Origin of the sequence: Hymenobacter sediminis, from assembly GCF_003231285.1 — a bacterium.
Lineage (GTDB): Bacteria > Bacteroidota > Bacteroidia > Cytophagales > Hymenobacteraceae > Hymenobacter > Hymenobacter sediminis.
Genome location: NZ_QKNS01000002.1, coordinates 173,014 through 230,684, shown reverse-complemented (window position 1 = coordinate 230,684; position 57,671 = coordinate 173,014). Strand labels below are relative to the sequence as shown.

Sequence of the window (57,671 nt, the reverse complement as noted above, 5' to 3'; positions counted from 1 at the left end):
GTTTCGTGCCTTTCGTGGCCATTATCTGGGTCGGCTCTTTTCGAGCGAGGACCTGCTCCCTACCCCTTCTTCTTTCCAGAACCTCATCTGATTTGTCATGAAGCACGCATACGCTTCTCTGCTGCCGGCTCTGGTGCTAGCCAGCGCTACCTCCCTGCACGCCCAAGACGCATTGATTTCTGTGAGCGGCACCGTTCGCGAAAAAGGCACTCAGGAGCCATTGCCGGGCGTGAGTATTAGCGTGAAGGGGGGTTCGGCGGGCACGCTCAGCGACGGCAACGGGCAGTTTGCCCTGAAGGCCAAGCTGCGCTTTCCGTTCACGCTGGTGTTCAACATTCTGGGCTACGAAGCCCGGGAGCTGGAAATTGCCAGCGGCAGCCAGCCCATTGCCATCCAGTTGGAGTCGAAGGCGGTGGCTATGAACGAGGTAGTGGTATCGGCCTCGCGGGTGGAGGAGAGCCGGCTGAAGTCGCCGGTGGCCATTGAGAAGCTGGACATCCGGGCCATCAAGGAAACGCCCGCGCCCAGCTTCTACGACGCCCTGGAAAACGTGAAGGGCGTGCAGATGACTACCTCCTCCCTCACGTTCAAGGTGCCCAACACCCGCGGCTTCAACATCCCGAACAACTTCCGCTTTATGCAGCTGGTGGACGGCGTGGATATGCAGGCCGCTACCCTTGGCGTACCGCTCGGCAACGCCATTGGGCCCACGGAGCTGGATATTGCCAGCGTGGAAATTACGCCCGGTGCGGCCTCGGCTCTGTATGGCATGAATGCCATCAACGGCATGGCCAACCTCACCACTAAAAGTCCTTTCAGCTACCAGGGCCTGAGCGTGTACCAGAAGGTAGGCGTGAACCACGTAGATGGCAAGGACCGCGACCCGAGCGTGCTGACCGAAACGGCCCTGCGCTGGGCTCAGGCCCTGGGCTCCTCGCAGCGCTGGGCCTACAAAGTGAACCTGAGCTACCTGCGCGGCACCGACTGGTTGGCCAACACCCAAATCGACCAGAACCCACAGAACCTGTCGTCGGCCAACCCGCGCTTTCCGGAGTTGAGCGGGGCCAACAACCAGGCCGCCGACCTCTGGAACCGCTACGGCGACGATAACGCCGGCAACGTGTCCATCCCGATTACCTACAAGGGTCGCACCGAAACCTTTAACATCCGGCGCACGGGCTACTACGAGCGGGACCTCACCAACCCCATCGTGCGCAACATCAAGGCCGACGCTAGTCTGCACTATAAGCTCACGGATAAGCTGGAGCTGAGTTACGGCTACCGATTCGGGCTTATGGATGGCGTGTTTCAGCGGGGCAACAAGATTCAGTTGGATGGCGTGACGGTGCAGAACCACAAGCTGGAGCTGCGCGGCCAGGACTTCACGGCCCGCGCCTACATGCTGGTAGAAAACACCGGCGACTCCTACAACCTCAACCCTCTGGCCCTGAACCTGGATCTGCAAAACGGCGCTACCGCGCTTTCGCCGGCCAATGCCACTGTGCGCAACACCTGGGGCGACAAGTTTCAGCAGAGCCTGCAAACCCAGGTGAACCAGGGCGTAGACCTGGTCACGGCCATGCAGCAGGCCCGCACCGCCGCCGATGCGGGCCGCGCCGTGCCGGGCACCGCCGCCTTCAACGCCCTCAAAAACCAGATTGTGCACACCAACAATTGGGACAGCGGCGTGAATGTGAAGGGCGCGCCTATTCCGGGCGGAGCCGCCCTCACCCAGCGCAGCCACACCTACCACGCCGATGTGCTCTGGAACCTCGGCGAGCGAGTGAAGTTTGCCGACGTAGTAGTGGGGGCTGACGCCCGCGTGTACGAAGTAATTCCTGACGGCAACAACTTCGTGGACTTCGGCCGCCCGCTCGACCAGCGCACTACCCCCGGCGGCAACTACCAGTATTATAAGAAGGTAGGCGGCTTTGGGCAGGCCACCAAGCTGCTGCTCCAAGACCGCCTAAAGCTCACCGCGTCCCTTCGCCTCGACTACAACCCCGAGTTTGACCCCAAGCTGAACCCGCGGGTAGCGGCTGTGTACACCCTGGCCGCCAAGCATAATTTCCGGGCTTCTTATCAAAACGGCTGGCGCTTCCCGTCCCTGTTCGAGGCGTTGTCTTTCGTGAACAACGGCAACGTGCGCCGGGTAGGCGGTTTGGCCCGCGTAAACGAAGGCCTCAACTATCTCGACAACTCCTACACGCTGGCCTCCATTTCTACCTTCAACGCGGCTGTGAATGCCTACGTGGCTGCCAACTCCGGCACCACAGCTTCGCAAGCGGCCCTGCGCCCTGAAATCCGGGGGTTGCTGCAAGTAGGCAACCTGCCTACCGAGCAGCCGGAGCAGATTAACGCCTACGAGGTCGGCTACCGGAGCGTGCTGCTCGATAACCGCCTGTCAGTTGATGTGGATGCGTATTACAACATATACTCCGGCTTCCTGGGGCAGGTAGAAGTAAGCGTGCCCAAGAACGCCAGCGGCCAGCAGGTACCGGTAGGCTCTGATGATGCCGTGCTGGCCGCGCTCAACAGCAACCGCTCGGCCCGCCAGGACCGCTACCGCGTGTACACCAACGCCCGCAACAACTACCATAGCTACGGCTCTACGCTGGGCCTGACTTACAACTTCTACCAGAAGTTCACGGTAGGCGGCAACGTCAACTACAACGCCCTATCCGACAACAAGGAAGCCGACATCTTCGTGACCGGGTTCAACACCCCGCATTGGGTAACCAATGTGAACTTCGGCAACCGTGAAATCGTGCGCAACGTGGGCTTCAACGTGGTATGGCGTCACCAGAGCACGTTCTACTGGGAAAGCCCCCTGGCCAATGGCCGCGTGCCCGCCTACCAAACCGTGGATGCCCAAGTGAATGTGCGCGTGCCTAGTCTCAAGTCGACTATCAAGGTAGGCAGCGCCAACCTCTTCAACAACCGCTACTTCCAGTACGCCGCCGGCCCCACTATCGGGGGGCTGTACTACGTGGCGTTGACCTTCGACAACACGGTGCTCCGCTAAAACTAAAGCTAGAAAGCTAGCTCCCCTCCTCAGATGATTCCGCGCATCAAGCGGCGAGGGGTTGGGGGTGGTTGAAAGGCTAGAACTAGAAACTAGAGCTAGCAAGTCGTTCAACGCTCCGGTCAACCACCCCCAACCCCTCCTTATCCAAGGAGGGGTGCTAGGTTCTAAAAACGCTTCTTTGTTATGAAACGGCTGCTATCCTCCCTCGGCTTCCTCCTGCTCCTGAGCCAGCATGCAACGGCCCAGAAGCAGTACGTGCGCGAGCAGCAAACCTGGCTGGGCGTGTTCAACCAAACCCGCTTCTCAAACCGCTGGGGCACCTGGACCGACTTGCACCTGCGCCTCCACGACCACTACGTGCAGGACCTGTTTCAGAGCGTGGCGCGGGTAGGCCTGACGTATTACCTCACCGACGACGTGCGCCTGACCGGGGGCTACGCCTACGTGCACCACTTCCCCGATGGAGCCCGCACCATCGGGCAGCCCGAGCACCGGCCCTGGCAGCAGGTGCAGTGGTTTACCAAGTTCCCGAAGGCCCGCCTCATGCAGTGGGTGCGGCTGGAAGAGCGGTTCCGGCGCACCATCCAAAGCAATGAGCGCACCGACGAGTTCGACTTCAACTACCGCACCCGCTACAACGCGGCCCTGTTTCTGCCCCTGACCAAAAAGGGCTTTACCCCCGGCGGCGTGCAATTTCTGCTCAACAATGAGGTGATGATGAATTTCGGCAAGGAGATTCGCCTCAACTACTTCGACCAGAACCGGCTGTTTGCCGGCCTGGTGTACCAGCTCAACCCGCACGCCCAACTGCACGGGGGCTACATGCACCTGTTTCAGCAACTGCCGACGGGTAGCACCTACCGCAATCAGCACACCATCCGGGTGTTTTACTTCCACAACTTCGACCTGCGGCCGACCCCGCCGCCCGTCCCGCCTACCCCCACTACTGCCCCGTAACCTCATGGCTGATATTCAAAAGCTTTCCGAAGTCGAGCACGTCAAGGACGCCAGCAACTACCTGCGTGGCACCCTGGCCGAAAGTCTCGTCAACCCCATTACCGGGGCCCTCTACCCCGGCGATACCCACCTGATCAAGTTCCACGGCTCCTACCAGCAGACCGACCGGGACTTGGACAGCGAGCGGAAGCGCCAGAAGCTGGAGCCGCTGTACTCGCTCATGATTCGGGTGCGGGTGCCCGGCGGCGTGGCCTCCGCGGCTCAGTGGACGCGCATGGATGAGTTGGCCGATCAGTACGGCAACGGCACGCTCAAGCTCACTACCCGCCAGGCGTTTCAGCTGCACGGCGTGCTCAAGCGCAACCTTAAAAAAACCATTCAGGGCTTCAATGATGCCCTGCTGGACAGCATTGCGGGCTGCGGCGACGTGAACCGTAACGTGATGTTCAACCCCAACCCGCACCAGAGCCGCGTGCACCAAGAAGTGTACGAGGTGTCCCGGCAGATCAGTGCCCACCTCACGCCCCGCACCTCGGCTTACTGGGAATTGTGGCTGGATGGGGAATCGAAGTACAGCAGCGCGCCGAACGAGGGAGAGGAAGATGCCGAGCCGATTTACGGCAAAACCTACCTGCCCCGCAAGTTCAAGATTGCGCTGGCCGTGCCGCCCCACAACGACACCGACATCTTTGCTAATGACCTAGGCCTGATTGCCATTGAAGAAAATGGCCACCTGCTGGGCTTCAACGTGGCCGTGGGCGGCGGCATGGGCATGACCTTTGGCATGCCCGAAACCTACCCCCGGTTGGCCAGCCTGATCGGGTTTGTGCCCGCTGAGAAGGTAGTGGACGTGTGCGAGAAAGTAGTCACTATTCAGCGCGACTGGGGCAACCGCGAAAACCGCAAGTTCAGCCGCCTTAAGTACACCCTGGACCGCGTGGGTCTCGACGTGTTCAAAACCGAGCTGGATAAGCGCCTGGGCTTTGCCTTGGAACCGGTGCGGGCCTACGAGTTCAAAAGCTCCGGCGACGCCTTCGGGTGGAGCCAGGGCCCCGACGGTGCCCACCACCTCACCCTGTTCGTGGAAGGCGGCCGCGTGGCCGACCGGCCCGGCAGCCAGCTCAAAACTGCCCTGCGCGAAATAGCGGCCTTCCACCGCGGCGACTTCCGCCTAACCGGCAACCAGAACCTGATTCTGGCCAATGTAGCGCCCGCAGACCGCCTCACCATCGAGACGATTCTGGCCAAGTACGGGGTAGCCGTGGAAACTTCCTCGGGGCTGCGGCGGGGCGCTCTAGCGTGCGTGGCCCTGAATACCTGCTCGCTGGCTTTTGCCGAAGCCGAACGCTATATTCCGCAACTTATTGATAGATTGGAGCCTATACTGGCCGCTCACAACCTCACCAACGATGATATCCTGATTCGGATGACGGGCTGCCCCAACGGCTGCGCCCGCCCCTACCTCGGCGAAATTGGGTTGGTAGGCCGGGCAGTTGGTCGCTACAACCTCTACCTCGGTGCCGCTTTCAATGGGGAGCGGATGAACAAGCTCTACAAAGAAATGTTGGACGAGGACGGCATTGTGGCGGAGCTTACCCCGCTCTTCGCCGACTACGCCCAAAACCGCCAGCCCCAGGAGCACTTCGGTGACTTCATGATTCGCCAGGGATACGTGCAAGCCACCACCAGCGGCCTGACGTTTCATGAGTAGATTATAAAATTGTTTGTCATCCTGAGCAGAGCGAAGGACCTCTACCGCTTCGTCTGCACGATTAAATTAGTTAGCAATAGAGGTCCTTCGCGCTGCTCAGGATGACAGAATAGATTTGGATTATACTGCTCCCTACCCCTCCGTCCCAACCAACACCAACCCATGCCTCTTCCTTCCAACGAACTTCTTCCCCAGCCGGAGCCGCCGCCGCACCTGAATAGCAACCGGCTGTTTCCTGTTTTTCTGAAGCTGGAGCAGCTGCACGTACTACTCGTGGGTGGGGGCTATGTAGGACATGAAAAGCTCGCGGCCCTGCTCTCGAACAGCCCGGCCGCCGCAGTAACGGTAGTCGCCACCTGGTTTTCGCCGGAATTGAAAGCCTTGGCCGCCCGCCATCCGGCCGTGCAGCTGCGCGAGCAGCCCTACCAAACCACCGACCTGGTCGGCCACGACCTGGTGATTGTGGCAACCAACGACAAGAAGCTAAACCTTGCCATCAAGGCCGATGCGACCCGCCAACGCCTGCTCTGCAACGTGGCCGACACACCTGAGGCCTGCGACTTTTATCTGGGCTCCATCGTGCAGAAAGGCGACCTGAAAATTGCCATCAGCACCAACGGCAAATCGCCCACCATTGCCAAGCGTCTGCGCGAAATGCTGACCCAGACGCTGCCGGATGAGCTGCACGATGTGCTCCAGCGCATGTCCATTATCCGGGATAAGGTAGGCGGCGACTTTGCTCACAAGGTGAAGTCGTTGAATGCGGTAACAGCCGAGCTGACCGGCGGCCCGGCCTACGAGTCGCCGGCGGCAGCCCGGTGGCGGCGCATTGCTACGGCCTCACTGGTAGGCTTCGCCATCATGGCGATTATCAACGTGTTGTCGCATTACTACACGTGGGAGCAAGTTTGGGGGGCGGCCACCCACGCTGAAACGTTCTGGCTATTTGTGGCCATTGGGTTTGGGGCTCAGCTGGTTGATGGGCTCTTGGGCATGGGCTATGGGGTAGTCACGGCCATCAGCCTGATGAGTTTGAACATTGCGCCTGCGGCCGTGAGTGCCAGCATCCATACCGCCGAAATGTTTGCCAGCGGGGCCTCGGGCTACCACCACTACCGCTTTGGCAACGTGAACAAGCGCCTGTTTAAAGTACTGCTGATTCCGGGCGTGCTGGGCGCCATTACGGGTGCCTACCTGCTCTCGAAATTCGGCGAAACGTATGCGGCTTACGTGAAGCCGTTGCTGGCCTCCTACCTGCTGCTGCTGGGCGTACGTATCATTTCCAAAGCCTTTTCTAAGCCCGGGCCGCGCAAAAAACACAAGAAGCTAGGGCTGCTGGCCGCCGCCGGGGGCTTTTTGGACTCCTTTGGCGGAGGCGGCTGGGGCCCACTCGTGACCAGCACCCTCATTGCCGGGGGCCGTACACCGCAGTACGTCATTGGTTCGGTGAGCGTCACGGAGTTTTTCGTCACGTTTGCCAGCGCCGTTACCTTCTTCGCAACCCTGGGCATCTCGCACTGGCAGATTATCCTGGGCCTGATTGTAGGCGGCGTGGCCGCCTCGCCCTTCGCTGCCCGTTTGGCCGGCCGCATCCCGGTGCGCTGGATGTTTGTGGGTGTGGGCCTGATGGTTATTATCTGGAGCCTGTGGGCTCTGCGCAAAGTGTTTATGTAGTGTCCAGCGTCAGAAAGATGTCCAACAAAAAATCCCCGCTGGTGAACCAGCGGGGATTTTTGTTGTGACCAAGGGTAGGATTTATGCTACCTGCCGTTGGGCTTCCTGCCCTAGCTTGCTGTGTTTGCGGCCGTAGCCGTAGTAAATGGCCAACCCGATAGCCAGCCACACGGCTAGGCGCAGCCAGGTTTCCCAGGGCAACGACACCATCATCACAAGGCAGGTTAGAATGCCCAGGATGGGTACCAGCGGCACCAGCGGCGTGCGGAAACCGCGCGGGGCATTGGGTTCCTTTTTGCGCATGATGAGAATCCCTACGCACACCATCACGAAGGCCAGCAGGGTACCAATGGAGGTCATTTCGCCTACCACTGAAATCGGTACAAAGCCGGCGAACAAGGCAATAAACAACCCCAACAGTAGGTTCGACTGCAGCGGTGTATGGAAGCGGCCGTGGATGCGGGCAAACACGGGGGGTAGCAAACCGTCTTTCGCCATGGAGAAAAACACCCGGCTCTGGCCCAGCAAATCCACCAGAATTACGGAGGTATAGCCGATAATAATAGCCAGAATCACGGCCGAGGAAAGCCAGGCATAGGGCGTTTTTTCGATGGCAATGGCTACCGGCGCGGCGCTATCCTTAAACTCGGTGTAGTTGGCTAGGCCGGTCATGACGTGACCAAAGAGCACGAACAGCACGGTGCAAATCAGCAAAGAGCCGATGATGCCGATGGGCATGTTGCGTTGCGGATTCTTGGTTTCCTGGGCCATCGTAGCCACAATATCAAAGCCAATGAACACGAAGAACACTACCCCCGCCCCGCGCAGAATACCGCTCCAGCCAAACTCGCCAAATACGCCTGTATTCTCCGGAATGTAGGGTTGGTAATTAGTCGGGTCGATATATTGCCAGCCCAGGGCTATGAACACCAGCACCACGGCCACTTTCAGGGTAACCACCAGGGCATTAAACCAGGCCGAGCCCGAGGTGCCGCGAATAATAATCATGGTGATGGCCAGCACGATGAGCATGGCTGGCACATTCACCAGGCCGTGTACTTCGGCGCCGCTGGCCAGGGTAGCCGTTTCAAAGGGCGACATCACCAGTTGCGGCGGCAGGTTGATGCCGTACTTGCTCAGAAACTTCAGCAGGTATTGCGACCAGCTGATGGCCACCGTAGCGGCGCCTACCGAGTACTCCAGCACCAAGTCCCAGCCGATAATCCAGGCGAACAGTTCGCCCATGGTAGCGTAGGCATAAGTGTAGGCCGAGCCGGCTACCGGTACCATGGAGGCAAACTCGGCGTAGCATAGGGCCGAGAAGGCGCACCCCACGGCTGCCACCACAAACGAGAGCGTAACGGCCGGGCCCGCATTGTTAGCGGCCGCAATGCCGGTAAGCGAGAACAGGCCCGCCCCAATGATAACCCCAATGCCAATGGCAATCAGGTTGAAGCCGTTCAGACTTCGTTTCAAAGTATTCGCGCCAGTTTCGGCGGCTTCCTGCCGGAGCAGTTCCAGTGATTTTTTGAGCATAAAAATGATTCGCCGGCAAGTAGCCGACTGGTAATGAAACAAGGTTGAGTAGGGCCCTACCCCAGTTATAGCGCAAGCCGTTCGGGATGGGCTTTACGAAACGCGCGCAAGCTAGCTTACCTCCTGAGCAAGGAAGTTACCGACTCGGGGCGGGGTAGGCGGCCAGCGGACCGGTCAGAAAAACAGAAACGGAGCCGCTGCTGAACAGCGCACCTCCCGGCCCGGAAAGCAGAAATCAACAGCAACAACACGAGCCACTACAACAACGCGGCTCGGTGGTGGACGCACCGAAGAAGGCAGCGGAAACTACGAACGGGGTACTACGGCAGGGGCAAAAGTCCACGGCTTGTTGTTTTTATATGGTCAGGAATTGGCACCGTTCCGGCAGTTGCGGATGGTTGCCGACGCGTCATAGAGCCTGTCTCTCAGCGCCTCTGTATAAAAACAATCCTTTGGGCTAGAAAGAATTGATGTGGCAAAGGTAGAACCGGAATGCTGGTCCTGCAAACGGCCCATGCCAAGCGCGCCCTACCCCCCGCAGTTGCGCGCATCTTAGCCTAGCGCACTACTAACTTTAGGCTGGCCTTTATCTCACAACAATCTACCTATCAGATATTTGACAAATACGATGGGTTTTAAACTATAAGGTTTAACCTGAAAATTTAAATTTTTCAGTGGGCCATACGGCGTGGTTTTAGCCAAAGTTGGCACCTGAGTTGCCTACTACCCCTTCAAGAGCGGTAAGGCTATTCGCAAGGGCCGCCGCTTCCTCTCCCATCAGCAATAAAACAGGTCCTCATACTCATGAAAAAGCTTCTCGTTCTCCTCGCCGCTTTCTCCTTTTCAATTGCCGCTGCTTACGCCCAAACTACGCCCGTAAAGCACGCTTACGCTCAGCATCAGAAAGGCGATAAAGCCGCCAAAACGCCCGAGCAGCGCGCCGAACAAAAGGCCAAAAGCCTCAGCCAAAAGCTGGGTCTCTCGGCTGCACAAACGGAGCAAGTGCGCCAGCTGAACCTGGCCCGCTACCAGGAAATGCAAGCCAAGCGCACCCAGGTTGCCACACCGGCCAATAAGCAGCAACGCCACCAAGACATGAAGGCCAGCAAGGAACGCTACGAAACCCAGCTCAAGCAAATTCTGAGCGCTGAGCAGTACACGAAATACACGCAGTTGCAGGCTTCCAAAGAAGCCAAGCACAAAGGCCAGCATCCGCAGCGTAAAGCTAAAAGCTAAGCCTATCCCTTCTTTCTTCCTAAAAAGCCCCAATGCCCTACGGCATCGGGGCTTTGTTTCCTACCCCTTATCAAGCGGGTAAGGTGTTTGGCTCTTCGGCGGTGAGCCGGCGCAGGCGGTAGCAATTCATGGCCGTATTGCCGAGCTGCTCAAGCAGCCGGTAGTTGGCTACGGCCCCCACCGCTGCCCCAATAACGGGCACCAATTGGGCCATCTTGGCCAAGTCAATATAGTCGCGGTACTCTTGTTGAAAGGCGCGCCAGTCAAACTCTTGCACATCGGTAGGCAGAGTGTGGCGGTAAGCATCCCAGGTAGCTACGCGTTGGTATACTTGGTTGCGGGTGTGCTGGCTGCTGAAGGCCAGCTGGAAGATGTGCAGCACGAAAAGCCGTTCGGTGTAGTCGTGCACATCGTGGCCGTAGAGAGCCGCCACGTCAAACAAGAATTTCAGTTTCAGGCCCAGCAGCAACGGAAAATCGGCGAGACCCAGCAGAAAGCCCCCGGCCCCGGTCACGGCGCCTTCGGCAGCGGCCGTGTTGCGATAATAGCGCAGCGTGCTGCGTACGGACGCCTCCCGCTCGGCCAAGGAGGCTGTTATTTCGGGGCGGCGCGTGGTGTGGGTGGAGCCGAACAGCACCCCGCGAACCATTTGCTTAATGGCAGCAGTAAGGGCGGCGTGCACTTTCTCCGGTAGTAGTGCATTCAGCCGCTGCTGCACCCGGCGCGTAACCCGGCCTAGCAACGTAGGCTTCTGCTGCATTTTGCGCTGCCAGGCGCGAAGCTCGGCCAAGGGTTGTTCATCCATAAGTGCCATTTGTTGCTGGTGTGCGCTGGTATAGATACGCGAACCTGCTAACTAATGATGGCACATAGCAGCTACTCGCTGCGCGTAGCTCCCTCTACCGCAGGCTATAAATCCGCTCTATTATTTCTACCACTTTCAGCCCTTCCTCGGCATTGGTGGTGGCGCAGGTGCGGTTCTGCAGCGTATCCACCACGTTTTCTATCACCTGCACATGGTTGGCGGCGCTGCCCTGGTAAGGGCCGTAGTCGTTGGCGGGGTTGGTGGGGGGTAGGGTGGGCAGTTGATAGTTGCGCAGGTGGCAGTATTCTACCTTATCCAGATACTGCCCACCTAGGCGGAGGCTGCCGTGCTCGGCTACCACGGTCAGGGAGCTTTCCAGGTTTCGGTCCCAGACGGCGGTGCTGTACTGCAGCGTGCCACTCCCTCCGCGCACAAGGTCAAAGGTGATAAGGCCGCTGTCCTCGAATTCGGTGAGGGCTTCGTGGTTGAAGTCGCGGAAGCGGGCCGAGATGTTGGTGATGTCGCCGAACGCCCAGTAGAGCAAATCCACGAAATGACTGAACTGCGTGAACAGCGTACCGCCATCCTGGGCCTGGGTGCCGCGCCAACCGCCGGGGCGGTAGTAGCGGGCGTCGCGGTTCCAGAAACAGTTCAGCTGCACCAGGTACACTTGCCCCAGCGTGCCAGCCTCACAGAGCTGCTTCAGCCAAGACGCAGGCGGCGAATACCGGTTTTGCATCACGCCAAACGCCAGCTTACCCATCTGCTGGGCAGTGTCCACAATAGCCTGAGCATCAACCGTTCGCAGGGCAATGGGCTTCTCCACCACCACGTGCAGCCCATGACGCAAACCAGCTATAGCCTGCGGAGCGTGCTGGTCATTTGGTGTAGCTATAGTTAGCACATCAGCCTGTGGGTCAGCGTCTAAGTACTCGGCCAGGGATGCGAAGAAAGGAACTCCTGGGAATTCCGCCGCTAGCTCAGTGGCTAGCTCCGGGCGCTTATCAATGAGGGCCACCAGTTGAGCTCCCGGATGCCGGGCAACCAGCGCTGCATGGCGACGCCCGATGTGCCCCACGCCACAAACAGCAAAACGAACGGCAGGAAGAAAATCAGCCAAGGGTACCAGAAGACGCTAAAAGAGCGGCAAGCTGCGAAAAAACAGCCAAAAACTGTATTACCGTACCGTTGTGTTTTTCGGAAGAGGCAGGCTTGCTGCTCAACACTAGTTAAGGCTGCCATATGGGGGTAGCGGAAGCAGGTTGCTATTTTATTCCGCTAGCTGGCTGGTATGCCGCTTACCTCCTGTTCAGCAAAAGCCCCTGGCTCCAATAGTCGTGCTATCGGAACCAGGGGCTTTTGCTGGATAGATTACTCACCGAGTTACAGCAGCCGCTTCAGCTCATTAAAGTTGTTGTTGCTTACACTTTTGCCGGTGCAACCCAATTGCTGAGCACTCCGCTGGATGTTCTGGATGCGAGAGCCAGGGTTAGGGTGGGTGCTCAAAAATTCCGGCGTGCCCGCGGCGCCCTGCTTTTCAGCCTTAATAAAGAAACCGGCGGCGCCGTCGCAGGAGTAGTAGCGGGTGCCGTTAAGGTAGATGGTAGAGTATTTATCGGCTTCGGTTTCAAAACCCCGGCTGAACTTAAGTTGCCCCAGACCGGCAGCAATCTGCACCAGCTGGTTGGAGGAGCGGTTCCCCAGAATCAGGCCCAGGAGCAGGCTGGTACCGTACTGTTGCTGCAGCTGCTGGGTGCTGTGGCGGCGGTCGGCGTGGGCAATTTCGTGGCCCAGTACCCCGGCCAGCTGGTTTTCGTCGTCCAGAAACTTAATCAGACCCGAAAACACGTAGATGTGGCCGCCGGGGGTAGCAAAGGCGTTCTGGGTCTGGTCGTCTTTGATGATCTGAACATCCCACGGGAACTGCTTGCGGTACTTAATATTGCCGTTGTCGAGCACACGCTTCACTACCCCATCGAGCAACTGGTAAGCGCGGGCATTACGAGAGCGTTCCAGCAACTGCCCTTTGGCGCGGTAAAGCGAGTCGGTTTGTTTGGCAACCTGGGCTCCCAGGGCAATATCCTGGTTGATAGAGAAGAGGTTGATGCCCTGGGCAGGCTTATGAATGGCCGCCGTGGTCAGCCCTGCTACTACGGCCAGCGAGAAAAAAAGCGTCAGAAAAGAATGGCGCATAAGAAAAGAGAGGGGAAATGTAACGGGACTTCTACGAGGCAAAGAAAAAACAGTGCCAGTAAAACGACCGGTTTCAACAGCATTTTCTCCAGAATAACCTGCCGAAAGCTACAGATGGGCCCACTCCTTCACTACCCCAGCCACGTACGCTACCTGCTCGGAGGTAAGGGTAGGATGAATGGGCAGCGAGAGCACCGTGCGGCACAGCCGCTCTGCCACCGGAAATTGCCCGGCCCGGTACCCCAGGTAGGCATAAGCAGCCTGAGCGTGCACCGGCAACGGATAATACACTACGCTGGGCACCCCACGAGCCGCCAGATACTGCTGCAGCGCTTCGCGGCTACCAGGCACATCGGCCACCGCAATGGTATATTGATGGAACACATGCGTACTGCGTGCATCGCGCGCGGGCAGCTGCACGCCGGGCGTTGTGGCCAGGGCAGCATCGTAGTGGGCTGCCACTTGCTGGCGGGCGGCAGTCCAGCGCGGTAGGTGCGGCAGCTTCACGCGCAGCAAGGCTGCCTGCAGCGTATCGAGGCGGGAATTAAGGCCGATGTGGTCGTGGTGGTACTTGCGGCTCTGGCCGTGGTTAGCCAGCTGACGCAGGGTAGCAGCCCGCTGAGCATCAGTAGTAAACAGCGCGCCCCCATCACCGAAGCCGCCGAGATTTTTACTGGGAAAGAATGAAGTGGTACCCACCTCCCCTACCGTACCGGCCCACCACGTAGCGCCGCTGCTGGCAGTAAACTGTGCTCCCAGGGCTTGGGCGTTGTCTTCAATCAAGGCTACCCCCCGCCGGTCGGCCAAGTCCCGCAACGCTTCCAGATCAGCGCACTGCCCGAAGAGGTGAACCACCACGATGGCGCCAGTTGCAGGGGTAAGCGCGGCCTCCACGGCGGCGGGGTCAAGGGTAAAAGTATCGGGTAGCACATCGACCAGCACGGGCCGCAGCCCCAGTACAGCCGCCGCTTCCAGAGTAGCCACGTACGTGAAGGCTGGCACGATTACCTCTGCACCGGGGGGTAGGCGCAAACTCATTAGGGCTAGTTGCAGGGCATCAGTACCGTTGGCGCAGGGTATTACATGCGTACCACCGAGGTAGGCACTCAGCTCCTGGGCAAACTCCGCTACAGCGGGCCCCTGAATAAAAGCCGCCTCGGCAAGCGTATGGTGCGTGGCAGCCTCCAGCGCAGCCTGCAGGGGCGCGTGCTGGGCCACCAGATCAAGCATTTGGATAGGTAGCGGCGAGGGAGAAGAAAGGGGCACGGAAAGAGAACTAAGCACTAGAAGGAGCGGAAGCCAAAGATAGAGGGCTGAGGAGAACTGTTCTGCTCGAAGGAGCGCAACCACGCGGGGAAGTGTTGCGTTAAGCGGGCTAGTGGCTACATCGTGGCAGCCCTATATTCTCTTCTCTCCCATCCTACCTATTCGCCATGTTCAGGAAAACACTCACCCTGCACGCATTGTCAGCCCTGCTTTTGCTGGGCGGCACGGCCGTTACGACTTCCAGCTGCAACCAGAACCAGCAGAACGAAGCTTCCGCCGAAGCCGACCAGGCTTATAACGACTTCAAAACTTTTGTTTCGGATACGGAAGCCAAAACCGAGGCTGTAGCTTCGGAAGCTGAGGCCGATTACGAGCAGGAAACCGCTCAGTTGAAATCGGACTTTGATGCCAAGGTTGCCGCCGTTGATAAGTACGCCGACAGCTACGACGACACCCGTCGTCAGGAAATTGAAGCCCTACGCACCCGTTACACTACCGCTTACGACAAGCGCGAAATGGCCTGGAAAAACCGTCCGGGCGTTACCAGCGCTATGTCGGGCACTACCAGCGGAACCGGCAGCACGAAGCTGGGCCAGTACTACAAGCTGAGCAACCCCGCCGCCCGCATCACGGCCGCCAACGCCCGCCAGACCTATGAGGCTTTTGTGCGCGACATCAAGGTAAACGAAAACAAGTATGACATCGACGACTGGCGCAACATCAACGCCGAGTGGCGCGCCCTCGACGAGGCTTACGACAAGGTAAAGAAAGACATTCCGGCCCGCGACCTAGCTGAAATTCAGAAAGAAAAGCTGAAATACGCAGCCTTCAAATCGTACGACAAAGCCGAGGCCCGCGTGGCTCAAGGTGCCGATGCCACAGAACGGGGCGCGGAGAATGTAGCCGCCGAAACCCAGGATGAGCGCTCTGCCGTGGGCCGTGCCGCCAGCAACACCGCTTCTGATGTAAAAGAAGCCGGTAAAGATGTTGGCCAAGGGGCTGCCAAAGTAGGCAAGAAAGTAGGTGGAGCTGTAAAAGGCGCCTATAAGGAAGTAAAGTCGGAAGTTAAAAACACCGACAACGACTAGTTACCAGCTGCCTTCGGGCTCGGCGCCGGCTTTTCTAAGGAAAGGCCGGCGTTTTTCGTTGGGCTGCATGACCGGTTGCCGGTGCCGGAACCTACGCAGCTCCCCCAACAGCCAGTACAGCTTCAGGGCATCTAGCTGGCGCAGGCTGGGTTTTTCGGAAAGCAAGTTGCGCTGCACTTGTTCGTAGCGCAGCCGGAAAGCTACCCGCACGGCATCGCTCAGCCCCCACTGCTCCAATTGCAGGGCGGCCCGCAGCAGCTTGGTATCGGTGCCTAGGCCTTCGGCATGATAGAGCTGCACCAAGTTGCGAACCGCGTCGCGGGTTTTGCGCAGAAACACTGGGGCTGCTTCCAGCCGGTCGTGCAGCACGGGGTTATCAATATGCACAACCGGGATGCCCTGGCGGCGCAGCAGCCACCCTAGCTTAGTGTCTTCGTGCCCGTAACGGGTCAGCTGCTCATCTAGCCCCAGCTGGCGGAATACGCTGGTCTGGATCAGTACGTTTTTCAGAATAAACTGCCGATAGGGCTGCTGCTGCCGCTTTTCAACAGAGCGGGCCTCGCGGCGGCGGCCGTAGTGCCAGCGTAGGAGGTTTGCCGGCTCCTGGGGGGGTAGGGCTGTGTAGGCAGTGCCCCCTACCAGCACCGGCGCGGCGGCGGTTGCGGCAGCATAGCGGGCCAGAAATTGCTGATCAGGCAGGGAAACGTTGTTATCGAGTAGCAGAAGCCAAGGCTGACGGGCCTCCAGCGCCAGCCGGTTCCGGATGGCCGAGCGCCCTACGTTGCGTTTCAGCTCGCGGTACTCCACACCCGGCAGCAAATCCAGTTCGCGGTTTTTATGCAGGTAGCGCTGCTCAGAGCCATCATCGAGGCAGTGAATATCAACCGGCCCTGGCCAGCCCGAGGCTTGCCGCAGCAGCGCGTGTACCAGTGGCCGCACGTCCTGATTAAATACCGGAATCAGTACTGAAAGGCCTGTCATGCTTGCTATGGAAGAGTTGATACCCACAAATGCTGAACAGCTACCGAATATTGTATCAGCAGTGCACTTTCTACTCAGAGCCTCGAAACTAGGCAATGGTTGGCAGCCCGGCAATCAATTTCACACTAAGCTGAATTCGCACTCATGGGCAGAAAGCAAGGAGAATACGTTGCCGCTATGGCGCGCCCTACCCCATTGAGTTTTTGGAAACTCTCCCTCTCCTCGTACCGTGGATGTTCAAAGGCGCACTACAGCGCCAGCTCGAAGGGGGTTACGGCGGAGTCCACCAGCCGGCCCTGCTCGCATTTGAGCACCCGCTGTGGGTACTGCCGGATGATTTGGTAGTTGTGGGTCGCCATCAGCACGGCAGTACCCGCGTTGTTAATCTCCACGAACAGGCGCATAATGCTGTCGGCCACGTCGGGGTCAAGGTTGCCGGTGGGCTCATCGGCCAGCAGCAACAGGGGCTCGTTCAGCAAAGCGCGGGCAATTACCACCCGCTGCTGCTCGCCACCCGAAAGCTGGTGGGGCATTTTGGCGGCAGCATTGGCCAGCCCTACCCGCATCAGCACCTCTGAAATGCGCTGCTGCTTGCGGGCCTTTCCCGACCACCCCGTGGCGTTCAGCACAAACAGCAGGTTATCAGCCACCGAACGATCAAAAAGCAGCTGAAAATCTTGAAAAATGATGCCTAGCTTACGGCGCAGGTAGGGCACCTTGTCGCCGCCCGCGAGCTTGGGCAGCGCGAAACCGGCTACGGTTCCTGATCCGGAAGGCAGCGGCAAATCGGCATAGAGGGTTTTCAGCAGGGAGCTTTTACCCGATCCGGTACGACCTACCAGGTAGGCAAACTCGCCCTTTTCCAGCGTGAACGTGACCTTTTGCAGCACAGTATTCACATCCTGCATAATGTAGGCGTCGTGCAGCTCAATAACGGGGGCGGAAGAGGTGGGCATAAGGACGAAGATACGGGCCAGCTTGGCTTCCGGAAACACTCATTCCGGGCCCGGCGCGGAAGTCTATACGATAAACTTTGCGCCAGGCCCGGAATGAGAGAAAAATCGGAGCCGGTTACACTTCCAGTTTTTGCAGCTTCCCGAACTCCAGCCCCTCAATTACGGCGGCCAGCTCGGTTTCCTTGCCCTCCAGCCCGTAGCGGTGCAAATCCTTCAGGGGGCGGTCGGCGCGGAAGTAGGCAATCAGCACAAAGTGCTCGTCGCGCAGCTGAATGTAGTCCGGAATCTTGGCCTTGCCTTTTACTTTGATGATGTACATGAGAGGAAAGCTTAGATGGAAGAGCTCAGAGCTTAGAACCTAGAAGCTGTAGCACACTTGTTCCGGTTTCTAGGTTCTAAGCTCCACAATCTAACCTCTAATTCTTATCCGTTCACCTTCTTGTGGTCGGCAAGGAAGGTAGCGAGGCCTTTGTCGGTGAGGGGGTGGTTGAGCAGGCCCGTAATTACGTTCAGGGGGCAGGTTACCACGTCGGCGCCCAGCTCAGCGCACTGAATCAGGTGGGGTACGTGGCGCACCGAAGCGGCCAGCACCTGGGTAGGGTAGCCGTAATTGGAGAAGATGTCCACAATCTGCTGAATCAGCTGCAAGCCATCGTGCCCGATATCATCGAGGCGACCTACGAACGGCGACACGTAGGTAGCACCGGCTTTAGCAGCCAGCAGCGCCTGCCCGGCCGAGAAAATCAGGGTGCAGTTGGTTTTGATGCCTTTGTCGGAGAAGTAGCGAATGGCTTTCACGCCGTCGCGGATCATGGGCACTTTCACTACAATGTTGGGGTGCAGCTCTGCCAGAGCTTCGCCCTCACGGATGATGCCCTCATAGTCGGTAGCAATTACCTCGGCCGACACGTCGCCGTCCACGATTTCGCAGATCTGCCGGTAGTGGGCCATCACGGCATCAGTGCCTTTGATGCCTTCTTTGGCCATCAGCGAAGGATTGGTGGTTACACCGTCGAGCACACCGAGCTCCACAGCTTCCTGAATTTCCTTCAGGTTGGCGGTATCAATGAAAAATTTCATGCGGGTAGTTTGGGAACAACAATGCCCCAAAGCTAATCACGGATTAAACGGATTTTCTGGATTGCATGGATTTTATACCGTTTGGCCAACTGGCTACGCTTCACCAGGGCCCATAAACGCAGCAAGAGCCTTCCAGTGGAAGGCTCTTGCTGGTACTGGCAGATAAAGAGGCATCCGTGAAGGCCGGACGATCCGTCTGAATCCGTGATAAAAAAAGCGAGCCAAAATCGCACCGCTCAACCGCCTACCCTTGCTACCTTCCGGTCCTGGGGGAGTTCAGCAGGAGCTGGTCGTTCTGACTCGCCGGTGCAAAGGTAAGCAGCTATTGTGGCAGAAATCACACTTTCAGCAGATATTTTTCTTTTACTGCTGTACTCGCAAGATTATCAGCCTATTCAAATCCTGATAAAGACTAACTATGTCAGCTTTAGGAATCTTATTGGCCTCAAAGAAGGGCTTTCTAAGCCTGGAGCTGGGGCGGTTGGCTGCGTCCCCTACCCCACCCGAAGCCCTGAACCCCAGCTAGGCTGGGCTATTGAACCGGGGCTGGCGCTTGCACAGAGGTGGAAGGCTCTGGCAACATAAGTGCACCTAACAGAGATAAAGCAACGAGGGGAAGAGCGGAGTTCATGAAATGAGACAGGTGTGTTTGCAGTTTTATAACTGCAAAGCTTAAGCCCAAACGGCTGCTTGTAAAGGCTACATTGGCCTATATTGTGACTAGTACTGAAAGCAGAAAACCATGGCATTATGCGAGCATTGTTTAGCTTACTATCTATGAATCAACCGACAGCGTTTTAGCACTGAAGCCAACTTTACGCTACCCTGTGACATTCACTTAGCTAAATGGAAGCCTCTTCCAACAAATCCTATGCATACTCCCCGAGGGCCCTGATTTACTTCACGAATGCATAAGAAAAGGTGCAAATGGGAAATTCCGTGCGGCAGGTCTGAAATCTGCGCCGTACTTTTGCCCATGCCTCAACAGATTCTCATTCTCGATTTTGGGTCGCAGTACACCCAACTCATTGCCCGGCGCATCCGGGAGTTGAATGTTTACTGCGAAATTCACCCTTATACGCACGCCCCGGACCTCACTGAGGACATCCGGGGCGTTGTGCTTTCGGGCTCGCCCTGTTCCGTGCGCGACGCCGATTCGCCCAACCCCGACCTCTCCAAGTACTTGGGGCAGGTGCCCGTGCTGGGCGTCTGCTACGGCGCGCAGCTACTAGCCCACCAGCGAGGTGGTGAGGTGCTGCCGGCTACCATCCGGGAGTACGGCCGCGCCCGCCTCGCCCGCGTCCACCACGACTCCCCCCTGCTGCACGGCGTACCTACTGAGTCGCAGGTATGGATGTCGCACGGCGACACGATTAAGACGCTGCCCGCCGGCTTCGACATCATTGCCAGCACCCCGGAGGTAGCCGTGGCGGCCTACCAGATCCAGGGCCAGCCCACTTACGGCATTCAGTTTCACCCGGAAGTAACGCACTCTTCTGACGGCAAAACCCTGCTCCAGAACTTTGTGGTGAACATCTGCGGGCTGGACCAGAGCTGGACCCCAGAGCACTTTGTGGACAGCATGGTGGAAACCCTGCAGCGCACCATTGGCGAGGAAGACCAGGTGATTCTGGGTTTGTCGGGCGGGGTCGATTCGTCGGTGGCGGCGCTGCTGCTGCACAAGGCCATCGGCAAGCGTCTGCACGGCATCTTCGTCAACAACGGCCTGCTGCGCAAGAACGAGTACGAGGACGTGCTCCACTCCTACAAGGATCTGGGCCTGAATGTACGCGGCGTAGACGCCTCCCAGGAGTTCTACGATGCCCTGGCCGGCCTCACAGACCCCGAGCTGAAGCGCAAAGCCATCGGCCGCACCTTTATTGAGGTGTTCGACCGGGAAGCGCAGAAGGTAGAGGGTGCCCGCTGGCTGGCCCAGGGCACTATCTACCCCGATGTGATTGAATCGGTATCGGTGAAAGGCCCGGCCGTGACCATCAAGAGCCACCACAACGTAGGCGGCCTGCCCGAGAAGATGAACCTGCGGATTGTGGAGCCGCTGCGCGCGTTGTTCAAGGACGAAGTGCGCGAGGTAGGCCACACCCTGGAGCTGCCCGAGAACATTCTGCATCGCCACCCCTTCCCGGGTCCGGGCCTAGGCATCCGTATCCTCGGCGATATTACGCCGGAGAAAGTGGACCTGCTACAGCGCGCCGACGCCATCTTTATCAATGGCCTGAAAGCCCACGGCCTCTACGACAAGGTATGGCAGGCCGGCGTGATGCTGCTGCCCGTGCAAAGCGTGGGCGTGATGGGCGACGAGCGGACCTACGAGCGGGTAGTGGCCCTGCGCGCCGTAACCAGCGTGGATGGCATGACCGCCGACTGGGCCCACCTGCCCTACGAGTTCCTGGCCGAAATCAGCAACAAAATTATCAACCAGGTGCGCGGCATCAACCGCGTGGTGTACGACATCAGCTCCAAGCCGCCAGCAACCATTGAGTGGGAGTAGCGGTGAAATGGTGAGCTTGCTGTTCACCTATCTTAGCGAAGTAGGGTTTCGGCAGCCCGCCTACCCCCTTACCCATTAAAAGGCCCAGTGGGGCGACACAAACCGTTCAACAACGGGTGTCGCCCCACTGGGTCTTTTTCTATTCACACTGATTTACTACCAACTTTCCATCCATACAGGGCGGCCTTCAACCAGCAGAGCAGTGTTTTTACTCGTTCACCAGCTCACTTTTTCACTTCTAATAACGCCTGCCCCTCGAAGCTGTACCAAATGCTGTCCTGGCGTTGGTGGCGGTTCAGGCCGCGTAGTAGTAGCTGTAGATGCAGACTCTGGTTGGTGGCATGCAGGGTAAGAGCCGAGTTGGGCAGGTCAACCCCGACGGTGGGGTTACGGCCGTGGATGCGGACCAGGGAATCGGCGAGGGCGCCGGGCGCGAGGGTGAGTTGGGACTGCCAGCTGCTGTCGGGCCGCAGTTGCTCAAGCTGCAACAGGTAGCCGCGTCGCTGGGTGCGTAACCGGAATGACCCTTCTGGCACGTTTATATCAGCCAACGTATCCTTGTCAGGCTCGCTGTATTGGTATACGTTCAGGTTGTTGAGCAAGTAAAGGCGGTTTCCTAAAGGCAGTACGTCGTGATTTTCGACACCGAATGAGGCCGAAATTTCCTCATCGGCTGCGGTAGCATAGCGGCTGGTGCGCTCTAAGTTGCTGAGTGCGAACAGGCGGTCGGTTTGCCAGTCTGTTTTTCTCCACGGGGTATCTTGCCACAGCGAATCGGGCAGCTGCAGGGAGCCGGCAAACAGGGGCTGCAACTTATCAACTGCCTCCCGCCTGGCGAAAAAAATAAAAATGGACGTCAGCCGCTGCCGCACCACAAAAGGCAATTTCGGTACCCGCTTGCCGGCGCCGTCCAACTTACCATCCTTCAGCAGCTTGTATTGGGCACTGATTTCGCGCAGTTGGTTGAGTTGGCTGCGCTCAGCCACCGCAAACGCGCCCCAGGGCCCGGCCGCTGATAACAAAGCTATTAGGGCCAAGGAAGCCGGAATCCAGATGATGCCTTGGCCTTTGCGCACCAGAAAGTAGGTAGCCATTACCAGCAACCAAGCAGCCAGCACCAGCACGAAATAGCGCTCCTCGGTGATGCCGTAGGCTCGAATGCGGGTGCCGATGGCTACGGCCAGCAACCCCAGCAGCGGAAACAGGGCCAAGTAAAACCAGCGCGCAAACGTCCGGATCCAGGTATTTTCGGCCGCGTTGCGAATGGGATGAATCAGAAGTAAAGCGAAAATGCCGGCTACGGCCAGGGCCAGGACCAGAATCGAAACCCAGCCCTTTGGTAGCTCCCACTGCATCAGAATACGCCCCAGATAAGCGTACAGAATACCTAGGTACAATACCACCAGCGGCAGCAGCACAAACTGCGTGAACACCTTCAGGCCTTTTGGGTAGGTAGCCTCCTGCTCCAGCACGGCAAAATCCTGGGGCACCCCGGCCAGGAAAAACCAGGTATTGAACACTGTGCCCAGCACCGTGAACAGGTAGCCAAACAGACGCTCATCCAGCTCAACGTCAAATAGATTATCAATGGCTACCAACGCCAGCGCACATCCCACGAATAGCACCCCGGAGTACAGCCCCGACATGAGAATGCGCAGGAACAGGGTTTCGTTGTAGCGCCAGAAGCCGGGGGTATCAGCATCGCGGCGCAGCTCCGGGAGGTAAGGCACCACCGCAACCAGCAGGTGCATGGCTACTAGCAGCACAAACAGCCGCAACCCCCACGTCAGATCAGGCTCCGTGGGGAACACGGCGTACCACAGTCCCAGCAGGGCCACTACCCCCACCGCCGCGGCCAACCTCCCCCAGGTCGGCCAGCGGTACCGCTCCGCAGCCAGTGCCACCGCCAAGCTCAAGCTGAGCCCTATTGCGGCCGCCGATAGCACCGGGAATACCCATTCCAACTGAGCTTTCTCCGAGTTGGAAAGGTGAATCAGATAAATACCCACGCCACAGAGCACAAAGGCGCAGAGCAGTGTTAATGGAAAGCGCCGAAGCACGATGGCCGCTTCGGCTAGCAGGCGCTGCAAAGAAGGAAATTTCATGAATCACGCAGAATAGGTGCGCCAAGAAACGGCTTTTCTGTTGAGCTGCCTACCCCCACCGCTAGGCTTAATCATTTGGTTGCAAAAGCGCTTCTACTTCCAGCAACAAGGCCGTATTTTCCAGAATGTCGCGCAGCTGGGTCAGCTCAATCAACGTGAACACCAGTGCCAGTTTGGAAGCCGACGTGCGCAGGGCAATGCACCGGGCCTCGGGGTCGCGGGTGCACAGGCAATGCTGCTGCCAGGCCGCACCCACTACCCCCCGGAACTCCTGAAACTCGGCGCTTGTGGCTGCCATGGCTACATTGCCGAAGCACAGATGCAAATGGCGCGTGCGCGGGCAGCGGGCACAGTACCCAAACTCATTATGATGAAAGAACTGAGCCATAAGAAAGCAGTTGCCTGAATGGTTTACCGTCGCAAGTATAACTATTTAGAATAATTCTAAAATAAGAAGTTCGTTTATTGAATCCGGACAGCTGTTGGTTTTTTAGGGCCGTTTCTTTCAACCTCAGCTTCCCGTTCAGGCGGCCGTGCTACCCGGTTTCTGCGTAGAATGGGCTTCTGCTTCCGTCTTGCCACGCCTGCTTATATGAAACGACCGTCTATCCGCCAGCTACTTATCCTCACGGTGTTGGGGTTGCTGCTGGGGGTAGTAACGGGCGCCTGGCTGCTAGGCACGCAGTGGGGGCAGCGCCAGTTGGAACACATAATTAGGCGCCGGCTACAACAGCACTCCGATTTGGTGGTGGCCCCGTTTACCGTGGAGCTATCGGTATTGCGCAACTTTCCGCATCTAACGGCTTCTGTGCATCACTTGGCCCTTACCGATACTTCCTACGGGCGGGCGGTGCAGGTACTGCGCGTTGGGCGCGCTGATATGCGCGTGGAACTGGGGCAGATCTGGCGCGGGCAGCTCCGGGTTAGCCACCTGACCCTACAGGACGGCGACTTTCAGCAATTCACTGATTCACTGGGTCACGACTGGGGCCTGCGGGGGAAAGGGCCACGCCGCGCTACCCCCCAGGGGCCTCCCAACTTCGACCTGGACTCCTTGGTGCTGATTAATGTGCGCGCCACTGACCGAAATGAGTTGCACCACAGTGGTTTCTCGGCCTACGTGCGCAACGGCCGCCTAACGGTGCGCGCCCGCCGGGGGGTAGGCCACACCAGCGGCCGACTGGATGGGCAGCTGGAATACCTGCGCAGCGGGCGTGGCAACCTGTTTACCCAGGAGCCCATTGTGGCGTTGATGCGCTACCGCTACGATTTCCGCCGACGAGAAGGCACCTTCCTCCGGACCAGGGCTACCCTTAATGGCGACACCGTGTTGGTAACCGGTACGCACCGGGGTGCCGGGCCCGGTGAGTCGCGCGGGACCCGCCTGAACCTACGTTTTCAGGGTACGCAACCCTTGCTAGAGGTGCTGCACGTAGCCTTGCCCCCTGGGCTGCAGCGCTACCTGAAAGGAGCGCGCAGCCCCAGCCGGGCCAGCATCTGGTACACCATCCGGGGTGTGAGCGGGCCAACTACCCGGCCGCGCACGGTGCTGCGGTTTGCCCTGCGCGGGGCCCAAGTGCAGTGGGCCGACTCGGCCCGCCGGATTCAGCGCTGGGATGCGCGCGGCATCTTCGACAACGGCCCCGAGCACTCACCTCGCTCTACCTACCTTGCCTTCAGCCACTGTAAGATCTACTCCAAAGCCGGCCAGCTAGACGCGGCCCTCACCGTGCGCGACTTCACCCAGCCCCACCTGCTGGGCCATGTGCGGGGCCGAACCGAACTGCAAACCCTGGCCGCCGTGGTAGCGCCCCGCCTCTGGAAAGCCCGCCGCGGCGAAGCTGCCCTCGACCTGCGCTTAGATGGTGCGGTGCCCGAAATTCCGGACCGCCAAACCCGCCGCACACTCCGCCCCGATACGCTCCTACCCCTGCTGCGAGCCCAAGGTACCGTGCGGCTGGAACAGGCTTCCTTTACTATTCCGGGCCGGCAGGCTTCCATGACCAACCTCAACGTGCTGGTGCGTTTGCACGACAGCATCTGGGCGCTGGAAAACCTAACGGGGCACCTCAATGGCATGCGGGTACGGGCCAATGCCACTACCACCTATTTGCTGGCCTACTTCAGTGGGCAGCAACCTGTTACTACCATCCGAGGATCGTTTGGGGTTGATGCCCTGGATTTAAGGGAGCTGCGCCGATTACTAGCCGCGCCGGGCGGGCGGGAGCGGCCGGCCAAAGCCCAGCGGCCGGGCTACACGCCCAATCAGCAACTGGCCGCGCAGGTCCTGAATTTTCTACCCCCCGGCCTCCACTTGAACATCCGGCTGCACTGCGGACAACTTGTCGTTGCCTCCGACACCCTGCAGCACCTGGCAGCCACCGTGCGCCACGATGGGCAGCGGGTGCAGCTAACGGATTTACGGGGCCGTATGTGGGGCGGCGACCTGAAAGGGGTCGTCAGCTGGCCGACTGACACGCTGAATCTGCAGCCGGTGGCGGCTCAGCTGGCCGTGCACTTCCGTACCCTGCGCTACCACGAGCTGCTGACCCGCATCACGCGTCCTTCCCGCCGCGACCCTGCTGCCCCCGCTGCGCCAACCCTGCGCGAAGTGCTGCTGGCTGCTAACGGACAAGGGCTTATCACCATCGACCGGCTAGTATTCTCTGACAGCGAACAGTTTACCAACCTGCATCTGCGGATTGATAAAACCGGACCCCGTTTCCTGATTCCGGCCCTCACCTTTTCCATCAGTCATGGGGGTAGCGGGCGGCTCAGCGGCAGCGCCGAGCTACAGGGCAGTCAGCTCACCAACATGAGCGCCGACATCAACTTGCACTACGCTAGCCTGAATGTGCAGCACCTGCTACAGCTACTGACGGGGTTGAGCTCCGGAGCTGCCAAGTCTAAGTCGTCCTCCCCTGCTTCCCGCCCCAACAACCCCCAAGACTCGCCGTTTCTGGATGGCACCGTCACTGGTCGGGTGCGCGTAACGGCCGACCAAATGCAATATGGCAATCTGCGGGGGCAGCAGTTCCGCCTGCTTAGCACCTTGCAGGCCGGCCAGGTGCAGGTAACCGAGTGTAGCCTGCAGGCACTTAATGGCTCGGTACACCTGCGCGGCACCCTGCGCACCGATGCCGACACGGGCCGCTACCCCCTGCACACCCAGGTACGGCTGCGCAATATCCATCTGCCCAAACTATTTGAACTGGCCACCGCCCTGGGGTTTGATGTATTGGGTCCGGACAACATTCGGGGTAGTATGGAGTGCGAGGCCGACGTGCACACGGAGCTAGGGGCCACTTTCTTGCCCCAGCTGGCAAAAACTCAGGCATTCCTGCGCACCGATGTGCAGGCGCTGGAGCTGATTGAAGTGGAAGCGGCCATGCAGGCGCTGAAGATTTTGAGCAAAAAACGCACTGGCCACCTCTATTTTGAGCCCGTGCAGCCTCGCTTTGTTCTGGACGGCAGCCGCCTGCTGATTCCGGGCCTGAGCCTTAGCAGCAACCTAACCGACATGAGCGTTACCGGCGAATACTACCTTACTGGCCGGGCCAATCTGTACGTGGGACTGAGCCCGTTGCAGGCCCTGTTCGGCAACAACGAGAAGCGCATTGCCCGCATTCGGAGCGGCGAGGCTGAGCAGCGCCCGAGCCGCGGGCTGGTGTATCTGAACCTGCGCCGGGAACCGGGCCAGCCTTACAAAGTCCGCCCTTTCCAAAAGCAGGAGCAGCAGCTTCAGCAGCAGGAGCTGATCCGGGAGTATCATCAGCTCCTGCGACGTCAGCCCCTGGATACTACGCTGCATCTGCTGCAATAGCCGAAAGCGCCGCCGTTAAAATCCTTTAGGCAGATCAATCCCCCGAATAGTACGGAACAGGCTGATGGCATTTTGGTCCGTGAGGCCGCCGATATAATCCGTTAGCAAAATAATCTGCTCGTAAGCGGAAGCGCCCTGCTGGTGCCCGATCCCGCGAAATTGCTCAGGTAGCAGCTGCACTACTTTGCGGGAACGAGGGCTTTCCTGAGGGTCGAAGGTTGCGTGCAGGAAGGCATCAAGCAGGCCAGCCATAACCTCGAAGCCCGCCGCCTCAATCTCCAGCACCGGCCGGCTACGGTAGAGGTGCTCCTTGGTGAGCTGATGAATGTGCTGCAGCTGGTCCCAGCAGTCGAGTTGCTGCACCAGGGGCTCATCGGAGCGGCCCCGCAACAAATCGTCGGCGCGGTCGGCGAACAGGCGGGCGGTTTGCTGCACGAGGCGGTTGATGAGGCGGGCGCGCAGGTAGCCCAGCTCCTCGCGCCAGTCGCGCCATTCCAGGGAGCCCCGCCGACCAGGCGCGTCGCCGAGCATTTCGCGCAGCACCCGTAGCCCGGTTTCGCACGGAATCAGCCCCAGCTTCAGCCCATCTTCAAAATCAATGATGCGGTAGCATAAGTCATCAGCGGCTTCTACCAGAAAAGCTAGCGGGTGGCGGTGGTAGAAGCCACCGAGCTGGGTACCGGGCGGCTTGGGCAGCAGCCCCAGCTCGCGGGCTACCTCCTGAAACCGGTCGGCTTCGGTCTGAAAATAGCCGTACTTTTTCTCACTGGTGCCGCGCGTAAGCGTCGCCTCCTCCACAATAGAAGGCCGCGGATACTTGGTGAATGCGCCGAGGGTAGCATATGTCAGGCCCAGCCCGGCCGAGCCGCTGCTGTGGGCTGCATAGGTGTGGGTGAGAGTGCGGAAGCCGGCGGCGTTGCCTTCAAACTGCTGCAAATCGGCGCGCTGAGCGGCATTCAGCACGCGCACGAAGGGCTCGGCGGCTGAGCTGCGGAAGTAAGCCGATATGGCATCTTCGCCGGAGTGCCCGAATGGTGGATTCCCAATATCATGGGCCAGACAGGCGGCCGCCACAATATCGCCAAAGTCGCTGTCGAGGTGAGGTAGCTGCCGGGCCAGATCAGGGGTTTCCTCCAGCAGCAAGCGCCCGCCCAACCGGCCCAGGGAGCGGCCTACACAGGCCGTTTCGAGGGAGTGCGTGAGGCGGGTGTGCACGAAATCGGTTTCCGGCAGGGGCATCACCTGGGTTTTGCGCTGCAACCGCCGAAACGGTGAGCTGAACACCACCCGGTCGTAATCCTGCACGAAGGCCCCGCGCACGGGTGGCGCATCCGTCACGAGGTGAAGCTGGGGTTGCTCGGGGTAGCGGCGGCGGCTAAGAAGCCGCTCCCAGGTCATGGTAGGGGTATCGGGCGAGTCGGGCTGGAGGTGCATCATGAGTGGCCTAAGGTACAAGGCTAGCGTCAATCAGCCGGCTCCTACCCCTCTAAAATCGCGCAACTTGCTCTGCTACCGGCTAAGTGAGTCTCTCTGGTCCTGCTGTTGACCTAATAGCCGTACGGTAGCATAGCCCAGCAGCAGAAATACGCCGTAAAGCAGCGTAACGCCCCAGGTGCCGCGGTGCACTGTCGGGTGCAGAATACGCGAAATAATGTCGTAAAACAGCGTGAGCGGGTTAGTCAGCACGTCCCAGCTGTTGAAACGCAGGTAGCGGCCCAAGTACACCCCAAAGCTGCTCAGCAGCAGGGCCACGGTAGCAAACGCCCAGCTAGCCCACCAGCCCAGACGGCGCGCAACCAGCAATTGCATATCGGTGAGGGAAGCGTAGGCCAGCATCAACCCATTCCAGGCGCAGCTCAGAATCAGGGCCAGATCATACCAGTAAGGCACGCCTGGGCGGGGTTCCAGATGAAACAGGTCGGTGAGGATGTAGGGGGCGTTGGGAAAGAATAACAGCCACACCGCCCCTACCGGCAGCAGAACCCGGGCTTTCAGCCGGCCGGCCGTAAGGCCCAGCATGGTGCTCAGCCCAAACGGAATCAGGGCCAAAAACAGGTTCCAGAGCAGAAAAACAAAGGTTATCTTATGCGTCAGGAACACCCGGAAGGTGATGAGCACGACACTCAGCGCTAGGGAGGCACCCAGCACCAGAATCAGGCTGAGGCGCTGGCGCAGCTGAGGAAAGGACAAAGTGGCTACTGACATCGACATGCTACCAAGTTCAGAATTTTTAACCGGGGATAGTAACGGAAGGTTGCGGCCACTCATTGCCTTGCCCTCCGGAAACAGTTACCAGGAACGCTCTGACAGGTAGCAAAAACCGTCATTCCGAGCTGGCTGAGGAATCTCGCGTGCTGATGTTGTAATGGTAATCAGACATCAGCACGCGAGATTCCTCGACCAACTCGGAATGACGGCTTGGAAATTAGGTAGCCAACCTCTCTCCTACTCCTGCACGCCCCCAGCCGCCCAGCGCAGGGTAGCCTGGGTTTGAGCGTACTTGGATTGCAACTCGGCCAGCTTTACCCGCGCCGATACCAGACTAGCTTCGCGGGAGTTGATCAGGAACACCGAGCTTTCTCCGTTTTCAAAGCGGATTTGCTCTCCGTTGCGCAATATTTCCGCGTTGCGTACTACCCGCTCCTGCAGGCTCAACTGCTCGCGCAAGGCCTCCCAGTCGTTGGCTACACTGCGCACGGTAGTTTGTACTTCACGGGAATCTTGCTGTAGGTCGAGCTCTGCTTCGCGCGCCTTCAGGCGGTTGAGCTGAAGCTTGGCCCGCTCCTGGCGCAGCAGCAAGGGGTAGGCAAAGCTTACGCCCAGCTTGTAGTTGTTTTCGAGGTAGCTACCGCTCAAGCTGGCGGCCTTCTCCGGGTTGAAGGGCTGGCCGGCTTGCAGCAGGTTGTAATCGAGGGTGAGCTTGGGCAGAAGCTTGTTGGCCAACAGTCGGCGCTCCACGCTCAGCTGGCTGATTTTGGCGCGACTTTTCTGCAAATCCGGGTGAATCTGTTGTGCCTGCTGGGCCAGGATAGCCACCGAGTCGGGGGGTAGAGCGCGCCAGTCGGTGGGGCCGGGCAAGGGTTGGGGCACGGCGGCCGGCGGCAGATCAAGCGGCTGCTGCTGCTCAGACCAGAGGTAGTTGCTCAGCAGCAGGGTAGCGTTGCGAAACTGCACCCGCGCCTGGCTAAGCGTAGCTTGGCGGTTCTGCACTTCTGTAAGAGCCTCCACCGAGTCGATGGCGGCCAGGTCGCCGAGCAGCACCCGCTGCCGGATAGCCTGCAAACGCACACTAGCCAGGCCCGTATTGCGGTCCAGCAGCTGCAGACGCTGGTAGTTCAAGCTCCACTCCCAATAGTCTTTGGCAGCTTGCAGCAGCAGCTTGTTCAGGGCGCTACGTCGTTCGGCTTCGGCTAGTCCCTGCAGGGCCTGGGCCTGGCGCACGGCGGCCCGGCGTTCATCAATCAGCAGCCCCTGCGCCAGCGGCACCGACAGCCCGATGTAGCTCAGGCCGGCCGGAGAGGTGTAGTTTTCGGGATTGACGTAAGTACCTACCCCCCGCTCGAAGCCGGCTTTCACATCAAGGCCATACCACACCGGAATCCGGAGTTGGGTGTCCCAGTCATGAAAATACTCCTTGCCCTTGAAGGTTTTGCCGTAGTACTTGCTAGTGGCGGCGGGGTCAAAAAGGCCTCGGGCGTAGCGTACTTCCTGCAGGGCCCGCTCGGGCAGCAGCCCGGCCTGTCGGGCTACGGGGTGGCGCAGGGCCACGTAGTTCAGCAGGTCGGCCAGGGTGAACACCTGCCCTGAATCGGGGCGGGCGGTGGGCTGGGCCTGCAGGGGAGCGGCTGCAGCCAGCCACAGCAGCAGGAGCAGCAAGCCCCTACCCCTCCGAATCGGCCCAAAGCTAAGCTGCCTACCCCCATAGAGGCTGGCAACCCGTGTTAGCAGATGCTTCATTTCGCTTCCTCCTCTCCGCCGCTGTCGGCACCTTTGTCGGCTTTTTTGGTGTCTTTTCCGCCCTTGCCGCCATCAGTGGGCAACCCTACAAAGTTGGGCGGGAAGCCGTTGAGCTGACGCCAGAGCTCATACCAAATGGGTACATCGTCCAGCAGAGCCCAGCCGTACACGCCCGAGCCTACCCGCAGGGGTTTGGGCCAGGGTTCCAGCTCGGGGTCGGGGGTAACCAGAATGCGGTATTGCCCCTGAGAGTCAATATTATCGATGACGGCTACGCGGCCCCCAAACGTACCGAAGCTAGTGCCGGGCCAGCCGCTGAACACCAGGGCGGGCCAGCCGTCAAACTGCAGGCGCACCTTGCGGCCCACGCTCAGCAGCGGAATGTCCATGGGCTTCACGTACAGCTCGGCAGCCAGGGCCGGCGTGTTGGGCATTACCGTTACCACGGCCTCACCTTCTTTCACAATTTCGCCCAGACCTTCTTTCAAGGCCCGTACTACATAGCCATCCTGGGGGGCTGTGATGTGGTAGTAGCCCGAGCGGATGCTGAGGTTGGCCAGCTCGTTGCGCAGCTTGGAAATCTGCCCCTCGGAGTCGAACTGGTATGCTACGGCGGAGCGGCGGTCCGACTCCGACTTGGCCAGCTTGTCCTGGTACTCGGCCTGCAGCGAGGACAGCTCCAGTTGGGCATTCACTAGCTCCTGGCGGGAGGCACCCAGCTTATTTTCTACGGCTTGGCGCTTAGCGGTGCTTTCCTGAAACTTCAGGCGGCGCTGCTCCAGCTCCGTGAGGCTCTTGAGACCCTGCTGGTACAGAGCTTCCTGGCGGGCAAGCTGCTGGCGGGCAATGTCGAAGTCGTTGTTGGCGGCGCGCAGCTCGGCCTCGTCGCTGTTTACCTTTAGCCGGGTCTGGGTCACTTTGTTGCGGGCCTTATCAAGGCTCACGCTCAGGCCCTGGCGCAGGGCCTCCTGCTGAGAGCCCAGAGCTACGGTTTTGCCCCGGTTTTCCTCCAGGGCCGCAATTTTGGCTTGCAACTGCTCGCGGGTGCGCTGCAGCAGCTCAGGGTCAAAATACTTTTCCTTGATTTCGGCAATTTCAACCAGCGTATCGCCCTTTTTCACCTGCTGGCCCTCGCGCACCCGCCACTGCTGAATGCGGCCCGCAATGGTGCTGGGTACGGTTTGGGGACGGTCTTGGGGGCGCAGGGTAGTAAGGCGGCCCGTGGAGCGAATGTTCTGGGTCCAGGGCAGGAAGCCGGCCAGAAAAATCAGCACGAACAAGCCCCCCAGCCAGCGGGCCAAAGTACGGCCGGTGCTGGGCGTCTGGACGTGCTTAAACGAGCGAAATTCTGCCGTGTGAGGGTTGGTTTCTTCGAGCGGGTGTTCAGCAAAAGGCATAGCAAATGGTGCTGAGAAGTCAGGGGGAGTGAGAGGCGGCGCTTAAATCAGCTCCTGCAGATCGGACTGTTGCGAAAGGGTAGCAAACGGGCCCTCGGCTACCAGGCGGCCTTCGCGCAGCACGGCCAGGCGGGGGCACAGTTCCAGGGCCCGCACATCGTTGGAGGCTACTACCACCGTCCAGGGGTGCACCGGGTCGAGGAGGCGGGTTAGGATGCGTAGCCGCTCGGCCGGCTCCACACCAGGCAGAAAGGTGTCGAGCAGCAGCAGGCGGGGGCGGCGCACCAGGGCGCGAGCCAGCAGCAGCTTCTGCCGCACACTATCAGAAAGCGGCGTGCCAATGCCGATGCGCGAGTTCAGGCCCTGAGAACGGGTGTAAAGGTTGTCGCGCAGGCCTACCAGCTCCAGGGCCCAAGCCACATCCTCGGGGCTGATGCTGGCCTGGTCGAGGGTCACGTTCTGCAGCAGAGTGCCCTCAAATAGATGCTGATGGGAGATATTGTCGCCGACGTGCAGGCCCATAGCCTCACTGGATATGTCTTGCAGGGGTAGGCCGTCGTAGGCCACTACCCCCGTGTAGTCGTCGAGCAAGCCGGCCATAATGCGCAGCAAGGTGGTTTTGCCCGAGCCATCGAAGCCCGCCAGGCCCAGGTGCTGCCCTGGCTCTAGGGTCAGAGTTACGTCGTGCACAGGTTGCTTGGTGCTGCCAGGGTAGCTGTAAGACAGGCGGCGGACCTCCACGCGCAAGCCCGCGCGGGTATCGGACAAGGGCAGTGCTACCCCCTGGCGAGCGGGCAGCACGGGTAGGTCCAGTACGTGTCCGATTTTATCGAGCGAGGTCAAGGCATCGTACACCACATCCAGCTTCAGCAGCACTTTCTCGACGGCCGAAATCGTCAGAATAATCACGATTTCAGCGGCCACAAATTGGCCGATATTGATTTGCTTGCTGATCAGCAGCCAGCAGCCCAGAATCAGTAGGGCCGCCGTAATAAGGGTTTTGAAGGCCACAAAGCCCCAGAACTGGGTCACCAGCACCCGGAAGTGGCTTTGGCGGGCCGTCAGGTAGCCTTCCACCAGATTATCCGTGCGATTAATTGCCATTTGCTGGCGCGGGGCATGCCGGAAGGTTTGTACTGTGCGGGCCACGTCTTCCAGCCAGGCCACTACCCGGTACTTGTACTTCGACTCCTCCAGGCTGGACTCCAGGCCGTTGGGGCCGGTGAAGCGCACCATCAGGGCCAGCATAAAAATCAGCAGCAGCCCGAAGGCAATAAAGATGTAGTGATACAGGGAAAGCAGAATCAGGCCAAACAGAATTTGAATGGCTGCGGCCGTAAACTCTACCAGCAGCGTTGAGAGGCCCTTTTGCAGGGTAGGTGTATCGAGCAGGCGGTTAACCAACTCGGGCAAATACTGGCCGTTCAGCGACTCAGTACGAACCCGGGGCAGGCGCACGGCAAAATCGAAGCTGATGCGGGCAAACAGGCGCTGCTGAATGTACTCTACCAGATGGAGCTGCATTACCTGCAGGGCACCTACCAAGAAGGTACCAAACACAATAAAGCCAATGAGCACCACCAACGAGGTACTCACGTCGCCGCTGCTCACAAAGCCAATTACTGACTGCACGCCCAGCGGCAGGGTGAGGCTGATGAGGCCCGCCAGGGCCGCGTACACGTAGAGGTAAACAATATCGCGGCGCTCGGCAGACACCAGGCGCAGCAGGCGCTGGCCCGGCGTAAGCGTAGATTCAGAATGATCGGCCATGAATGCAAAAGGGTTGAGGTGCAAGGAGGAGGTAGGAACCGAAGCGGGGTTAGGCGGACTCCGGGGGGTGCAGCGCCCCGAACAGCAAGCCTTCCAGGAAACGGTAGATGCGCTGCTCGGTAGCGTCGGCGGAGGTATCGGTCAGGGAGGGTAAGTGCCGGGCAAAAAAGAGCTGTTTCTGAGCGGCTTCCACCACGGTACTGATCAGGGCGTGAGGGTAGGCGTAGGCGGGGCTCAGTTCCTGCACCACACCCGCTATATCGGCCACCAGGTATTTGTACTCCCGAAACAGCCCGGCCTGGTTATCCTCATCTACTTCGTGGGTGAGGTAGGCCTTCGAGGACTCCCGGACCACAATGCGGTACAGGGCGGCCTCGTCCAGCTCGGTGGTAGTGGGGTCGTCGCGGTGGGCGCGGGTCAGAATCCCCAGAATCAGACGCAGGCGCAGGGCTGCGGCAGGTACGTTGTGGGTGTGAAACCGGATTTGAAACCGCAGCCACGCCCAGTACCACGACACCAGGTAGCCCAGCAGCCGATACTTGTTTTCGAAGTATCGGTACAAGGAGGCCTCCGTGGACTGCATGCGTTGGGCCAACTTGCGGAACGTGAAATGCTCCAGCCCGATTTCATCAATCAGCCGGACGCTTTCCGCTATCATCCGACGCCCCAGCTCGGTTTCCTGGGGGTCGCGCAGGTACAGTTTGCAGTTTACTTCTATGCGCAACGAAGCACTCATACGGGTAGGCTGTTAGCCAGAAGGGAAGCTACTATTGTGGTTGATAGTATTACTTTCATGTGAGGGCAACAATCAGCCACCCGGGAACAGTTGAGCCCCGTTTTGCTGATGTCGGATTCTACACTGCAAAGGTACTTCGCGCTACTACTGCTGAACTTAAGACCAAATTAAATGGAGCTTAAGTTTCGATTAAAAATGAGCTGAGCGCCTGCTTTTCCCGCCTTCCGGCCCCTGGCACATCTTCCCCGGCGTATCTGCGTACCTTTGCCGGGCGAGTCGCAGGGTTGCGGCGTCGTGGTTCCTCCCGCCTATCTGATTTGGCTCCTCGGTCTATGAGGTCTTCTTCCTTCCTGCTTGCTGCCGTGTTCTATGGTGGCGTTGTGCTGTCGGCTCCTGCATGGGCCCAACAAACTCCGGCCAAAAAACCGGCCCCTACCCCTGCTGCTACCAGCAAACCGGCTGCTCCGGCTACTACCAAACCAGCTACTTCTGGTGCCACCAAGCCAGGCACACCAGTCACTACCAAACCATCCACCGGCACTGCCGCTAAACCAGCTGCTCCGGCCGCCGGCAAGCCTGCTACTCCAGCGGCAAAATCTCCTACCCCCACCACCGCCTCCAAGCCGGCTGCCACGGCCGCACCCAAGCCCACGGGTCCGCCCCTGCCAGCCAATATGGGTTCTTCGGACCCGGCCACGCGCTACAAAAACGGCAAAACTCTGCTCGACCAAACCCGCTACGACCTGGCCATGCAGGAGCTGCAGCCCATTACGGCACCGGGCAGCAAGTTTCAGCGGGCTCCGGAAGCGGCCTACCTCTACGCCGTAGCCGCCACCCGGGCCCGGAAGTGGGCCGAAGCCGAGCAGATGCTCAACCTGCTGCGCACTGAGTACTCGCAGTGGCCAAACCTGCCCGAGGCGCTTTTCCTGCAAGGGCAGGTATCCTTTGAGCAAAACGACTTTGATAATGCCCTGCGCGTGCTGGGGCAGTTGCCGCCTAATCGCCTGGCCACGGAGCGCGAAAACATGAAGGCTACCTACCTGCCGCGCGTCAAGGATAAGGCTACCTTCCAAAATCTGCTCAAGTCTTACCCACAGGATGCCGTGCTGGCGCGCACGTATGCCGATAAGCTGGCCAATGGTGGCTGGTACACCGACGCCGACAAGCCACAGCTCGACGGGCTGATTGCCCAGTTCTCCCTCGACCGCACCCGCTACACCCCTCGGCCGCGGGCTCTCAAAAAGAGCACCTATAATATTGGAGTGCTTCTGCCCTTTGAGTTTGATGATACCAGTTGGGAAACCCGCCGCAAAAACCAGTTCGTGACGGACCTGTACGCGGGCATGCGCTTGGCCCAGGACTCCTTGCAGCGCGAGGGACGCTCTGTGCAGCTATTTGCCTATGATACCGGCGCCGATACCTTGCAGCTTAAGCAGGTGCTGGCCCTGCCGGAACTGGCTGGCATGGACATGATTATTGGGCCGGTGTACAAATCGGGCAGCAAGATTCTGGCCCGCTACGCCCAACAGAAACAGATTGTGGTAGTCAATCCTCTCTCCCAGGATGGCGACCTAGTGCTGGATAACCCCTGGCACTATCTCTTTGAGCCCAGCACGGCAACCCAGGCCCGGCAGGCGGCCCAGTTTGCTTTCACCCGCCTAGGTGGCCCCCGCACGGCCGTGGTGCTCTACGAAGACACCAAGGACGAGGCCGCCTTCGGGCAGGCATACAAGCAGGCGTACGAGGCGCTGGGGGGCCAAGTGCTGCAGCTTCGTCGCATCAACTCCGATGTGGAAGAGTCCTTAGCAGCGGGCTTCGCCGGAGTTGATTTGAAAACAATTGGCCATCTGGTGGTTGCCTCTGATGGCAAGAAAGCCGGCCCCTACACTCTTGCCGCCCTGAAAGCTCAGGATGCCCGTACTCCGCTTATTACCAACGCCTCTTGGCTGGAAAACAACCGTATCAGCCTGGGCCAGCTGGATGCCCGTGACGTGTACTTCGTGCACCCCAAGTTCGTGGACCGCACCAGCTTTGGCACCCGCCGGGTGCGGCAGCTTTACACCCAGCGCCAGAACCTGCCGCCCTCGGTGTTTGCGTATTCCGGCTTCGAGATGCTGTATTACTTCGCCAATCAACTCCATCAGTATGGGCCCGCCTTTCAGCAACAGCTAGCAAACGGTGGCCCGGTTTCCGGCGCTGTGTTCCAGGGCATTGGCTACCCCGGTGGCAGCCATGACAACCAATACGTGCCCCTCACCAAATTAGAGCGCCTGGAAGTGGAAGTACTGAACCCAGTCGGCCTCCGGTAGGTTAGTTTAAGAATAAGTAGTGGGTAGTGCGTAGTGAGATGCCCGCCACTTTGCTGTTTGATCTTCGCTTTCACTACCGTTTGCTTTTTTCTATGTCTTCGAATTCCACTACCACCTCTCCCGATCTGACCCTGACCACCAGCGACACCCTGTTTACCCGGGCTAAAAACCATATTCCGGGTGGGGTAAACTCGCCGGTACGGGCTTTCCGGGCGGTGGGCGGCCATCCCGTATTCATGCAGTCGGCTAAAGGCGCTTGGCTAACCGACGTGGATGGCAACCGCTACCTCGATTTCATTAACTCCTGGGGCCCGATGATTCTGGGCCACGCCCCCCAGTTGGTGCTCGACGCCGTGCAGCAGGCCGTGCAAGGCTCTTTGTCGTTTGGGGCCCCCACGCGCCGCGAGGTGGAAATGGCCGAGCTCATCAAGCAGATGGTGCCCAGCATCGAGAAAGTACGCTTGGTAAACTCCGGCACGGAGGCCACGATGTCGGCCATTCGGGTAGCGCGGGGCTTCACCGGCCGCGACAAAATCATCAAGTTTGAAGGCTGCTACCACGGCCACGGCGACTCTTTCCTGATTGCGGCCGGTTCCGGTGCCCTTACCCTCGGCGCGCCCGATTCGCCGGGTGTTACTCAGGGCGTAGCTCAGGATACGCTCACGGTACCCTACAATGACTTGGCAGCTGTTGAGGCAGTTATTGCGGCCAACGAAGGCCAGGTAGCGGCCCTGATTCTGGAACCGGTGGTGGGCAACATGGGCCTGGTAGCCCCCCAGCCGGGCTACCTCCAGGGCTTGCGCGAGCTGTGCACCCGCCACGGCATCGTACTTATTTTCGATGAAGTGATGACCGGCTTCCGGCTGGCGCGTGGTGGGGCCCAAGAGCTCTACGGCATCACCCCGGATCTGACCACCCTGGGCAAAATCATTGGTGGCGGCATGCCGGTGGGCGCTTACGGTGGCCGCCAGGATATTATGGACAATGTAGCTCCCGCGGGCAAAGTGTATCAGGCAGGCACGCTTTCAGGCAACCCCATTGCTACGGCCGCTGGCATCGCTCAACTTTCCTACCTCAATGAGCACCCTGAACTCTACGACGAGCTCAACCGCATTACCACCCGCATTGCCGACGGCACTCGCCAAATTTGCCAGGAGCTAGGCCTGAACTACACCGTGAATCAGGTGGGCTCCATGTTCAGCGTATTCTTCACCAGCCAGCCCGTTACCGATCTGGAGTCAGCCAAAACCTCCGATACCGAAGCCTTTGGCCGCTACTTCCGGGCTATGCTGCACCGCGGCATTTACTTGGCACCTGCTCAGTACGAAGCCCTGTTCGTGAGCACGGCCATCACCGACGACTTGGTGGACCACTACCTCACCGCCTGCCGCGAATCTATGCGGGAAGCCCACGGTCTGTAAGTAAGGCGCGGTAAGAATGCCGCCCTCTTTCCTGACCGATTCCCTACCCCCTTGAAGCACGACAAGCCCTTACTTCCAGCACGGAGGTAGGGGCTTGTTAAGTTATCAGGGGTAGGAAATAAGTACTTGTAGCCTGAGATGACGCAGATTTTTAACCATTCCCGGTACTTCCTTCCGCAGCACATCAGCAAATTCCCGACCTTTGCCGGAAATCCTCTTTGCCTTATGCCCCGATTTCGTCAGTTGCTGCTGCTGTTTCTACTGCTGTGGCTTGCCGCGCCGGCTGTGGTGCTGGCACAGGCCGAAACGCCCGCGGCGGCTAATAAGCGCCTCTTCGACCGCACGGTGGATGAGCTGAACTTCCGGACAATGGAAACCGTGTACGATAAGTCCTTCGCCCGGGGCAAATATCCGGTTTCTCTGCGCACCGCGAAAGCCCGTAAGGAGTTCGACAACTTCCCGGGCCGCGACGACCTCAAAAAGCTTTTTCAGAACTACAATGGCGTTTCCGACCGGTTCAAAGGCCGGTTTGGCAAGGGCCGTACGGATCTGAGAGAGTTTGAGAAGCAGCTGAACTCCATTCTGGTTGACCGTAACTTCGAGTTCTTTATCCGGGTACTGCCCCGCGATGAACGGGTGGCACTTATCCGTAGCCTGCAACGGGCCATCAAACAGGGCGCGGCTCAGTTCAACGCCTCTCAGGACCCCGCTCCCGAAGAGCTGGCCGCCGATGGCGCCGCCGTGCCGCCCGCCGACATTGACCCTGCCGCCGCTTCTTCCGCCAATACTACCCCCGATGTGGTAGCCGCCGAAGACCCTCAGCCCGAGCCTGAGGTGGCACTGGCCTCGCCGGCTATGGGGTACGCGGGCCCTCGCTCCCTCGACACGGCCCCGCGCCACGACTGGATGGACTACCTGAATCTGTTGCTCTCGGGTAGCTCCCTGCTGCTGCTGCTGTATCTGGTTACCAGCGTCTTGCCCGACCTGCGCAGCCGCCTCGATGCTCTTGCTGAGGACCAGGACCAACCCACGCCCCGCACCCGCACCCGTCGCCCGGCCCCTCTCCCCGAGGACCGCTACGACGATGAAGAATAGTAACCTTTTGGAGTGAGTAGTTCGGTTTGCTTGTCTGTTACTGGCTTTTTCAGCTCTGACAGTTACCTCCCTACCCCACTCTGCGCTTCATACCCTTTTACATGATCCTCACCGACCAGCAGATTCTCGCCGAAATTGAGCGGGGCAACATTGTTATTGAGCCCTACGACCGGAGCTGCCTCGGCACCAACTCCTACGATGTGCACCTGGGCCGCTACCTGGCTACCTACCGCGACGCCGTGCTGGACGCCCGCAAGCACAACGAAATCGACGTTTTTGAAATCCCCGAGGAAGGCTTTGTGTTGCAGCCCGGCACTCTGTACCTAGGTGTAACCGAAGAGTACACTGAAAGCCACGCTCACGTGCCGTTTCTGGAAGGCAAAAGCAGTGTAGGCCGCCTCGGCATTGATATTCACGCTACCGCTGGCAAAGGCGATATTGGCTTCTGCAACACCTGGACCCTGGAAATCAGCGTTTCCATGCCCGTGCGGGTGTACCACCTAATGCCCGTGGGTCAGCTGATTTACTTCGCTGTGCAAGGCGACGTAGAAACCTTCTATAACCGCAAAGCCAACGCCAAATACAACGACCGCACGGTAAAGCCGGTGGAGTCGATGATGTGGAAAAACAAGTTCTAGAAATCCGCGTCCGGCCCGCTGGATTGCTGCCTAAAGCCAGGGTAGCAACCCGGCGGGCCGGACGCTTTTTTCGGGCCGATTAAACTACCTGGCATAGTTTTTCGTTAAGAACAGACATCTGGTGGGTTTCGCAGTAGTAGGAATCCGCTGGTTTTCTGTGACTTCGACCTGTCTTAAGCATCCTTTCCGATGAAAAAGAAACTTGCCGCTGCGGCTGCCTTATTCGTTGCTTCGCTTGGGGCGCATGCCCAGCAGAAGCCTGCTCAGGCCCCGCAGAAAAAACCCACCCAAACTGCTGCCCGCCTCAACCCAGTGCAGGCTCACGCCCGTAAGCTCTCGGATCAAATGGCCCGCGACCTTCGCCTGAATGGCTACCAGAAAAACCGCCTGCAAGCCATTAACGAGGATAAGCAAGCCAAAATCGTGGCCATCAACCAGAAAAACGTCGGCAATGATAAGCTGATCAAGCAGCAATGCGACGCCGTGTGCAAGGAGCGCGACAAAGAGCTGCAAGCCGTACTCAGCACCGATCAGTACACCGACTATTACGGCTCGCGGCCTACGTACAACGCCTTCAGCATGAACTATAACAAAGCGGCTGACGCCATCTTTGTAAACTCCGTGCAGAATCCGCTACCGGCCAGCAGCAACGGTACTACTATCGGGCCGGCTCGTTCCGCGGCCCCTACCCCCGGAACCAAGTAGTAACCTCCCCCGAAAGCCAAGTTTATAAAAAAGCCGCGCCCGAATTTCGGGCGCGGCTTTTTTGTGAGCGGAGCGACAAGAATTAGCGCTGTTTGCGCTCTTCTTCTTCAATGTGGTCCATTAGCTGTCGGCACAGGTCGCGCATTTTGGTAGCCATTACGGAGTCGTTGGTGGCGGTTACAATGCTTTCGGCCATGGCGCCCATGGTGTCCACGTAGAAGCGCTTCATTTCATCAACGGGCATTTCCTTGGTCCAGAGGTCAATTTTCATGGTGCCGCGCTCATCCCGGTCCCAAAGGGCAATGTTAATAGCCTTGGCAAAGTGGATATCGGGACCCGCATCGGTAGCCGACCAGCTGATGGCCTCGGGTACCTTCTGATCGTCGAGGGCAATGCTGAAGCGGATTTCAGATTTTTTCATGCTGCGAAAAATTAAAAAAGAACGTCATGCTGCGCGAGTTTTAAGGCTTCGCACAGCATGACGAACTGCTTGGATTGTTCAGTCAAACCGGGATTAAACGTAGTTGTTCAGCATCACTGGCATTACCAGCATCAGGATGCTTTCGTTGTCGTCGGGGGTAGTAGGCATGAGCAAACCGGCACGGTTAGGCGTGCTCAACTCCAGGGTAATTTCTTCGGAGTCGATGTTACTCAGCATTTCCGTCAGGAATTTGGCGTTAAAGCCGATTTCCATGTCCTCGCCATCGTACTGGCATGCCAGTTTTTCGTTGGCTTCATTGCTGAAATCCAGGTCCTCGGCCGAAACCGTCAGCTCCGAGCCGGCCAGCCGCAGGCGTACCTGGTGGGTGGTTTTGTTGGAGTAGATGCTGATGCGCTTCACCGAATTCAGAATCTCCTGGCGGCTGATGATGAGCTTGTTAGGGTTGCTCACCGGAATTACGTTCTCGTAATCGGGGTAGCGCTCATCAATCAGACGGCACACGAGGCGCATCTGGTTGAAGCTAAAGAAGGCGTTGGAGTTGTTGAACTCCACGCGCACGGTAGTAGCCTCGGAGGGTAGGGCGCCCTTCAGCAGATTAAAGGCCTTGCGCGGAATGATGATGTTGGCCGTCTGGCCAGCGCCCACATCAGAGCGGCGGTAGCGAAGCAGGCGGTGCCCATCGGTAGCCACGAAGGTTACCTGGTTGTCGGCCAGCTGCACCAGAATACCCGTCATGGCAGGACGCAGCTCATCGGTGCTTACCGCGAAGATGGTCTTGTTGATAGCCCGCGACAATGACGAGGACGGGATTTCCAGCGGGGCCGAACCCTTTACCACCGGCACGCGGGGAAAATCAGTGGCGTTTTCGCCGGCCAGCTTGTAGCGGCCGTTACTGCTGGCAATTTCAATGGTATAAGTTTCCTCGTCCAGCGTGAAGGTCACGGGCTGGTCGGGCAGGTTTTTCAGGGTATCGAGCAGGATGCGGGCCGGGGCGGCAATGCGGCCGCTTTCGCGGGCTTCCACGGGCAGCTCGGTAATCATGCTGGTTTCCAGATCGGAGGCCGTAATCGTCAGCTTGCCGTCCTCGATTTCAAAGAGAAAGTTCTCCAGAATCGGCACCACGGGGTTGTTCGTGACCACGCCATTAATGCTCTGGAGCTGCTTGAGCAGGGCGGAAGACGAGACGATGAACTTCATATAAAGGGCGGGTTTCGGTCGGTTTTTTCGAAGATGACAAAGATAGGGAACGGCGGCGGGTTTGGAAACGGCTGCGTGCAATCAGCACGGACTTGTATAAGCTGGCCGCATTGCGCTTTCAGGCCAATTTTCGGCAGAATTCAGCACTTCATGCTCTCTTTGTAGCCCATTCTCAACCCAGTGTACAAACCCGAAGGACCAGCCTACTCAGCTATTGCCTTGTCCTTATAAAAAACTTAATTAGCCTTTGCTCCTGCTCTCTGTCCTTTCTCTTTCTTCCGTCTATGTCAGCCCAAACCCTTCACCACCTCGTGTATCAAAGCGTTGCCACTACCCCCATGACGGAGCCCGAACTGGAAGCCCTGCTCATCCAGTCGCGTGCCTGGAATGAGGCGCATGGCCTCACTGGCTTGTTGCTGTACAGCAATGGCAATATCATGCAGGTACTGGAAGGAACCCAAGAGGAAGTGCACTACATCTTCCAGCGGATTGAGCATGACCAGCGGCATTTTGGCGTAACCAAGCTTTCCGATGGCCCCATTCAGGGCCGTAACTTTTCGCAGTGGTTTATGGGCTTTCAGGTAGTCAACCCCGAGGCCTTCCGGCAGCTGGCAGGCTACCAGGACCCCGAAAACCCAGCAACACACTTAGCTACCTATTCCGAGAACGACAACCTTTCGCTTTATGGTCTGCTGTCTTCCTTTAGCCAGCAGGATGAAATTTATCGATAGACGAATACACTACGTTTTTTAACGCTTGAAGTACACAGAAAAGGTGGTACCCTCCCCTACCTGACTTTGTACCTCGATCCGGCCGCCGGCGTTTTCCACCATCTTCTTGACCATGTATAGCCCGATTCCGCTACCCTCCACGTGGTCATGAAACCGCTGGAACATGGAAAACATCTTGTGGGTGCTTTCCGCCTTCAGGCCCAAGCCATTATCCTGCACCTCCAGCAGCAGGTACTTATCCAGCTTCGTGCTGCGAATATGCACGCGGACCGGCCGCTCCGGCGAACGATACTTTAAGGCGTTGCTGAGCAGGTTATAGATGATACTGCGCAGGTTCTTTTCGGCAAAGGAGATGGTAGGGCAACTGCTTACGGTCACCTCCAGCACGCCACCCGCTTCCTGGAACAAGGGCGCCAAATCGAGGCTTACTTCTCGGATGAGGGTAGCCAGATCTACCGTAGCCACAGGCTGATCGTTTTCCTTCTGCAGCTTGGTTACTTCGGTCAGGTGCTCAATAGTACGCTTGAAGCGGTCCACTGAGTCCTGCATCATGCTCAGCAGCAGCTCCACATGCTCTCCGCAGGGGGTATCAAGCTCAGGAAGCAGAGCATGCAGCAGCCCTTCAATGTTGTTGATGGGCGCCTTCAGGTCGTGGGAGGCAGTGTAGATGAAGTTGTCCAGGTCGGCATTGACGCGGGTAAGCCGCTCGTTGTTTTCCCGCAGTTCCCGTTGGGCCCTATCAATGCGCTCCTGGGCCAGGCGGTGCTCGTGGATGTCGGTATAAGTGCCAATCCACTGAATGATTTCGCCTTGCTCATTGCGGGAGGGTAGGGCCCGCCCCAGCATCCAGCGGTAATGGCCCTGGTGGTTTTTAATCCGGCACTCCACCTCTAGCGCCGTGCCCATTGTGAGGCTGTTACGCCAGCGCGCCATAGCCATCGGCAGGTCATCGGAGTGAATTTGTGCTTTGATGTTGTTGCCGGTTGCGGAAGCCGTATCGTAACCGGTATAGTAAAACCACTGGCGGTTCAGGTACGTGTTCCGGCCCTGGGTGTCGGCCGTCCAGGCAATCTGCGGAATACCTTCCAGCATGCGGTTGGCCTCAGCGGCAGCCTGCGCAATGGCCGCTTGAGCCTGCTGCTGCTGCCGTAATTCCTGCTGCTGGCGCTCGAGCAGGCTGTTTTGCTGCTGCACCTGTGCCCGGATGTCCTTGATTTCCCGCTGAGCCGAAAGATCGGTGATGATAACGGCCAACACCGGCATGCCATCAAACTCCAGCACGTTCATTGACACTGAGAATGGCTGCAGAAGGCCTGACTTTGTTTGCAGCGGCATTTCTCCGCGGCTTTTACCTTCCCACCCTTTCTCCAGGAGGTTGTACCAATACGGCAGAAATTCCGCTGGCACGAAACTCTGAAAAGAACTACCTATTACTTCTTCCAACACCAGTCCTAGCAGCCCGGCCAGGCAAGCATTGCCGTAGAGCACCGTCGCGTCTCGGCTGAGCAGCAGTGCCCCCTCGTTCATCTGCTCAATAAGGGTGCGGTAGCCCTGATCGGCACTTTGCAGCGTGAAAATGCGGGGCCCCTCAGCACCTTGCACCGCCAATGCATCAACAGCTCCGGTACGGATGGCTGTAATCAGCTCTTCCGCCTCTAGCAGTTGCTGACGCAGTTCCTCGTTTTCACGGAGTAAGTCGGCGGCACCGGGTGGCTCTTTATCACTCATGGACGCTGTCTGGACCGGGCGGTGGCGACAGGCCCAAAGCCAGTAGCACCTTGTTGTGTTCCGAAAGGTCCCCAATCAGACGACGAGCCGGGAGGGGATGTTTTTTAATCAGCGTAGGTGCTGCAATAATCTGATCTTGCTTGGCCAGCTCCGGCTGCTGATAAATGTCAATGATCAGCAATTCGTAGCGGCTTTTCAAATGCTGTTCGCAGATAGCCTTAATGTTCTGGACCGCCCGGGTAGAGTTGGGAGTAGCTCCGGTGATATACAGATGCAGCACATAATGGGCTGCACCCTCACTTTGTTCGTCTGATTCCATCCGCGGGGCTTACTTACTCTCAGCCGGCCGGATGTCTAATCCTACCAGTACGCGCTCCTGATTCGACAGGTCGCCAATTATTTTACGTATCGGGACGGGCACTTTGCGCACCAGCGTCGGGATAGCCAAAATCTGGTCGCCGGCCGCTAGCTGCGGATGCACCAGCAAGTCAATTACTTCCAGCTTGTAGCGCCCTTTCAGGTGCTGCTCGCAATACGATTTCAGGTTAGCCAGGGCCGTAACGGACTTTACCGTCTGGCCGGCCACGTACAGGCGCAGTTCCCAGGTTTCATCTTCAGTGGCAGTAGGTGCAAGCGGGGTCTCCATACTCTAGGAACGGTGTAGGTGGTAAAGAAAGTAGTGGAGCCCTATTCGGGAGATGAGGAACCGGCGATGTTTTGCCGGTTATAGCGCAGTGCCTGCTGGCGCATTAGCTCATCGTGGTTGATTTGCCGCAGCTCCTCTTCCACTGATTCAAATTCCGTGCGCAAGTTGTTAATGGTAGCTTCCAGCACGCGCCGCTTGCGTTCCAGCTCACGGTCTTTGCGTTCCAGCTCCTGCTGGTTGGCCAGGGCTTCGGCCTGCTCTTTTATCTGCTGAGTCAGGCGGCTGGCTCCCGTAACGATGCCCGTAGGCCCAATCACTACGTCCAGTAGGCGGATTCCCTCGTCGGTAACGAGAAACTCGCGCACTTGGTTGGAATGGGCCATGCCGCGGGCTTTCAGAATGCTGATGCCCCGGTTTCGCTCCCCTACCCCCTCCAGGTCGCGCACACTCAGCCAGGTGTCTACTAAGGAAGACACGCCCTCCTCAGTCATTTCCTGCTGGATGTTGCGGCCGCTGATGAGGGAGGTGAACAGGGCCGTGATGTTGTTGACCTTTAGAAAGTCGATGAGGCGGGTGAGCATGCTGCGCACCTCGGTAATGTTGCCTACCGTAATCAGGTTGCTGATGGGGTCAATAACTACCGCTTCGGGCTGCCAGTCCCTAATAAATTTGTGCAGCGTGACGAGGTGTTTTTCGAGGCCATTGAGGGTAGGGCGCGAAGCTTCGATATGCAGCAAACCCTGCTCCTGATACTTGTTTAGATCAAGGCCGACGGAGCGCATGTTGCGCACCAGCTGCTGCGGCGACTCTTCGAAGGCAAAGAACAAGCAGCGTTTTCCTGAGCGGCAGATTTCCGCGGCAAAAGCTGCTGCCAGCGTGGTTTTGGCGGTGCCAGCCGTGCCGGTAACCAAAATACTGCTACCCTTGAAGAAGCCCCGACGCCCAAACATTTCATCTAGCGCCGGTACACCCGAAGACACAATTTCGTCGGATACCTCATGGGCCAATTTCAGGCTGGTCACGGGCAGTACCGAAATGCCCTCTTCCGTGATGAGGTAAGGGTACTCGTTGGTGCCGTGGGTGCTACCACGGTACTTCACAATGCGCAGGCGGCGGGTGGTAATCTGTTCAATTACCCGGTTATCCAGCAAAATAACGCAGTCCGAAACGTACTCTTCTAGTCCCTGCCGGGTAAGGGAGCCCTCGCCCCGCTCGGCTGTAATAATGGTAGTTACGCCTTTGTCCTTCAGCCAGCGAAATAGCCTCCGAATTTCGGAGCGCAGTATGGCCTGGTTGGGAAACCCGGAGAACAACGCTTCAATGGTATCCAGCACTACCCGCTTGGCTCCGATGAAGTCAATGGCGTAGCCCAGCCGGATAAACAGTCCTTCCAGGTCGTACTCGCCGGTTTCTTCAATTTCTGAGCGGTCGATGTGCACATGGTCGAGGCGGAGCTTGCCCTGGTCCTGCAAGGCCTGTAAGTCGAAGCCCAGGGAGGTGACGTTGGCAGCCAGCTCATCGGCAGTTTCTTCAAAAGCCATCAGTACCCCCGGCTCATCGTATTCCAGAATGCCGCGCACCAGAAACTCAACGCCCATTAGGGTTTTGCCACAGCCGGCGCTGCCGCATACCAAAGTGGGCCGCCCCTGCGGCAGGCCTCCTTCGGTAATCTCATCCAGGCCATCGATGCCCGTAGGAGTTTTAGGCAACTGAGGCCCGAGAGGAGCTGAATAAGTGGCGGCGTCTTGCATATAACACTAGCGTTTCCAACAAAGATACCCTAATAGCAGACACTTCTTCTGTACCCTCCTATCCAATGCTGGCAGCGCTTCAGGGTAAGCTCGACCCTACCGCAAAGCATCAAGACAAGCCCTTGAACAAAAGTGTCCTTCCGGATAGCGCGAGAAAATGGGAGAATGAACATTAGTCCTACCCCTAATTCTCAGCGCTATCCGGAAGGACAACTCTGTGAGCTTTCCGCAGATTATGAAAGTGCTTAAAAAGAAGCGTAACGACGCTTCCGGCGCCAAGCGCGCACCAGTCCGAACAGGCCCAGCAGTACCAGCGGAGCCGCCAGGTTTAGCAGCTGCCACTGACGGCGCTCGGCAATGGCGCGCAGCTTGTCCAGGGGGCGCAGGGTAATCTGCTTGCCACGCACGGCAATCAGGCCCGACTCGTCGAGCATGTAGTCTACGGCGTTCAGGACCAGTTCGCGGTTGGCAAACTCGGTGTTAGCGAGGCGGTCGAAGCCCAGGCGGAAGGGCCGGCCGGTTTTGGGGTCCACGTCGTTGCGCACAAAGTCGCCATCGGAAATAACCAGCACCTTGGCCGGACGGGCCTGGGGTGAGGTTGCGGGCTGGAAGCGGGTAGTACCCGGCTCGGCACGGTTGGCAAACAAGGACCGGAACTGCCCTTCCAGCAGGTAGCCCACCGGCTTAAACTGCGCAGTGTACAGCTTGGGGTTGGGCTCCAGGCGGGCGTCGTTGAGGTTAACGGGCACGGGGGCAGGTAGCACCCGGGAGTAGCGCGAGGTGAATAGCAGCGGCGTTTTGCGGATGCCCACGGCCTTCACCGTATCAATGCTGCTCACGAACTTGGTGTACACTGCATCGAGGTTACGCGTGACGGGGTGCTGACTGAAGTTGTTGATAAGGGGGTAGAACTGCCAAGGCATGGGCTCTACCTTGGGCTTGTCGCCGAGGCTACCCGTCACGAGGGGAATAACGCCGGAGTTAAGGTCCAGGAGCAGATCGGGGTTCACGCGCACACCGTATTTGAACAGCATATCCTCCAGGCCCAACTGCAGCGGAAACGAGAGCATGCCGCCCCGGTTGGCGCTGTCGAGGTTCACGCGCATGGCATCCACGAAGAACAGCGCGTTGCCGCCCTGGGTGATGAACTGATCGAGCTTGAACTTCTCGGGCTCGGAGTAAGCCGTAGCGGGCTTGGCTACAATAATGGCGCTGAGGGTTTTCAGGTCCTGAGGGCGGGCCTGGTTCAGGTTTACCCGAAATACGTCGTAGAACTGCTGCAGGGAGCCAATCAGGTCGCCGGCTTCCTGGTTCGACAATTCGCCGTGGCCTTCCAGCACTCCAATGCGCTTGCGCTGGCCGGGGTTGAGCTTACGGATGGCGCTGGCCAGCTCATACTCCAGCCCTTCTATGCTTTGGTTGAGGCGCACATCGGAGGGGGCCGCTTGGTTGCCGCGCAGCAGGAGCACCTGCTGCTCTTTGCCCCCGGCCGCCACCGTAGCCCACGGGAAAATGATTTTCTCGACCCGCTTGCCGTTTTCGTTGGCCCCGAGGTTAGTAGGGCGCAGGCCCTTCTTGAGCAACGTAGTATAGTACTCGTTGCGGGCCTTTTCGGTGCCGGCGGCCGAGGGGTCCACAAACACGTAGTGCAGATTAGCCCCGCCGTACACCTGCATTTCATTCAGAGTTTCGCGCACCGACTGCTGCAAGCGTCGAAAGGCAGGCGGGAAGTCGCCTTCCAAATACACCGTCACGGTTACGGGCTGCTTCAGGTTTTCCAGCAATTGCTTGGTAGCTCCCGCCATGGTGTAGCGCTTTTCCTCCGTCAGATCGAGCCGGAAGAAAAACAGCCCGCCCAGGAAGTTGAGCAGCAGCAGCCCGAGCACAGCCACCCCAAAACGCGTCAGGTCGCGGCGTTTGCGGGTAGTTACCGGGGTAGTAGATTCGGGAGCAGGTGAAGCCATAAAGTGGCAGATTGCAGATCAGATAAGTAGGATTCAGCGCCCGGTTTGGGACCGAATGAGGGGGTAGGGAAAGGATTACCAGTTGCGGCTTTGCAGCACCAGGCGGGTGCCCAGCAGCAGCCCCACAATCAGGCTACCGAAGTAGAGCAGGTCGCGGGAGTCGATGAGGCCCTTGCTGATGTCGCGGTAGTGCGCCGCAATGCCTAGCTGCCCAATGTAGTAAGCCGGGGCGCCATCGAACACCGAAGCCAACGAATCGAATCCTGAATACACCAGAAAGCAGCCCACCACAGCCACCAGAAAGGCAATAATCTGGTCGCGGGTAAGAGCCGAAGCAAACACGCCAATGGCGGCAAATACGGCTGCCAGCAAGGTTAGGCCTAGGTAGGAGCCCACGGTAGCCGCCGAGTCGATGTTGCCTTGGGGGTTACCCAGCTGGTACACCGAGTAGTAGTAGAGCAGCGTGGGCAACAGGGCCAACAGCGCCAGCAGCAGGCAGGCCAAGTACTTTCCGCCGATAATCTGCCCATCGGTAAGGGGGCGCGTGAGCAGCAGCTCCATAGTACCGGCCTTCTTCTCCTCGGCAAAGGTGCGCATGGTAAGAGCCGGAATCAGGAATAGAAAAATCCAGGGGGCCATATTGAACAGCGTCTGCAGATCGGCATAGCCATAGTCCAGCACCGAGCTATCAGGGAACACCCATACAAACAGCCCGGTAGCCACCAGAAACACGCCAATGACCACGTAAGCCACCGGCGAGTTAAGAAAGGAGTTAAATTCTTTGCGAAGAATAGTCAGCATTCGGGTACTAAGGTGATGCGCTGGTTAAATAATTCGTTGGTCATTCCGAGCTGGTCGAGGAATCTCGCGTGCTGATGCCTGATTAGTGTTGAAACGTCAGCACGCGAGATTCCTCGACCAGCTCGGAATGACGGCCTGTTAATTGAGGCCCATTTATCTGGTCAGTGACTGGAACACCTGCTCCAGGCTCTGTTCTTCCTGCCGCAGCCCCAGTAGCACCCAGCCTTGCTGAGCCGCCAGCCGGGAAATAGCCCCACGCTGATCGGTGCCGCCTTTGGCCTGAATGCGGTAGATGTTGCCTGCTTCTGCCTCTACCCTATTGATACCCGGCAACGCCCTCAGTGGGGCCAGGTCAATGGGTTGCTCAAACTCGGCGCGGATGATGGTTTCGCCGGCGGCGCGGGCGCCCAGCTCCGCTACCGGCGAGTCGGCCACCAGTTGCCCACGGTTAATAATGACGGCCCGGCTGCAGAGGGCCGCCACTTCGGGCAGAATGTGCGTAGAGAAAATGACCGTTTTGTCCTGGCCCAGCTCCCGAATCAGGTTGCGGATTTCGCCAATCTGGTTGGGGTCGAGACCAGTGGTCGGCTCGTCGAGGATGAGCACACCGGGGTCATGAATAAGAGCCTGCGCCAAGCCCACGCGCTGGCGGTAGCCCTTGGAGAGGGCACCAATCTGCTTGTTCTGCTCGCGGCCCAGCCCCACCCGCTCCACCATCTGCTGCACCCGCTGCCGACGCTGGCTCCCCTTCAGGCCGTGCACTGAGCCGATGAATTCCAGGTACTCGTGCACGTACATGTCCAGGTAAAGCGGGTTATGCTCCGGCAGGTAGCCCACGCGGCGGCGCACTTCCAGAGGGGCCGTCTGCACATCGAAGCCATCTACCACTACTGTGCCCGCCGAGGGGGGTAGGTAGCCAGTGGCAATCTTCATGGTCGTGGATTTTCCTGCCCCGTTCGGCCCCAGAAAGCCCAGGATTTCGCCCTTGCCCGCCGTGAAGCTGATATTGTTCACGGCCGCCTGGGTGCCGAAGGTTTTGGTAAGCTGCTGAACTTCTACCATATGGTGTAGCGCGGAGCTTCCGCTTCGCGCATCGTTGAACGGTAATCCGTGAATGAAAGTGTCTTCTTTCGTTCTGCAGAGCGCGAAGCCTATGCTTCGCGCTACTTGCTTATTTCGGTTGGGTGGGCCGCATTTGCAGCTCCGAAATCATGACGGTTTGTGGGGCCTCCAGCGCGTGAACAATGGCGGCGGCAATGTCTTCGGGTTGCATCTTGTGCGGATCGGGCTCCTGGCCGGGGGTAGCCCCGTTGAAGTTGGTTTCCACTGAGCCTGGCATTATGCAGGTTACCCGCACCCCATCGGGACGCACTTCCTTGAACAGCGCGTCGGAAAAGCCACGCACCGCATATTTGGTGGCGCAATACCCCGCCAGGTTAGCCGAGCCGGCCGTGCCGGCCAACGAAGCCACGTTGATGATGTGGCCTTCGCGCTGATTTTTCATCTGGGGCAGTGCCGCTTTCGTGCAATAGAACAACCCGTGCACGTTGGTGTCAAACATGGCGTGCCAGTCGTCGGAAGAAAAGCCATCGACAGGGCCGAAATTGCCAATCCCCGCATTATTGACTAGCACCTGAATCTCCTGGCCCAGCTCGCGCTGCGTGTTCATGAAGGCTTCCTGCACGGCAATTTCATTGCGGATGTCGCACTCGAAAAACTGGAACCGCTCATGCCGTAGGCCTTCCGGGGCAGTGCGGCCCCAACCTGCTACCACCGCTCCGCGCGCCAGCAGCGCCTCGGCCGTGGCCAGCCCAATTCCTTTGCTGACACCTGTGATAATGGCTACCTTGCCGCTTAGGTCCATAGCTGTTGTGATGTCTTGGTTTGAAAGTTGGGCGCAAGTTAGCGCCCCCTGGCGGCTTTTACGTGCCGTGGCGGCCGGAGTGGCAGTAAGCCTCACATTATCTGCCTGTCAGAAAGAAAATGAGGCCGGGTGCTTCACCAGCACGGGTAGCATCGTGACGGAGCGGCGCCCCCTACCCCCCTTCCGCGTGCTAACCACCAACGACAATGTGCGCGTGACCCTGGTGCAGGACTCGGAAACGTATGCCGAAGTGCGAGCCGGTAAAAACCTGCAGGAAGACATCCGGCTGGAGGTGCAGAATGGCCACCTGATTATCCGCAACACCAGCCGCTGCAACTGGGTGCGCCGCTACAATACTCCTCGCGAAGTAACCCTGCACACCCCGCGCCTCACCGACATGTTTTTACGTGGGCAAGCCGATATTCAAACGCAGGGCACTTTCAAGGCCGATACCCTTTTTGCCCACCTCATCGGATCCGGGGACTACCACCTGACATTGAATAGCCGTTACCTAGGCATGAGCCAGTATGAGCTAGGCGACATCTACCTCAGCGGCACCACCCAGGAACTGCACCACACCATTGGCGGCAATGGCAGCTTATATGCCCCGGACCTGACACTCCAGGACCTCTACCTCCAAACCAACGCCGATAGCAACGGGAAAAGTCACTGTGCTCCTACCCGCCTGCTTACCGGCAACCACGCCGGGGCTGGCACGGTGTACTACCGCGGCTCCCCGACTGATATCAGCCTGCGGGTGACGGGCAAGGGCAAACTGACCCGCGAGTAAACAGCCCTCCTTTTACCATTGCTATGCCGTCACCTACCTCCTGGCTGAACTATCTGCTCATCAGCCTGATGCTGCTGGGCGTTTTGCTGCTGTTCTGGCACAGCACCCTGCGGCGCAACCTAACCTACAGCTCCTTTATACTGCTGGCGCTGCTTGGAATCAACGCGGGCGTAATGTTCTACGTCCTGCATTTGACTGGAGCGAGGCTGATCCTGCTAGGAGGCGGCTTGCTGCTGATTATCACCTACGCCCTGTGGTTTCGAAGAAAGCCAGACAAAGTTCGGCTCGATTACCTGAAGCTGTGTTGGATAGTCGCGTTGGGTTTGTTCAGCATCGTGCTAGGCAGTGGTTTGCGTGAGGCTCTGCCGTATAGCAAGGGGCTGTTGGCTATCAGTTTCTGGCTAATGCTACTTGATTTCCTCTACAGCACTTATATCCGCCGGCCTACTTCAACGCATTAGGTTACAAACCATTTCTTAGGCCGGCCGGACCCCCACGGCCAGGTTTAAGCCTGCTCATGGGGTAGGCGAATATCATGCAAATGCCTTGAGCATTGACTGGCCCGACGCCTGATGCGCCGGGCCGGAACGTGCTACAAGTCGCCTAGTTGGGGCCGGATTAGCAGTTCTTCTACCACAGCTTGCGGCGAGAGGCTGTAGGTGGCAAAAATGGCTTCGGCTACGTCCTCAGATTTGATGAACCGCTCGGCGGGCAGGTCCACCCCTTCCCAGCTAGCGGTGAGGGTAGCACCCGGCAGCACGGCCGTCACCCGAATGCCAGAGGTTTTCAGCTCTTCGCGCAGGTTGCGGGTCATGCCCAGCAGAGCGTGCTTGGCAATACCGTAAGAGCCCCCATTGGGGTAGGCAGTCAGGCTGGCCGTGGAGCAGATGTTGAAGATGTGCCCTTGCCCTTGCCGGAGCAGGCCGGGTAGCAAAGCCAGGGTTACATCGTAGGCGCTCAACAAATTTACATCGAGCATCTTCCGCAGCTGAGAACCGTCCTGAGGCTCATCTTGCAGGCGGCCTGGAATGAAGGAACCCGTGTTGTTAATGAGCACGCCTACCTCTCCCAGGCTTTGCACAAACGTTGTAAAGCGGCTGGTTTCTTCGCGCTGGCTTAAATCGGCGGGCAGTGTGTGCAGTACGGCGCCCGGAACTTGCTCCGCAGCAGCAGCTTGCAGCTCCTGCAGGTCAGCCCCTGAGCGGGCGCAGGTGATGACGGGGTAGCCGGCCTGCAGAAAGCGCAACACCAGGGCCCGACCAATTCCTTTAGTGCCGCCTGTAACAACGATATTTTTTTGCATTCCTTTGATTCCTGAAACGGTTTTTACGTAAGCAAGTCAGCTCGGCATTCCGCCGGCGGCCTACCGCCGCAAGTTTCCGCTTTTCTTTTCTTTTTCCTCTTTATGGTTAAATCCTTCGGTGAATTCCTGCTCTTCCTTCAGAGCATGCTCACGCGGAAAGAACGGGCAGTTGTACTGTGGCAACGCACGCTGGATGAGTGCGTTATCATCGGCATCAACTCCATCTTCATCGTTGCCATTGTATCGGCCTTTATTGGGGCTGTAACCTGCGTTCAGATTGCGTATAACCTTACGAACCCCCTAATTCCCAAGAGCACCATCGGTTACATGGTGCGCGAAATGACGATTCTGGAGCTGGCCCCTACCATTACCAGCATTGTGCTGGCCGGTAAGGTAGGCTCCAGCATTGCGGGCGGGCTGGGCACCATGCGCATTACGGAGCAGGTATCGGCCTTGGAAGTAATGGGTATCAACTCCGCCTCTTACCTGGTGCTACCCCGCATTCTGGCCTCTATGCTGATGTTTCCGCTGCTGGTAATCTTGGCCATGGCGCTTTCCATCATTGGTGGTTACCTGGCTGGTTCCCTCACGGGCGCGCTGTCGGCCCAGGAGTACATCGAGGGCATCCGCACCGATTTTATTCCCTACAACATCGTCTTCGCCCTTATTAAGTCAGTAGTATTTGCCTTCCTGGTTTCGGCTATTTCGTCGTTTAAAGGGTTTTACACCCAGGGTGGCGCCCTGGAGGTTGGCGCGGCCAGCACCACGGCCGTGAACAACTCCATCATTGCCATTCTGGTTGCCGACTTCGCGCTGGCCGCTCTTCTTCTCTAATTCAAGAAGCCGGAAGTCAAATCCTGAAGTTCAGGGCTTGGCTTCCGGCTCTCAGCTTCTACGCAGATGATTGAAGTTCATAACGTTCAAAAATCTTTTGATGGCAACCAGGTACTCAAAGGCATTACCTGCCGCTTCGAAACGGGTAAGTGCAATTTGCTGCTTGGCGGTTCAGGCACCGGTAAATCGGTGCTGCTGCAGTGCATTGTGGGCCTGATGAAGCCTGACCTGGGCAGCATCACTTTCGATGGCACCGTGTTCACAAACAACAAGGTGAATATTCGTCAGGAAATCCGGCGCAAAATCGGGATGCTCTTCCAGGGCTCGGCTCTGTTCGACTCGATGACAGTGCACGAAAACGTGGAGTTTCCGCTGAAAATGCTCACTCCCGATATGACCCGCGAGGAGCGCCGCGACCGGGTAGAGTTTTGCCTGAAGCGCGTAGGACTGGAAAATGCTGGGACCAAAATGCCTTCGGAAATTTCTGGGGGTATGAAAAAGCGCGTGGGCATTGCCCGCGCCATTGCGCCCAACTGCACTTACCTGTTCTGCGACGAGCCCAACTCCGGCCTCGACCCACTCACCAGCATCAAGATTGACGAGCTAATCTACGAAATCACGCACGAGTACGGCATCACGACCGTGGTAGTAACCCACGATATGAACTCCGTAATTGAAATCGGGGACCACATCATCTTCCTTTACAAAGGCCAGAAACTGTGGGACGGCAACAAAGATGAAATCTTGAACGCCCAGGTGCCCGAGCTTAAGGAGTTCATCTTCAGCAGCAGCCTCGTGCGCGCCGCCAAGAAAGTGGACGACGAAACCGAAGGCGGCCTGGCCGCCGCCACTACCGACGAAGCCATCAACATCTAGTAAGTTGCCGGTTGTGAGCTGCCAGTTAGGCAGGGGTAGCCTGCGCGGGGCGAACTATCAATAGAACCCCTACCTCTTATAATACTTCAAAGCCTCAGCGGGGCGACACCTACCCTTTAACAGGTTCGTGTTGCCCCGCTGAGGCTTTGTAATGTTATCAGCAGATAGATCGGCCCTACAGGATTTTGTGCAACTGAAGGGGTAGGCTAGCTCCCCCGGTTTCCTGATAATTGGCAACTCGCAACCGGCAACTCACAGCTTACCATTGCTCCCGTTTGCGCAGCTCCGTGATGTGGGCCAGGTGGTGACGGCCGTGCCAGGCGTAGAGTACCAAGGCTTGGTCGAGGGTGAACTTACGCTTGCTTTCGGGGTGGAAAAAGGTGCGCTGCCACTGCTCGTCGGTGAGGTTGCGCAGCAGTTTCACCCACCGGATATGCAGCGCCTCAAGCAAAGCCAACGACACAGCCACGGGCGTAGCCTCAATGTCGGGCAGCTCTGCCCAGGCGTGCTCATCGTAGGGCCGAATGGTGGGGTTATCCTCCGTCAGGGCCAAACGGAAGCGGGTGTAGCTGTTCATGTGCGAGTCGGGCAGGTGATGGATAACCTGGCGCAATGTCCAGCCCTCAGGGCGGTAGGGCGTGTTCAATTGCTCGGGGCTCAGGCCCAGCACCGATGACCTTACCAGATCAGGGAGGGTAGCAATCTGGGCCATGTAGGCGGTGCGGGCGCCGCGGTCCAGGGGTTCATCGGGCAGTACGGGGCGGCCAATGGGGTAGCGCAGGTCGGGGGCAGCAGTACTCATAACTTGGAGGAAAGAGAGGATACAAGGAAGTTGCAAGGTACGCCTACCCCCTCTATTGCCAGCAAAGACACGGTTGGCAGACGCGGGAAAACAAAAATGGCTTCCTGAGCAGGAAGCCATTTTCTGGAAGTGCAAGGGTAGTATTAGCCGTTGCGCTTGTTTAGTTCGTCGCGAATTTTGGCGGCCTTCTCGTAGTCTTCACGTTCGAGGGCCTGGGCCAGCATTTTGGTCAGCTCATCCAACGAAACCTGTCCGCTGGGTTCGCGCGGCTCTGCCGGCTTGGGCGCCGGCTGGTCGTTGTCCTCGTCTTCGTCGTCATCGGTGTCGTCATCGTCCTCATCGGCGTTTTCGTCGAGGTCCGAAAGAATGATACCGGCTTCGCTCAGTACGCTTTCCACCGTGAAGATGGGCACTCCGAAGCGCAAGCCAATGGCAATAGCATCAGAAGGGCGGGCGTCGAGTTCGAAGGTGCTGGCGCCATCAGAGCATACAATTTTGGAATAGAATACGCCTTCCTTCAGATCCGAAATCAGTACTTCCAGCACGGCCACATGCATCTGCTCCGCAAAGGACTTAAACAGGTCGTGGGTAAGCGGCCGGTTCGGGCTAATCTTCTCTATCTGGATGGCGATACTCTGCGCCTCAAACATACCAATGATGATTGGTAAGCGCCGGTTGCCGGTCTTTTCGCCCAGAATCAGGGCAAAGGAGCCCGACTGCGACTGGCTGGACGAGAGGCCCAGAATTTCGAGCGGTATCTTTTTCAAAGGAACTAAAGGACTTAGGGTCTTACGATCGGGAGGGGTAGCACCTGACCGCATGAATGGGTTAGGAAGGCAGTGGAATCGGATGCAAAAGAAACCAATGCCAGCGTATCCGTCTGCATACGGTCAAAAAAGACTTAGGGTCTCAGGAAATTTTCGTCGGCCGCGGCCGAGTCGTTTCCTGAGACCCTACATCCTAAGT

48 protein-coding genes, 1 other RNA gene and 1 riboswitch are annotated in these 57,671 nt (G+C 58.5%); of the genes, 18 read left to right on the top strand and 31 right to left on the bottom strand.

What is annotated here, in order from left to right:
* Positions 1–97 precede the first annotated feature (97 nt).
* From DNI29_RS07545 to DNI29_RS25240, 4 genes are all read left to right on the top strand, one after another.
* Positions 98–3,025 carry a TonB-dependent receptor gene (locus DNI29_RS07545; protein WP_110977489.1) on the top strand — a complete coding sequence of 976 codons (2,928 nt, stop codon included), beginning with the start codon at positions 98–100 and terminating at the stop codon, positions 3,023–3,025.
* Positions 3,026–3,211: 186 nt separating this feature from the next.
* Positions 3,212–3,985 (top strand): DUF2490 domain-containing protein, encoded by a 774-nt coding sequence (locus DNI29_RS07540; RefSeq protein WP_110977488.1) that lies wholly within the window; start codon positions 3,212–3,214, stop codon positions 3,983–3,985.
* 4 nt (positions 3,986–3,989) lie between these two features.
* Positions 3,990–5,696, top strand: coding sequence for an NADPH-dependent assimilatory sulfite reductase hemoprotein subunit (locus tag DNI29_RS07535; protein ID WP_110977487.1), 1,707 nt, complete (start codon positions 3,990–3,992; stop codon positions 5,694–5,696).
* Positions 5,697–5,858: 162 nt separating this feature from the next.
* Positions 5,859–7,370: a TSUP family transporter gene (locus DNI29_RS25240; RefSeq protein ID WP_110977486.1), complete on the top strand. Its 1,512-nt coding sequence runs from the start codon at positions 5,859–5,861 to the stop codon at positions 7,368–7,370.
* Between the two features lie 81 nt (positions 7,371–7,451).
* Here DNI29_RS25240 and DNI29_RS07525 read toward each other — a convergent pair whose 3' ends face one another.
* Complete coding sequence (locus DNI29_RS07525; protein ID WP_110977485.1) at positions 7,452–8,906, bottom strand: amino acid permease; 1,455 nt, start codon at positions 8,904–8,906, stop codon at positions 7,452–7,454.
* A 352-nt stretch (positions 8,907–9,258) separates the two neighbouring features.
* Positions 9,259–9,351: riboswitch (SAM riboswitch) on the bottom strand.
* A gap of 359 nt (positions 9,352–9,710) precedes the next feature.
* On the opposite strand from DNI29_RS07525, the gene DNI29_RS07520 reads away from it, so the two are divergent.
* Entirely contained in the window at positions 9,711–10,142 is a 432-nt protein-coding gene (locus DNI29_RS07520; RefSeq protein ID WP_110977484.1) for a DUF4890 domain-containing protein, read from the top strand.
* Positions 10,143–10,212: 70 nt separating this feature from the next.
* Here DNI29_RS07520 and DNI29_RS07515 read toward each other — a convergent pair whose 3' ends face one another.
* The 4 genes from DNI29_RS07515 to DNI29_RS07500 form a co-directional block, all read right to left on the bottom strand.
* Positions 10,213–10,956 (bottom strand): EcsC family protein, encoded by a 744-nt coding sequence (locus DNI29_RS07515; RefSeq protein WP_110977483.1) that lies wholly within the window; start codon positions 10,954–10,956, stop codon positions 10,213–10,215.
* A gap of 85 nt (positions 10,957–11,041) precedes the next feature.
* A complete protein-coding gene (locus DNI29_RS07510; protein WP_110977482.1) occupies positions 11,042–12,067 on the bottom strand; it encodes a Gfo/Idh/MocA family protein in 1,026 nt (341 codons plus the stop codon).
* A gap of 263 nt (positions 12,068–12,330) precedes the next feature.
* Complete coding sequence (locus DNI29_RS07505) at positions 12,331–13,140, bottom strand: M48 family metalloprotease (RefSeq protein WP_110977481.1); 810 nt, start codon at positions 13,138–13,140, stop codon at positions 12,331–12,333.
* A 108-nt stretch (positions 13,141–13,248) separates the two neighbouring features.
* Positions 13,249–14,406 (bottom strand): DegT/DnrJ/EryC1/StrS family aminotransferase, encoded by a 1,158-nt coding sequence (locus DNI29_RS07500; RefSeq protein WP_238388039.1) that lies wholly within the window; start codon positions 14,404–14,406, stop codon positions 13,249–13,251.
* 167 nt (positions 14,407–14,573) lie between these two features.
* Between DNI29_RS07500 and DNI29_RS07495 the strand changes: the two genes are divergently transcribed.
* Positions 14,574–15,494, top strand: a complete 921-nt coding sequence (locus DNI29_RS07495) for a DUF6565 domain-containing protein (RefSeq protein ID WP_110977479.1) — start codon at positions 14,574–14,576, stop codon at positions 15,492–15,494.
* On the opposite strand, the gene DNI29_RS07490 is transcribed toward DNI29_RS07495, so the two are convergent.
* The 5 genes from DNI29_RS07490 to ffs all read right to left on the bottom strand — a co-directional run bounded on the left by DNI29_RS07490 (position 15,495) and on the right by ffs (position 18,818).
* Entirely contained in the window at positions 15,495–16,475 is a 981-nt protein-coding gene (locus DNI29_RS07490; RefSeq protein WP_110977478.1) for a glycosyltransferase family 2 protein, read from the bottom strand.
* Between the two features lie 248 nt (positions 16,476–16,723).
* Complete coding sequence (locus DNI29_RS07485) at positions 16,724–17,431, bottom strand: cell division ATP-binding protein FtsE (RefSeq protein ID WP_110977768.1); 708 nt, start codon at positions 17,429–17,431, stop codon at positions 16,724–16,726.
* 115 nt (positions 17,432–17,546) lie between these two features.
* The gene (locus DNI29_RS07480; protein ID WP_110977477.1) at positions 17,547–17,750 is read right to left on the bottom strand and encodes a fructose-6-phosphate aldolase; all 204 of its coding nucleotides are present in this window, start codon (positions 17,748–17,750) and stop codon (positions 17,547–17,549) included.
* A gap of 104 nt (positions 17,751–17,854) precedes the next feature.
* On the bottom strand, positions 17,855–18,511 hold the full coding sequence (fsa, locus tag DNI29_RS07475; RefSeq protein WP_110977476.1) for a fructose-6-phosphate aldolase: 657 nt from the start codon (positions 18,509–18,511) through the stop codon (positions 17,855–17,857).
* Between the two features lie 210 nt (positions 18,512–18,721).
* Positions 18,722–18,818, bottom strand: an RNA gene (gene ffs, locus DNI29_RS07470) — signal recognition particle sRNA small type.
* Between the two features lie 669 nt (positions 18,819–19,487).
* Here ffs and guaA point away from each other — a divergent pair.
* Positions 19,488–21,020, top strand: a complete 1,533-nt coding sequence (gene guaA / locus DNI29_RS07465) for a glutamine-hydrolyzing GMP synthase (protein ID WP_110977475.1) — start codon at positions 19,488–19,490, stop codon at positions 21,018–21,020.
* A gap of 224 nt (positions 21,021–21,244) precedes the next feature.
* Here guaA and DNI29_RS07460 read toward each other — a convergent pair whose 3' ends face one another.
* Together DNI29_RS07460 and DNI29_RS07455 are read right to left on the bottom strand one after the other, a co-directional pair.
* On the bottom strand, positions 21,245–23,125 hold the full coding sequence (locus DNI29_RS07460; protein WP_110977474.1) for a DUF4153 domain-containing protein: 1,881 nt from the start codon (positions 23,123–23,125) through the stop codon (positions 21,245–21,247).
* Positions 23,126–23,192: 67 nt separating this feature from the next.
* Complete coding sequence (locus DNI29_RS07455) at positions 23,193–23,513, bottom strand: DUF6686 family protein (protein ID WP_110977473.1); 321 nt, start codon at positions 23,511–23,513, stop codon at positions 23,193–23,195.
* A gap of 204 nt (positions 23,514–23,717) precedes the next feature.
* Between DNI29_RS07455 and DNI29_RS07450 the strand changes: the two genes are divergently transcribed.
* Positions 23,718–26,948, top strand: coding sequence for an AsmA family protein (locus DNI29_RS07450; protein WP_162303544.1), 3,231 nt, complete (start codon positions 23,718–23,720; stop codon positions 26,946–26,948).
* A 15-nt stretch (positions 26,949–26,963) separates the two neighbouring features.
* Here DNI29_RS07450 and dgt read toward each other — a convergent pair whose 3' ends face one another.
* The 6 genes from dgt to DNI29_RS07420 all read right to left on the bottom strand — a co-directional run bounded on the left by dgt (position 26,964) and on the right by DNI29_RS07420 (position 34,808).
* Positions 26,964–28,385, bottom strand: a complete 1,422-nt coding sequence (gene dgt, locus DNI29_RS07445) for a dGTP triphosphohydrolase (RefSeq protein ID WP_110977471.1) — start codon at positions 28,383–28,385, stop codon at positions 26,964–26,966.
* Between the two features lie 72 nt (positions 28,386–28,457).
* Complete coding sequence (locus tag DNI29_RS07440; RefSeq protein ID WP_238388038.1) at positions 28,458–29,159, bottom strand: DUF1361 domain-containing protein; 702 nt, start codon at positions 29,157–29,159, stop codon at positions 28,458–28,460.
* A 234-nt stretch (positions 29,160–29,393) separates the two neighbouring features.
* On the bottom strand, positions 29,394–30,905 hold the full coding sequence (locus DNI29_RS07435; protein WP_110977469.1) for a TolC family protein: 1,512 nt from the start codon (positions 30,903–30,905) through the stop codon (positions 29,394–29,396).
* The gene (locus DNI29_RS07430; protein WP_110977468.1) at positions 30,902–32,302 is read right to left on the bottom strand and encodes an HlyD family secretion protein; all 1,401 of its coding nucleotides are present in this window, start codon (positions 32,300–32,302) and stop codon (positions 30,902–30,904) included. Before DNI29_RS07430 ends, DNI29_RS07435 begins: the two co-directional genes overlap by 4 nt.
* A gap of 42 nt (positions 32,303–32,344) precedes the next feature.
* Positions 32,345–34,072, bottom strand: a complete 1,728-nt coding sequence (locus DNI29_RS07425) for a peptidase domain-containing ABC transporter (RefSeq protein WP_110977467.1) — start codon at positions 34,070–34,072, stop codon at positions 32,345–32,347.
* Positions 34,073–34,121: 49 nt separating this feature from the next.
* Positions 34,122–34,808, bottom strand: a complete 687-nt coding sequence (locus tag DNI29_RS07420; protein ID WP_110977466.1) for a TetR/AcrR family transcriptional regulator — start codon at positions 34,806–34,808, stop codon at positions 34,122–34,124.
* A gap of 332 nt (positions 34,809–35,140) precedes the next feature.
* Here DNI29_RS07420 and DNI29_RS07415 point away from each other — a divergent pair, with 332 nt between their 5' ends.
* The 5 genes from DNI29_RS07415 (at position 35,141) to DNI29_RS07395 (ending at position 40,976) form a co-directional block, all read left to right on the top strand.
* Positions 35,141–37,117, top strand: coding sequence for an ABC transporter substrate-binding protein (locus tag DNI29_RS07415; RefSeq protein ID WP_123823111.1), 1,977 nt, complete (start codon positions 35,141–35,143; stop codon positions 37,115–37,117).
* 92 nt (positions 37,118–37,209) lie between these two features.
* Entirely contained in the window at positions 37,210–38,538 is a 1,329-nt protein-coding gene (gene hemL, locus DNI29_RS07410; RefSeq protein ID WP_110977464.1) for a glutamate-1-semialdehyde 2,1-aminomutase, read from the top strand.
* Between the two features lie 225 nt (positions 38,539–38,763).
* Positions 38,764–39,633 (top strand): hypothetical protein, encoded by an 870-nt coding sequence (locus tag DNI29_RS07405; RefSeq protein ID WP_110977463.1) that lies wholly within the window; start codon positions 38,764–38,766, stop codon positions 39,631–39,633.
* Between the two features lie 101 nt (positions 39,634–39,734).
* Positions 39,735–40,271, top strand: coding sequence for a dCTP deaminase (dcd, locus tag DNI29_RS07400; RefSeq protein ID WP_110977462.1), 537 nt, complete (start codon positions 39,735–39,737; stop codon positions 40,269–40,271).
* Between the two features lie 189 nt (positions 40,272–40,460).
* A complete protein-coding gene (locus DNI29_RS07395) occupies positions 40,461–40,976 on the top strand; it encodes a DUF4890 domain-containing protein (RefSeq protein ID WP_110977461.1) in 516 nt (171 codons plus the stop codon).
* Between the two features lie 82 nt (positions 40,977–41,058).
* On the opposite strand, the gene gldC is transcribed toward DNI29_RS07395, so the two are convergent.
* A complete protein-coding gene (gene gldC, locus DNI29_RS07390; protein WP_110977460.1) occupies positions 41,059–41,397 on the bottom strand; it encodes a gliding motility protein GldC in 339 nt (112 codons plus the stop codon).
* 93 nt (positions 41,398–41,490) lie between these two features.
* Positions 41,491–42,615 (bottom strand): DNA polymerase III subunit beta, encoded by a 1,125-nt coding sequence (gene dnaN / locus DNI29_RS07385; protein WP_110977459.1) that lies wholly within the window; start codon positions 42,613–42,615, stop codon positions 41,491–41,493.
* 284 nt (positions 42,616–42,899) lie between these two features.
* On the opposite strand from dnaN, the gene DNI29_RS07380 reads away from it, so the two are divergent.
* Positions 42,900–43,346, top strand: a complete 447-nt coding sequence (locus DNI29_RS07380; protein WP_110977458.1) for a BLUF domain-containing protein — start codon at positions 42,900–42,902, stop codon at positions 43,344–43,346.
* Positions 43,347–43,364: 18 nt separating this feature from the next.
* Here DNI29_RS07380 and DNI29_RS07375 read toward each other — a convergent pair whose 3' ends face one another.
* The 8 genes from DNI29_RS07375 to DNI29_RS07340 all read right to left on the bottom strand — a co-directional run bounded on the left by DNI29_RS07375 (position 43,365) and on the right by DNI29_RS07340 (position 52,100).
* On the bottom strand, positions 43,365–45,074 hold the full coding sequence (locus DNI29_RS07375; protein ID WP_110977457.1) for a PAS domain-containing sensor histidine kinase: 1,710 nt from the start codon (positions 45,072–45,074) through the stop codon (positions 43,365–43,367).
* On the bottom strand, positions 45,067–45,393 hold the full coding sequence (locus DNI29_RS07370; RefSeq protein WP_110977456.1) for a circadian clock KaiB family protein: 327 nt from the start codon (positions 45,391–45,393) through the stop codon (positions 45,067–45,069). The genes DNI29_RS07375 and DNI29_RS07370 overlap by 8 nt, the downstream gene beginning before the upstream one ends.
* A 9-nt stretch (positions 45,394–45,402) precedes the next feature.
* Positions 45,403–45,720, bottom strand: coding sequence for a circadian clock KaiB family protein (locus tag DNI29_RS07365; protein WP_110977455.1), 318 nt, complete (start codon positions 45,718–45,720; stop codon positions 45,403–45,405).
* Positions 45,721–45,761: 41 nt separating this feature from the next.
* Positions 45,762–47,429 carry a circadian clock protein KaiC gene (gene kaiC, locus DNI29_RS07360; protein WP_238388037.1) on the bottom strand — a complete coding sequence of 556 codons (1,668 nt, stop codon included), beginning with the start codon at positions 47,427–47,429 and terminating at the stop codon, positions 45,762–45,764.
* A gap of 287 nt (positions 47,430–47,716) precedes the next feature.
* Positions 47,717–49,435: a gliding motility-associated ABC transporter substrate-binding protein GldG gene (gene gldG / locus DNI29_RS07355; protein WP_110977453.1), complete on the bottom strand. Its 1,719-nt coding sequence runs from the start codon at positions 49,433–49,435 to the stop codon at positions 47,717–47,719.
* Positions 49,436–49,510: 75 nt separating this feature from the next.
* A complete protein-coding gene (gene gldF, locus DNI29_RS07350; protein ID WP_110977452.1) occupies positions 49,511–50,236 on the bottom strand; it encodes a gliding motility-associated ABC transporter permease subunit GldF in 726 nt (241 codons plus the stop codon).
* Between the two features lie 153 nt (positions 50,237–50,389).
* The gene (gene gldA / locus DNI29_RS07345; RefSeq protein ID WP_110977451.1) at positions 50,390–51,298 is read right to left on the bottom strand and encodes a gliding motility-associated ABC transporter ATP-binding subunit GldA; all 909 of its coding nucleotides are present in this window, start codon (positions 51,296–51,298) and stop codon (positions 50,390–50,392) included.
* A gap of 109 nt (positions 51,299–51,407) precedes the next feature.
* Positions 51,408–52,100: an SDR family oxidoreductase gene (locus DNI29_RS07340; protein WP_110977767.1), complete on the bottom strand. Its 693-nt coding sequence runs from the start codon at positions 52,098–52,100 to the stop codon at positions 51,408–51,410.
* Positions 52,101–52,110: 10 nt separating this feature from the next.
* On the opposite strand from DNI29_RS07340, the gene DNI29_RS07335 reads away from it, so the two are divergent.
* Complete coding sequence (locus DNI29_RS07335; protein ID WP_162303542.1) at positions 52,111–52,890, top strand: GIN domain-containing protein; 780 nt, start codon at positions 52,111–52,113, stop codon at positions 52,888–52,890.
* Positions 52,891–52,913: 23 nt separating this feature from the next.
* Positions 52,914–53,351: a hypothetical protein gene (locus DNI29_RS07330; protein ID WP_110977449.1), complete on the top strand. Its 438-nt coding sequence runs from the start codon at positions 52,914–52,916 to the stop codon at positions 53,349–53,351.
* Positions 53,352–53,482: 131 nt separating this feature from the next.
* Here DNI29_RS07330 and DNI29_RS07325 read toward each other — a convergent pair whose 3' ends face one another.
* The gene (locus DNI29_RS07325) at positions 53,483–54,193 is read right to left on the bottom strand and encodes an SDR family oxidoreductase (protein ID WP_110977448.1); all 711 of its coding nucleotides are present in this window, start codon (positions 54,191–54,193) and stop codon (positions 53,483–53,485) included.
* A 102-nt stretch (positions 54,194–54,295) separates the two neighbouring features.
* Between DNI29_RS07325 and DNI29_RS07320 the strand changes: the two genes are divergently transcribed.
* Positions 54,296–55,027: an MlaE family ABC transporter permease gene (locus tag DNI29_RS07320; RefSeq protein ID WP_110977447.1), complete on the top strand. Its 732-nt coding sequence runs from the start codon at positions 54,296–54,298 to the stop codon at positions 55,025–55,027.
* Between the two features lie 66 nt (positions 55,028–55,093).
* Positions 55,094–55,903 carry an ABC transporter ATP-binding protein gene (locus tag DNI29_RS07315; protein WP_110977446.1) on the top strand — a complete coding sequence of 270 codons (810 nt, stop codon included), beginning with the start codon at positions 55,094–55,096 and terminating at the stop codon, positions 55,901–55,903.
* A 259-nt stretch (positions 55,904–56,162) separates the two neighbouring features.
* Here DNI29_RS07315 and DNI29_RS07310 read toward each other — a convergent pair whose 3' ends face one another.
* Complete coding sequence (locus DNI29_RS07310) at positions 56,163–56,705, bottom strand: YfiT family bacillithiol transferase (protein WP_110977445.1); 543 nt, start codon at positions 56,703–56,705, stop codon at positions 56,163–56,165.
* A gap of 143 nt (positions 56,706–56,848) precedes the next feature.
* Positions 56,849–57,472, bottom strand: coding sequence for a bifunctional nuclease family protein (locus DNI29_RS07305; protein ID WP_110977444.1), 624 nt, complete (start codon positions 57,470–57,472; stop codon positions 56,849–56,851).
* Positions 57,473–57,671 lie beyond the last annotated feature (199 nt).

Excerpts from the sequence above, each read along its gene's own strand:
- DNI29_RS07505 (WP_110977481.1), bottom strand. The coding sequence starts at position 13,140 with ATGCGCCATTCTTTTCTGACGCTTTTTTTCTCGCTGGCCGTAGTAGCA.
- DNI29_RS07425 (WP_110977467.1), bottom strand. The coding sequence starts at position 34,072 with ATGGCCGATCATTCTGAATCTACGCTTACGCCGGGCCAGCGCCTGCTG.
- DNI29_RS25240 (WP_110977486.1), top strand. The coding sequence starts at position 5,859 with ATGCCTCTTCCTTCCAACGAACTTCTTCCCCAGCCGGAGCCGCCGCCG.
- DNI29_RS07330 (WP_110977449.1), top strand. The coding sequence starts at position 52,914 with ATGCCGTCACCTACCTCCTGGCTGAACTATCTGCTCATCAGCCTGATG.
- DNI29_RS07325 (WP_110977448.1), bottom strand. The coding sequence starts at position 54,193 with ATGCAAAAAAATATCGTTGTTACAGGCGGCACTAAAGGAATTGGTCGG.
- DNI29_RS07435 (WP_110977469.1), bottom strand. The coding sequence starts at position 30,905 with ATGAAGCATCTGCTAACACGGGTTGCCAGCCTCTATGGGGGTAGGCAG.
- DNI29_RS07340 (WP_110977767.1), bottom strand. The coding sequence starts at position 52,100 with ATGGACCTAAGCGGCAAGGTAGCCATTATCACAGGTGTCAGCAAAGGA.
- DNI29_RS07515 (WP_110977483.1), bottom strand. The coding sequence starts at position 10,956 with ATGGCACTTATGGATGAACAACCCTTGGCCGAGCTTCGCGCCTGGCAG.
- DNI29_RS07485 (WP_110977768.1), bottom strand. The coding sequence starts at position 17,431 with ATGCCCACCTCTTCCGCCCCCGTTATTGAGCTGCACGACGCCTACATT.
- DNI29_RS07440 (WP_238388038.1), bottom strand. The coding sequence starts at position 29,159 with ATGTCGATGTCAGTAGCCACTTTGTCCTTTCCTCAGCTGCGCCAGCGC.
- gldA (WP_110977451.1), bottom strand. The coding sequence starts at position 51,298 with ATGGTAGAAGTTCAGCAGCTTACCAAAACCTTCGGCACCCAGGCGGCC.
- DNI29_RS07525 (WP_110977485.1), bottom strand. The coding sequence starts at position 8,906 with ATGCTCAAAAAATCACTGGAACTGCTCCGGCAGGAAGCCGCCGAAACT.
- DNI29_RS07540 (WP_110977488.1), top strand. The coding sequence starts at position 3,212 with ATGAAACGGCTGCTATCCTCCCTCGGCTTCCTCCTGCTCCTGAGCCAG.
- DNI29_RS07370 (WP_110977456.1), bottom strand. The coding sequence starts at position 45,393 with ATGGAATCAGACGAACAAAGTGAGGGTGCAGCCCATTATGTGCTGCAT.
- DNI29_RS07545 (WP_110977489.1), top strand. The coding sequence starts at position 98 with ATGAAGCACGCATACGCTTCTCTGCTGCCGGCTCTGGTGCTAGCCAGC.
- DNI29_RS07460 (WP_110977474.1), bottom strand. The coding sequence starts at position 23,125 with ATGAAATTTCCTTCTTTGCAGCGCCTGCTAGCCGAAGCGGCCATCGTG.
- dcd (WP_110977462.1), top strand. The coding sequence starts at position 39,735 with ATGATCCTCACCGACCAGCAGATTCTCGCCGAAATTGAGCGGGGCAAC.
- DNI29_RS07310 (WP_110977445.1), bottom strand. The coding sequence starts at position 56,705 with ATGAGTACTGCTGCCCCCGACCTGCGCTACCCCATTGGCCGCCCCGTA.
- DNI29_RS07380 (WP_110977458.1), top strand. The coding sequence starts at position 42,900 with ATGTCAGCCCAAACCCTTCACCACCTCGTGTATCAAAGCGTTGCCACT.
- DNI29_RS07375 (WP_110977457.1), bottom strand. The coding sequence starts at position 45,074 with ATGAGTGATAAAGAGCCACCCGGTGCCGCCGACTTACTCCGTGAAAAC.
- guaA (WP_110977475.1), top strand. The coding sequence starts at position 19,488 with ATGCCTCAACAGATTCTCATTCTCGATTTTGGGTCGCAGTACACCCAA.
- DNI29_RS07450 (WP_162303544.1), top strand. The coding sequence starts at position 23,718 with ATGAAACGACCGTCTATCCGCCAGCTACTTATCCTCACGGTGTTGGGG.
- DNI29_RS07520 (WP_110977484.1), top strand. The coding sequence starts at position 9,711 with ATGAAAAAGCTTCTCGTTCTCCTCGCCGCTTTCTCCTTTTCAATTGCC.
- gldF (WP_110977452.1), bottom strand. The coding sequence starts at position 50,236 with ATGCTGACTATTCTTCGCAAAGAATTTAACTCCTTTCTTAACTCGCCG.
- DNI29_RS07320 (WP_110977447.1), top strand. The coding sequence starts at position 54,296 with ATGGTTAAATCCTTCGGTGAATTCCTGCTCTTCCTTCAGAGCATGCTC.
- DNI29_RS07415 (WP_123823111.1), top strand. The coding sequence starts at position 35,141 with ATGAGGTCTTCTTCCTTCCTGCTTGCTGCCGTGTTCTATGGTGGCGTT.
- DNI29_RS07335 (WP_162303542.1), top strand. The coding sequence starts at position 52,111 with ATGTCTTGGTTTGAAAGTTGGGCGCAAGTTAGCGCCCCCTGGCGGCTT.
- dgt (WP_110977471.1), bottom strand. The coding sequence starts at position 28,385 with ATGATGCACCTCCAGCCCGACTCGCCCGATACCCCTACCATGACCTGG.
- hemL (WP_110977464.1), top strand. The coding sequence starts at position 37,210 with ATGTCTTCGAATTCCACTACCACCTCTCCCGATCTGACCCTGACCACC.
- DNI29_RS07495 (WP_110977479.1), top strand. The coding sequence starts at position 14,574 with ATGTTCAGGAAAACACTCACCCTGCACGCATTGTCAGCCCTGCTTTTG.
- DNI29_RS07315 (WP_110977446.1), top strand. The coding sequence starts at position 55,094 with ATGATTGAAGTTCATAACGTTCAAAAATCTTTTGATGGCAACCAGGTA.
- gldG (WP_110977453.1), bottom strand. The coding sequence starts at position 49,435 with ATGGCTTCACCTGCTCCCGAATCTACTACCCCGGTAACTACCCGCAAA.
- gldC (WP_110977460.1), bottom strand. The coding sequence starts at position 41,397 with ATGAAAAAATCTGAAATCCGCTTCAGCATTGCCCTCGACGATCAGAAG.
- DNI29_RS07455 (WP_110977473.1), bottom strand. The coding sequence starts at position 23,513 with ATGGCTCAGTTCTTTCATCATAATGAGTTTGGGTACTGTGCCCGCTGC.
- DNI29_RS07365 (WP_110977455.1), bottom strand. The coding sequence starts at position 45,720 with ATGGAGACCCCGCTTGCACCTACTGCCACTGAAGATGAAACCTGGGAA.
- DNI29_RS07430 (WP_110977468.1), bottom strand. The coding sequence starts at position 32,302 with ATGCCTTTTGCTGAACACCCGCTCGAAGAAACCAACCCTCACACGGCA.
- DNI29_RS07405 (WP_110977463.1), top strand. The coding sequence starts at position 38,764 with ATGCCCCGATTTCGTCAGTTGCTGCTGCTGTTTCTACTGCTGTGGCTT.
- DNI29_RS07480 (WP_110977477.1), bottom strand. The coding sequence starts at position 17,750 with ATGTACATCATCAAAGTAAAAGGCAAGGCCAAGATTCCGGACTACATT.
- DNI29_RS07535 (WP_110977487.1), top strand. The coding sequence starts at position 3,990 with ATGGCTGATATTCAAAAGCTTTCCGAAGTCGAGCACGTCAAGGACGCC.
- dnaN (WP_110977459.1), bottom strand. The coding sequence starts at position 42,615 with ATGAAGTTCATCGTCTCGTCTTCCGCCCTGCTCAAGCAGCTCCAGAGC.
- DNI29_RS07420 (WP_110977466.1), bottom strand. The coding sequence starts at position 34,808 with ATGAGTGCTTCGTTGCGCATAGAAGTAAACTGCAAACTGTACCTGCGC.
- DNI29_RS07490 (WP_110977478.1), bottom strand. The coding sequence starts at position 16,475 with ATGACAGGCCTTTCAGTACTGATTCCGGTATTTAATCAGGACGTGCGG.
- fsa (WP_110977476.1), bottom strand. The coding sequence starts at position 18,511 with ATGAAATTTTTCATTGATACCGCCAACCTGAAGGAAATTCAGGAAGCT.
- DNI29_RS07395 (WP_110977461.1), top strand. The coding sequence starts at position 40,461 with ATGAAAAAGAAACTTGCCGCTGCGGCTGCCTTATTCGTTGCTTCGCTT.